The organism is Alicyclobacillus suci (genome assembly GCF_017329615.1).
GTDB classification, from domain to species: domain Bacteria; phylum Bacillota; class Bacilli; order Alicyclobacillales; family Alicyclobacillaceae; genus Alicyclobacillus; species Alicyclobacillus suci.
In genome coordinates this window covers 1-57,671 of the sequence record NZ_JAFMTW010000017.1, presented here as the reverse complement: position 1 = coordinate 57,671, position 57,671 = coordinate 1, and the positions used below count along the sequence as shown (strand labels likewise).

The 57,671-nt window shown below is 52.8% G+C and carries 58 protein-coding genes, 1 tRNA gene and 1 riboswitch (1 of these 60 running past the window's edge); of the genes, 42 read left to right on the top strand and 17 right to left on the bottom strand.

Annotated features, from left to right (window positions below; genetic code table 11):
- A protein-coding gene (locus tag J3482_RS10530) for a molybdopterin-dependent oxidoreductase (protein WP_223204140.1) crosses the window boundary here: on the bottom strand, window positions 1–612 show its 5' portion. Its footprint begins 525 nt before the window's first position; 612 of the gene's 1,137 nt are visible here — the first part of the coding sequence; it begins with the start codon at window positions 610–612; its stop codon lies beyond the left edge, outside the window.
- Window positions 613–732: 120 nt separating this feature from the next.
- On the opposite strand from J3482_RS10530, the gene J3482_RS10525 reads away from it, so the two are divergent.
- The 4 genes from J3482_RS10525 to tlp all read left to right on the top strand — a co-directional run bounded on the left by J3482_RS10525 (window position 733) and on the right by tlp (window position 3,309).
- Complete coding sequence (locus tag J3482_RS10525; RefSeq protein ID WP_206922389.1) at window positions 733–1,473, top strand: response regulator transcription factor; 741 nt, start codon at window positions 733–735, stop codon at window positions 1,471–1,473.
- A complete protein-coding gene (locus J3482_RS10520) occupies window positions 1,407–2,573 on the top strand; it encodes a sensor histidine kinase (RefSeq protein ID WP_206922388.1) in 1,167 nt (388 codons plus the stop codon). Before J3482_RS10525 ends, J3482_RS10520 begins: the two co-directional genes overlap by 67 nt.
- A gap of 145 nt (window positions 2,574–2,718) precedes the next feature.
- The gene (locus J3482_RS10515) at window positions 2,719–2,928 is read left to right on the top strand and encodes a hypothetical protein (RefSeq protein ID WP_146823011.1); all 210 of its coding nucleotides are present in this window, start codon (window positions 2,719–2,721) and stop codon (window positions 2,926–2,928) included.
- Window positions 2,929–3,081: 153 nt separating this feature from the next.
- Entirely contained in the window at window positions 3,082–3,309 is a 228-nt protein-coding gene (gene tlp, locus J3482_RS10510) for a small acid-soluble spore protein Tlp (protein WP_146823013.1), read from the top strand.
- An 86-nt stretch (window positions 3,310–3,395) separates the two neighbouring features.
- Here the strand turns inward: tlp and proS are convergent, their stop codons facing one another.
- Complete coding sequence (gene proS, locus J3482_RS10505) at window positions 3,396–4,847, bottom strand: proline--tRNA ligase (RefSeq protein ID WP_206922387.1); 1,452 nt, start codon at window positions 4,845–4,847, stop codon at window positions 3,396–3,398.
- A gap of 108 nt (window positions 4,848–4,955) precedes the next feature.
- Here proS and J3482_RS10500 point away from each other — a divergent pair, with 108 nt between their 5' ends.
- Window positions 4,956–6,032 (top strand): metal-dependent hydrolase, encoded by a 1,077-nt coding sequence (locus J3482_RS10500; RefSeq protein WP_206922386.1) that lies wholly within the window; start codon window positions 4,956–4,958, stop codon window positions 6,030–6,032.
- Window positions 6,033–6,076: 44 nt separating this feature from the next.
- Here J3482_RS10500 and J3482_RS10495 read toward each other — a convergent pair whose 3' ends face one another.
- Both J3482_RS10495 and J3482_RS10490 read right to left on the bottom strand, forming a co-directional pair.
- On the bottom strand, window positions 6,077–6,451 hold the full coding sequence (locus J3482_RS10495) for a helix-turn-helix domain-containing protein (RefSeq protein WP_188332246.1): 375 nt from the start codon (window positions 6,449–6,451) through the stop codon (window positions 6,077–6,079).
- 89 nt (window positions 6,452–6,540) lie between these two features.
- Window positions 6,541–7,095, bottom strand: a complete 555-nt coding sequence (locus J3482_RS10490) for a GNAT family N-acetyltransferase (protein WP_206922385.1) — start codon at window positions 7,093–7,095, stop codon at window positions 6,541–6,543.
- A 94-nt stretch (window positions 7,096–7,189) separates the two neighbouring features.
- Between J3482_RS10490 and J3482_RS10485 the strand changes: the two genes are divergently transcribed.
- The 5 genes from J3482_RS10485 (at window position 7,190) to codY (ending at window position 9,767) form a co-directional block, all read left to right on the top strand.
- A complete protein-coding gene (locus J3482_RS10485; RefSeq protein ID WP_021296260.1) occupies window positions 7,190–7,402 on the top strand; it encodes a helix-turn-helix domain-containing protein in 213 nt (70 codons plus the stop codon).
- Window positions 7,395–7,976: a helix-turn-helix domain-containing protein gene (locus tag J3482_RS10480; protein WP_146823023.1), complete on the top strand. Its 582-nt coding sequence runs from the start codon at window positions 7,395–7,397 to the stop codon at window positions 7,974–7,976. Before J3482_RS10485 ends, J3482_RS10480 begins: the two co-directional genes overlap by 8 nt.
- Before the next feature lie 78 nt (window positions 7,977–8,054).
- Complete coding sequence (locus J3482_RS10475; protein WP_146823025.1) at window positions 8,055–8,243, top strand: hypothetical protein; 189 nt, start codon at window positions 8,055–8,057, stop codon at window positions 8,241–8,243.
- A 65-nt stretch (window positions 8,244–8,308) separates the two neighbouring features.
- Window positions 8,309–8,611, top strand: a complete 303-nt coding sequence (locus tag J3482_RS10470) for a YerC/YecD family TrpR-related protein (RefSeq protein ID WP_021296257.1) — start codon at window positions 8,309–8,311, stop codon at window positions 8,609–8,611.
- 367 nt (window positions 8,612–8,978) lie between these two features.
- A complete protein-coding gene (codY, locus tag J3482_RS10465; RefSeq protein WP_146823027.1) occupies window positions 8,979–9,767 on the top strand; it encodes a GTP-sensing pleiotropic transcriptional regulator CodY in 789 nt (262 codons plus the stop codon).
- Between the two features lie 125 nt (window positions 9,768–9,892).
- Here the strand turns inward: codY and J3482_RS10460 are convergent, their stop codons facing one another.
- On the bottom strand, window positions 9,893–11,269 hold the full coding sequence (locus J3482_RS10460; protein WP_146823029.1) for a dipeptidase: 1,377 nt from the start codon (window positions 11,267–11,269) through the stop codon (window positions 9,893–9,895).
- A gap of 263 nt (window positions 11,270–11,532) precedes the next feature.
- Between J3482_RS10460 and J3482_RS10455 the strand changes: the two genes are divergently transcribed.
- The 9 genes from J3482_RS10455 (at window position 11,533) to J3482_RS10415 (ending at window position 19,158) form a co-directional block, all read left to right on the top strand.
- Window positions 11,533–12,393 carry a serine O-acetyltransferase gene (locus J3482_RS10455; RefSeq protein ID WP_146823031.1) on the top strand — a complete coding sequence of 287 codons (861 nt, stop codon included), beginning with the start codon at window positions 11,533–11,535 and terminating at the stop codon, window positions 12,391–12,393.
- A gap of 190 nt (window positions 12,394–12,583) precedes the next feature.
- Window positions 12,584–12,761, top strand: a riboswitch (FMN riboswitch).
- 155 nt (window positions 12,762–12,916) lie between these two features.
- Entirely contained in the window at window positions 12,917–14,041 is a 1,125-nt protein-coding gene (ribD, locus tag J3482_RS10450; RefSeq protein ID WP_146823033.1) for a bifunctional diaminohydroxyphosphoribosylaminopyrimidine deaminase/5-amino-6-(5-phosphoribosylamino)uracil reductase RibD, read from the top strand.
- Between the two features lie 23 nt (window positions 14,042–14,064).
- Entirely contained in the window at window positions 14,065–14,727 is a 663-nt protein-coding gene (locus tag J3482_RS10445; RefSeq protein WP_206922384.1) for a riboflavin synthase, read from the top strand.
- A gap of 27 nt (window positions 14,728–14,754) precedes the next feature.
- Window positions 14,755–15,948: a bifunctional 3,4-dihydroxy-2-butanone-4-phosphate synthase/GTP cyclohydrolase II gene (locus J3482_RS10440; RefSeq protein ID WP_146823037.1), complete on the top strand. Its 1,194-nt coding sequence runs from the start codon at window positions 14,755–14,757 to the stop codon at window positions 15,946–15,948.
- A gap of 21 nt (window positions 15,949–15,969) precedes the next feature.
- The gene (gene ribH / locus J3482_RS10435; protein WP_206922383.1) at window positions 15,970–16,437 is read left to right on the top strand and encodes a 6,7-dimethyl-8-ribityllumazine synthase; all 468 of its coding nucleotides are present in this window, start codon (window positions 15,970–15,972) and stop codon (window positions 16,435–16,437) included.
- Between the two features lie 26 nt (window positions 16,438–16,463).
- Window positions 16,464–17,267, top strand: coding sequence for an alpha/beta fold hydrolase (locus tag J3482_RS10430; RefSeq protein WP_206922382.1), 804 nt, complete (start codon window positions 16,464–16,466; stop codon window positions 17,265–17,267).
- A gap of 104 nt (window positions 17,268–17,371) precedes the next feature.
- Window positions 17,372–17,659 (top strand): GIY-YIG nuclease family protein, encoded by a 288-nt coding sequence (locus tag J3482_RS10425; RefSeq protein WP_236018121.1) that lies wholly within the window; start codon window positions 17,372–17,374, stop codon window positions 17,657–17,659.
- A 96-nt stretch (window positions 17,660–17,755) separates the two neighbouring features.
- Window positions 17,756–18,241 (top strand): NfeD family protein, encoded by a 486-nt coding sequence (locus J3482_RS10420; RefSeq protein WP_146823043.1) that lies wholly within the window; start codon window positions 17,756–17,758, stop codon window positions 18,239–18,241.
- Window positions 18,238–19,158: an SPFH domain-containing protein gene (locus J3482_RS10415; RefSeq protein ID WP_021296246.1), complete on the top strand. Its 921-nt coding sequence runs from the start codon at window positions 18,238–18,240 to the stop codon at window positions 19,156–19,158. The genes J3482_RS10420 and J3482_RS10415 overlap by 4 nt, the downstream gene beginning before the upstream one ends.
- 79 nt (window positions 19,159–19,237) lie before the next feature.
- On the opposite strand, the gene ileS is transcribed toward J3482_RS10415, so the two are convergent.
- Entirely contained in the window at window positions 19,238–22,363 is a 3,126-nt protein-coding gene (gene ileS, locus J3482_RS10410; protein ID WP_438938613.1) for an isoleucine--tRNA ligase, read from the bottom strand.
- Window positions 22,364–22,868: 505 nt separating this feature from the next.
- Window positions 22,869–25,121: a YcdB/YcdC domain-containing protein gene (locus tag J3482_RS21540; protein ID WP_206922379.1), complete on the bottom strand. Its 2,253-nt coding sequence runs from the start codon at window positions 25,119–25,121 to the stop codon at window positions 22,869–22,871.
- 172 nt (window positions 25,122–25,293) lie between these two features.
- Here J3482_RS21540 and queC point away from each other — a divergent pair, with 172 nt between their 5' ends.
- Window positions 25,294–25,980 (top strand): 7-cyano-7-deazaguanine synthase QueC, encoded by a 687-nt coding sequence (queC, locus tag J3482_RS10400; RefSeq protein ID WP_206922378.1) that lies wholly within the window; start codon window positions 25,294–25,296, stop codon window positions 25,978–25,980.
- Between the two features lie 90 nt (window positions 25,981–26,070).
- Here queC and J3482_RS10395 read toward each other — a convergent pair whose 3' ends face one another.
- Together J3482_RS10395 and J3482_RS10390 are read right to left on the bottom strand one after the other, a co-directional pair.
- Complete coding sequence (locus J3482_RS10395) at window positions 26,071–26,559, bottom strand: helix-turn-helix domain-containing protein (RefSeq protein WP_206922377.1); 489 nt, start codon at window positions 26,557–26,559, stop codon at window positions 26,071–26,073.
- A gap of 26 nt (window positions 26,560–26,585) precedes the next feature.
- Complete coding sequence (locus tag J3482_RS10390; protein WP_206922376.1) at window positions 26,586–26,981, bottom strand: globin domain-containing protein; 396 nt, start codon at window positions 26,979–26,981, stop codon at window positions 26,586–26,588.
- A gap of 117 nt (window positions 26,982–27,098) precedes the next feature.
- On the opposite strand from J3482_RS10390, the gene J3482_RS10385 reads away from it, so the two are divergent.
- Together J3482_RS10385 and J3482_RS10380 are read left to right on the top strand one after the other, a co-directional pair.
- Window positions 27,099–27,473 carry a YlbF/YmcA family competence regulator gene (locus J3482_RS10385; RefSeq protein ID WP_206922375.1) on the top strand — a complete coding sequence of 125 codons (375 nt, stop codon included), beginning with the start codon at window positions 27,099–27,101 and terminating at the stop codon, window positions 27,471–27,473.
- The gene (locus tag J3482_RS10380; protein ID WP_146824501.1) at window positions 27,473–28,159 is read left to right on the top strand and encodes a metal-dependent hydrolase; all 687 of its coding nucleotides are present in this window, start codon (window positions 27,473–27,475) and stop codon (window positions 28,157–28,159) included. Before J3482_RS10385 ends, J3482_RS10380 begins: the two co-directional genes overlap by 1 nt.
- A gap of 81 nt (window positions 28,160–28,240) precedes the next feature.
- On the opposite strand, the gene J3482_RS10375 is transcribed toward J3482_RS10380, so the two are convergent.
- Window positions 28,241–28,492: a DUF3243 domain-containing protein gene (locus J3482_RS10375; protein WP_146824500.1), complete on the bottom strand. Its 252-nt coding sequence runs from the start codon at window positions 28,490–28,492 to the stop codon at window positions 28,241–28,243.
- 207 nt (window positions 28,493–28,699) lie between these two features.
- Here J3482_RS10375 and J3482_RS10370 point away from each other — a divergent pair, with 207 nt between their 5' ends.
- A complete protein-coding gene (locus tag J3482_RS10370; RefSeq protein ID WP_146824499.1) occupies window positions 28,700–28,987 on the top strand; it encodes a hypothetical protein in 288 nt (95 codons plus the stop codon).
- A 121-nt stretch (window positions 28,988–29,108) separates the two neighbouring features.
- Here the strand turns inward: J3482_RS10370 and J3482_RS10365 are convergent, their stop codons facing one another.
- Window positions 29,109–30,398 carry a DNA polymerase IV gene (locus tag J3482_RS10365; RefSeq protein WP_206922374.1) on the bottom strand — a complete coding sequence of 430 codons (1,290 nt, stop codon included), beginning with the start codon at window positions 30,396–30,398 and terminating at the stop codon, window positions 29,109–29,111.
- A gap of 104 nt (window positions 30,399–30,502) precedes the next feature.
- Between J3482_RS10365 and argR the strand changes: the two genes are divergently transcribed.
- Entirely contained in the window at window positions 30,503–30,967 is a 465-nt protein-coding gene (gene argR, locus J3482_RS10360) for an arginine repressor (RefSeq protein WP_146824497.1), read from the top strand.
- Window positions 30,968–31,029: 62 nt separating this feature from the next.
- Window positions 31,030–31,953, top strand: a complete 924-nt coding sequence (gene cysK / locus J3482_RS10355) for a cysteine synthase A (protein ID WP_146824496.1) — start codon at window positions 31,030–31,032, stop codon at window positions 31,951–31,953.
- A gap of 194 nt (window positions 31,954–32,147) precedes the next feature.
- On the opposite strand, the gene J3482_RS10350 is transcribed toward cysK, so the two are convergent.
- The 4 genes from J3482_RS10350 to J3482_RS10335 all read right to left on the bottom strand — a co-directional run bounded on the left by J3482_RS10350 (window position 32,148) and on the right by J3482_RS10335 (window position 34,784).
- Window positions 32,148–33,104 (bottom strand): hypothetical protein, encoded by a 957-nt coding sequence (locus tag J3482_RS10350; RefSeq protein ID WP_206922373.1) that lies wholly within the window; start codon window positions 33,102–33,104, stop codon window positions 32,148–32,150.
- A gap of 189 nt (window positions 33,105–33,293) precedes the next feature.
- Window positions 33,294–33,515: a hypothetical protein gene (locus J3482_RS10345; RefSeq protein WP_206922372.1), complete on the bottom strand. Its 222-nt coding sequence runs from the start codon at window positions 33,513–33,515 to the stop codon at window positions 33,294–33,296.
- Window positions 33,512–33,742: a hypothetical protein gene (locus tag J3482_RS10340; RefSeq protein WP_206922371.1), complete on the bottom strand. Its 231-nt coding sequence runs from the start codon at window positions 33,740–33,742 to the stop codon at window positions 33,512–33,514. The genes J3482_RS10345 and J3482_RS10340 overlap by 4 nt, the downstream gene beginning before the upstream one ends.
- A gap of 151 nt (window positions 33,743–33,893) precedes the next feature.
- Complete coding sequence (locus tag J3482_RS10335; RefSeq protein ID WP_146824492.1) at window positions 33,894–34,784, bottom strand: YitT family protein; 891 nt, start codon at window positions 34,782–34,784, stop codon at window positions 33,894–33,896.
- Between the two features lie 223 nt (window positions 34,785–35,007).
- Between J3482_RS10335 and J3482_RS10330 the strand changes: the two genes are divergently transcribed.
- From J3482_RS10330 to J3482_RS10250, 17 genes are all read left to right on the top strand, one after another.
- Window positions 35,008–36,315 (top strand): DRTGG domain-containing protein, encoded by a 1,308-nt coding sequence (locus J3482_RS10330; protein ID WP_206922370.1) that lies wholly within the window; start codon window positions 35,008–35,010, stop codon window positions 36,313–36,315.
- Window positions 36,316–36,319: 4 nt separating this feature from the next.
- Window positions 36,320–39,337, top strand: a complete 3,018-nt coding sequence (gene dnaE, locus J3482_RS10325; RefSeq protein WP_328702685.1) for a DNA polymerase III subunit alpha — start codon at window positions 36,320–36,322, stop codon at window positions 39,335–39,337.
- Window positions 39,338–39,445: 108 nt separating this feature from the next.
- Window positions 39,446–39,931: a phosphatidylglycerophosphatase A family protein gene (locus tag J3482_RS10320; protein WP_146824489.1), complete on the top strand. Its 486-nt coding sequence runs from the start codon at window positions 39,446–39,448 to the stop codon at window positions 39,929–39,931.
- 122 nt (window positions 39,932–40,053) lie between these two features.
- Entirely contained in the window at window positions 40,054–40,248 is a 195-nt protein-coding gene (locus tag J3482_RS10315; protein WP_021296226.1) for a hypothetical protein, read from the top strand.
- A 74-nt stretch (window positions 40,249–40,322) separates the two neighbouring features.
- Window positions 40,323–41,219 carry an acetyl-CoA carboxylase, carboxyltransferase subunit beta gene (accD, locus tag J3482_RS10310; RefSeq protein ID WP_146824488.1) on the top strand — a complete coding sequence of 299 codons (897 nt, stop codon included), beginning with the start codon at window positions 40,323–40,325 and terminating at the stop codon, window positions 41,217–41,219.
- Window positions 41,209–42,165: an acetyl-CoA carboxylase carboxyltransferase subunit alpha gene (locus J3482_RS10305; protein ID WP_146824487.1), complete on the top strand. Its 957-nt coding sequence runs from the start codon at window positions 41,209–41,211 to the stop codon at window positions 42,163–42,165. Before accD ends, J3482_RS10305 begins: the two co-directional genes overlap by 11 nt.
- A 101-nt stretch (window positions 42,166–42,266) precedes the next feature.
- Window positions 42,267–44,024, top strand: a complete 1,758-nt coding sequence (gene pyk, locus J3482_RS10300) for a pyruvate kinase (RefSeq protein ID WP_146824486.1) — start codon at window positions 42,267–42,269, stop codon at window positions 44,022–44,024.
- Between the two features lie 428 nt (window positions 44,025–44,452).
- Window positions 44,453–45,436: a tryptophan--tRNA ligase gene (gene trpS / locus J3482_RS10295; RefSeq protein ID WP_146824485.1), complete on the top strand. Its 984-nt coding sequence runs from the start codon at window positions 44,453–44,455 to the stop codon at window positions 45,434–45,436.
- A 110-nt stretch (window positions 45,437–45,546) separates the two neighbouring features.
- On the top strand, window positions 45,547–46,227 hold the full coding sequence (locus tag J3482_RS10290) for a response regulator transcription factor (RefSeq protein WP_146824484.1): 681 nt from the start codon (window positions 45,547–45,549) through the stop codon (window positions 46,225–46,227).
- A 6-nt stretch (window positions 46,228–46,233) separates the two neighbouring features.
- Window positions 46,234–47,400: a sensor histidine kinase gene (locus J3482_RS10285; RefSeq protein WP_146824483.1), complete on the top strand. Its 1,167-nt coding sequence runs from the start codon at window positions 46,234–46,236 to the stop codon at window positions 47,398–47,400.
- A gap of 134 nt (window positions 47,401–47,534) precedes the next feature.
- A complete protein-coding gene (gene icd, locus J3482_RS10280; protein WP_206922369.1) occupies window positions 47,535–48,830 on the top strand; it encodes an NADP-dependent isocitrate dehydrogenase in 1,296 nt (431 codons plus the stop codon).
- A gap of 132 nt (window positions 48,831–48,962) precedes the next feature.
- A complete protein-coding gene (gene mdh / locus J3482_RS10275; protein WP_146824481.1) occupies window positions 48,963–49,901 on the top strand; it encodes a malate dehydrogenase in 939 nt (312 codons plus the stop codon).
- A 192-nt stretch (window positions 49,902–50,093) separates the two neighbouring features.
- Window positions 50,094–52,745 (top strand): DNA polymerase I, encoded by a 2,652-nt coding sequence (polA, locus tag J3482_RS10270; RefSeq protein ID WP_206922368.1) that lies wholly within the window; start codon window positions 50,094–50,096, stop codon window positions 52,743–52,745.
- Window positions 52,746–52,786: 41 nt separating this feature from the next.
- A complete protein-coding gene (gene mutM, locus J3482_RS10265; RefSeq protein ID WP_206922367.1) occupies window positions 52,787–53,656 on the top strand; it encodes a DNA-formamidopyrimidine glycosylase in 870 nt (289 codons plus the stop codon).
- Between the two features lie 53 nt (window positions 53,657–53,709).
- The gene (gene coaE, locus J3482_RS10260) at window positions 53,710–54,339 is read left to right on the top strand and encodes a dephospho-CoA kinase (protein WP_206916151.1); all 630 of its coding nucleotides are present in this window, start codon (window positions 53,710–53,712) and stop codon (window positions 54,337–54,339) included.
- Window positions 54,288–54,941 (top strand): lytic transglycosylase domain-containing protein, encoded by a 654-nt coding sequence (locus tag J3482_RS10255; protein WP_146824477.1) that lies wholly within the window; start codon window positions 54,288–54,290, stop codon window positions 54,939–54,941. The genes coaE and J3482_RS10255 overlap by 52 nt, the downstream gene beginning before the upstream one ends.
- A 111-nt stretch (window positions 54,942–55,052) precedes the next feature.
- Window positions 55,053–55,137, top strand: a tRNA-Leu gene (locus J3482_RS10250).
- A gap of 372 nt (window positions 55,138–55,509) precedes the next feature.
- Here the strand turns inward: J3482_RS10250 and J3482_RS10245 are convergent.
- On the bottom strand, window positions 55,510–56,976 hold the full coding sequence (locus J3482_RS10245) for a DUF4179 domain-containing protein (RefSeq protein ID WP_206922366.1): 1,467 nt from the start codon (window positions 56,974–56,976) through the stop codon (window positions 55,510–55,512).
- Window positions 56,915–57,469, bottom strand: a complete 555-nt coding sequence (locus J3482_RS21820) for an RNA polymerase sigma factor (RefSeq protein WP_206916149.1) — start codon at window positions 57,467–57,469, stop codon at window positions 56,915–56,917. Before J3482_RS21820 ends, J3482_RS10245 begins: the two co-directional genes overlap by 62 nt.
- Window positions 57,470–57,671 lie beyond the last annotated feature (202 nt).

Sequence of the window (57,671 nt, the reverse complement as noted above, 5' to 3'; positions counted from 1 at the left end):
TCCCTTTGAGGCGAGCGTTTGCCGGCCAACGCCGCCGGACGGTTGTGGTAGCAAGCGGCTCAGGAGGGAGCCCGGGTCAATGAATGTGACCGCCACTGCGCCAAGGACGCCTGCGCCAGTCCAGCGGAGAAACATTCTGCGGTCGGGATCGATCCGGCCAGCCACGCCGTTCGCTTTCGGCCGGATTCCCAGGGCCTTGTAGAACGCGTGTACGAGAATCCAGGCGCCGAGCAGGATGGTCAACCAACCATGCCAGGTAAATGCGCGGCTGCGGGCGGTTGTCGGGAACAGGGTGACCCCCCAGAGCATGATGCCCGTGATGACAATTGGGGCGCCGACGAGCAGCGGCATCACCCAATCAAACCGCCAAATCCGCCGCCCTGCAGGCAGGATGCGCAGGAATGGTACGATGAGCGTGATGGCGAAAATCAATCCCAGTAGAATATGGACATCGTAAATGATGGGCAAATAGCGGATAAGCGCAGTGTGTACAATCGGCAAGTACAGCGCGACACCGGTGAGGACCAGGAGAATGAATGACCCGATTGTATAATGGTGCAATCCGACCAGCCAACGTGGCCATTTGCCGTGTTTAAACCACTTGATAGTCACGGAACTCACCTCGCTAGATTGTGGTAATTCGAACATAGCACAGCATTGTAAGGTTTCTGTAAGGAAGCCAGGTGCTGAGTATCTGTGATACCATCTCGATAACGACGTGAGCGTGGGTAGGTGAACAGGTTGAGGGAGATTGGTGAACGCAGTTCCCCTATTCTCATTATTGAAGACGATGAGGCGATTGCGGACTTGATTGCGGCATACCTCCATCAAAGCGGGTATACCACACAAATCGCGCACGATGGCGACAAGGGGCTCGCCTTGTTTCGGGCGTCCGAACCGTTGTGCGTCATACTCGACCGGATGTTGCCGGGGGTCGATGGCCTGACACTGTGTAAAACGATTCGTTCGATGTCCGATGTCCCGGTGCTCTTTGTCACGGCCAGACTACTGGAACAGGAACGGATTGAGGGACTTCGCAGCGGCGCTGACGACTACATTGTCAAACCGTTTAGTTTTGGCGAGTTGGTCGCACGCGTGGAAGCGGTGTTGCGGCGCAGCAGAGGGGCGGTGAAGGGCGCAGTGTCCGCTTTGCAGATTCGGAGTCCCTTTACAGTGGATGAGGCGCAATGTCTTATTACTTGGCGCGGAGAAGCACTTTCCCTGACGCAATCGGAATACAAGTTACTCGCCAAGTTTATTGCATTTCCTGAGCGCGTGTTTTCTCGCGAAGATCTGTTAGCTGAGTTGTATCCGTACGCCGACATGGACGTCATTGACCGAGTGATTGATGTGCATATCGGCAACATTCGCAAAAAACTTCGCACATTTGGAGAAGAGGCAGGAGAATGTATTCAAACCGTACGCGGCTTTGGTTACCGGCTTACATACGAAGGCGAATCCTCGTTAAATTGATACTTGGCAATATGATTACCGTGTTGATTGTGTTGTGCGTGGGATTTTTTTCTGTACAGCGGGGAACGGCGCGATTGCTGCATTCCTTGATGCTTCGCTACCACATTCAGCCGGTCATACCCACGCAGATGTTTATTCAAAGTTCGATTCAAAGCTTGCTCATTGGGGGCAGTATTGCACTGTTGACAGGCATTGTCATCAATTTCATGCTCAATCGCGTGTGGTTGCGCGAACTGCGGCAAATTCAGCAAGCGGCCAAGGCGATTGCCACTGGAGATTTTACACAGGTACCCGCGCGCACGGAGGACGAGATAGGCCAATTGGCGGAAGCTATCAACCAAATGAGTCACAGTCTCATGCAGCTAGAAGAGCAAAGGCGTGCGTTTTTAATTGACGTCGCGCACGAATTGCGTACCCCGTTGACGAGTATGAGAGGGTATTTGTCGGGTATTCAAGATGGGGTGTTCGCGCCAACGGGTACGACGTTGCGATTGTTTAGCAACGAAGTGCAGCGCCTGCAGAAATTGGTGGAATCCATTCACCAGTTGAATGTGTTGGAGTATGGGCAGCCGGATATTACACTCAAACCGCTTGATTTACAAGAGCTCGTAGATGAAATGTGGATGCTATTTCAACATCGGTTCGAGGAGAAAGGCATTCATCTGCGGTATGACGTGCAGCGGGACGGGGAATGTGCTGAAAGCCCGCGGACGGGTGATATGACGGGGGATATTGAATCGTCCTTGGTCGTGCAAGGGCATCGCGATTTGCTCGCACAAGCCCTGTATAACTTGTTTGAAAACGCGTGGCGGTACACGTCGACAGGCGGATCCGTCGACCTGTTGCTCGCTCGGCGCACAGGGGGCACAGACCCTGTGGTTGTGCTGGAGATGACGAATCGGAGTCCAGATCTTGCAAAAATAGATACGTCCCGTATGTTTGATAGATTTTACCGCGGTGAGCGCAGCCGCTCCCGCTCCACCGGCGGTCTCGGCATTGGCCTCGCCATAGTGAAGCAGATTATTCTCGCGCACAAGGGGCAAGTGTCTGCGGCGTCAGAGCCAGGGACCTTTCAGTTGACCGTGACTTTGCCAGGGTAAACACGCTCCATATTGAATTGTTTTGTGCTTCGGTCTGTATATGGGGGACATAACAGGCGCAGGAGAAAGGAATAACTCAGCGAACCACGATTTGTTTTCCTGTTGTCCGCAATGATGTACACTATCCCTGTAGGGGGATGAATGGATGAAACGAGGTCCGAATCCTGAGGGTGCTCGCAAATGGTTGTTTGCGCTTGGTGGACTTGGGGTAATCGTCGTGATTTTTAGCGTGGCCGTTTTTCACATTGACTCAGGTGTCTCGGTCATCGGTTACGTCATCGGCTTTATCTGTATGCTATTGGCAGCGATGGGCGTCTTCACAAAGCGGGACAGAAATGATTCCGAGAAGTCGTGATGTGCCACGAGGGGATAGAGATATGTCGTAGGGCGTCGTTGCAACGGCGCCTTTTTTGCATGTCCCCGGCATTTGGAAAGCGTATTGATTCATAATTTTCGCGCGCTGACACACGCTTTGAGGTGCAACTATTCTATGCGGAGGTGCTGCTTCGTGGCGAAACCGGACAATCGAGGCGACAACGTGGTTCATCTGCAAAAGGCAATTGACCATACGATGGAAAATATGCGGGAAGCAGAAGACTTTGTAAAGGCGCACGCCGGTGAGATGAATCCGGAAGATGTTGCTGACATCAAGGCAAAAAACGAACGACGTGAACAGGCGATTGAAGGGTTTCGTGAAGAAATTCGAGACGAGGCAAAGTACCAGGCCCGTAAGTAATCCGCAAGGTTGCGAATGAAATCCACCCGTTCGTCGGACTGCGGCGAACGGGTGGATTCTCTTTGTGGGCGCGGGATTAAAGTTTATCAGTATGACTTTGCGAACCAAACCGCATGTTTTGCGGGTTGTTGACAGCTGACACAATGTGCCGGCTCTGCGGGTGTTTCGAATGGAATGTTTCGGCTCGTCGCGCTGCATGCGTCTTTGACCGCTTTTTCGCATTCGGCGGAGCCACACCAACCAGCTAAGACAAAACCGCGTTGGTCGTTGATATAGCCAACGAGTTCGTCGAGTGTATTCGCGACATACGAATGTTCTTCGCGGAATTTTTTCGCGGTTTCGAACATGTTGACTTGAATGTTGTCGAGCAATTTAGGGAGTGCTGTGTTTAATTCGTCGAGTGGTACAAACGTCTTTTCACCGGTATCGCGGCGAACGAGCACAACTTGTCGATTTTCAAGGTCGCGCGGACCGATTTCTAGGCGTACAGGGATTCCACGCATCTCGTACTCGTTGAATTTCCAACCAGGACTGACGTCGTCCCGTGCGTCCATCCGCACGCGAATCCCTGCGTCCCGTAGTTGCGTGAACAGGCTATCCGCAGCTTCCACGACGGCTGCGCGGGCCTTCTGTGGTCCAATCGGAATAATGACGACTTGTGTTGGGGCGACCTTTGGCGGTAACACAAGACCTCTATCGTCGCCGTGGACCATAATCAACGCACCGAGTAAGCGCGTGGAAATTCCCCACGATGTGGTGTAGACGTATTTCAGTTGATTGTCTTTATCGAGATATTGAATGTCAAAGCCTTTGGCGAAGTTTTGTCCCAAAAAGTGTGACGTTCCGGCTTGCAAAGCCTTTCCGTCTTTCATCATCGCCTCAATCGAGTAGGTATCGACGGCCCCAGCGAATTTTTCGCTTGGCGTCTTCTGCCCGCGGATGACCGGAATAGCCAGGAACTCCTCGACGAACTTGGTGTAGATGTCGAGCATCTGCATGGTTTCTTGGCGAGCTTCTTCCTCGGAAGCATGAGCGGTGTGGCCTTCTTGCCAGAGGAACTCGCTCGTGCGCAGAAATGGCAGTGTTCGTTTTTCCCAGCGAACGACGTTGGCCCACTGATTCAAGAGTAACGGCAAATCCCGGTAGGATTGAATCCATTGCGCGTACATGTGGCCAATCATCGTCTCCGACGTCGGGCGAATGGCTAAACGCTCTTCGAGCTTGTCCCCGCCAGCCTCCGTCACCCATGGGAGCTCTGGGTTAAATCCCTCGACGTGCTCTTTTTCCTTCTGAAAGAAGCTCTCCGGGATAAACAGTGGGAAATATGCATTGCGATGCCCCGTGCGCTTAAATTCCTTATCGAGTTCGCGTTGGCACGCCTCCCACATTTCGTACGCATCTGGTTTAAACACGATGCAACCGCGGACTGGGGAATAGTCCATGAGATCCGCTTTTTGGATCACGTCCAGATACCAACGCGAAAAGTCTTCGCTCTGGGGCGTGATTTCTTTGACAAATGTTTTATTTTCTTTCGCCATGATGTTCCTCCTAGGGCGTGGTTGTCCTTCTTGCCATCTTACGGAATGCAACAATCCCCGTCAATTACGGCATACTAGGGACGTGTCCCAATCGCGGAGGTGAAGTTTATGGACAACATCACACATGCTGCATTTGGGGTTGGTGTATTTGCGACGTACACAGCGATTGCTGGTGCACCGGAACCCGCGGCAGTCACTACAGCTGCCTGCGTCGCCGCTGTCGTCGGGGCGGAGTGGCCGGATTTCGACATCCTGTTTCAAATCTTTTCTGGCCCTGTCCGATATTTGTATCAGCACCGACAAATTTCACATAGTATCCCGCTATGGTTTGTTTGTTCCCTTATCGTGGCCGCAATCATCAATTCCGTCGTCCCAGGCCACTTTTGGCTCTACGCATGGCTTTCTTTTCTCGGCACGCTCACGCATGTAGGGCTCGACGTGTTGACGGCGTACGGCACAAAGGCGTTATGGCCTATTTCAAAGCGTCGATTTCGCGGTGATATCCTGTTTGTCGTGGAGCCGGTTTACCTCCTGTTGTTTATCGTTGGCTTTGTTTTAATTCAACTTGGGGCGCCGTACGACGCGACCGTATGTGCCATAGATGGTTTGGCACTGTTTTTCACGCTCTGGCGCGTGGTATTGCGTATATGGCTCACACGCCGGTTTACGCGTTGGCTCTCGCAGCAGGCGTTTGCTAGCACGACATCACTCGTTTGGCGCGTATTACCCACCATCTTTGCGCTGCCTCATGGCTATCAATACGTTGTACAAGAGGGACAGCGGTTTTGGTTCGGGTCCTTTAGCTGGAAGGGAGACATCCTTCCAGAGGCGCACGTCGAATCAGCGAATGGGAACGCGGTACAACACGTCCTTCAGCATAGTCGCGTAGGTCGCGCGATGAACTGGTTTGCCCCGATGCTGTTTGTGCAAGTCGAAGACGAGGGGCAATGGACGGTCGTTCGCCTGAGCGATGCATCTGTCCGCTATGTGGACGCGCTGCCGTTCAGTGCCACGGTCGATCTCGCCCGTACCGCCGAAGGCAATTATGTTGTCGTGCACGAAGGGATTCGAGCACAGCCGATTTACTTCACCAAACTGTGGCAGGATGCGTTTCGTGCGTTGGGGAAGCGCCGTTCCTTGCACATTCCAAAACCACGAGGATATCGCTCCAAACCACGCGTTTAATCGGGCTTCATTGCACGCTGGCCGGTTCCTCGTTTGTCCCGGCGTTATTTTCCATATTTTGTGGTGCGGTCGCGTAGATACTGCGCCAGCAGTTCCAGTAATTTTGACGGGTCGTCGAGTGCGTGTTCCTCCGCGAGTCGTTGGGCGATTTCGCGATAGGCGGCGGGTGTCTCCGCTACACCAGCTTCATTTGAAGTGTTTTCGGAGGGTTCTTCCACAGGATCAAGAAAATAATTTAGTGGCACGCCATACGCCTGTGCAAGTTTCGCCACTAGAAAAAAGGAGGGATTTGGACGATTTCCCTTTTCAATCGCACTGAGATGACTTATGGAGACACCTGTATGCTCTGAGGCCTCAGCTAAAGTCCACCCTTTTTGTTCCCGCAAATGTCGCAACTTTTGGCCCAGGTCCAATTGCACTGCCTCCCTCCCAAGAGATTCCGCCCCACTGTTCTGTCTACAAATGTAGAATCACCGGGAGAGTAGGTCAATGCTCAAATGAAAAATCGCTATAACTCCTGGATAAACAGGATGCTATCTCGCCGCTCTTCGAAGACCCTGCGCCGCAAGTAGCGGTACCACGGATGGTGGGTGTCGGTCACTTCAACCTTGGTCACTGGATAGGGGAGTTTTTGGAGCGCCTGTTGTGCCCGTTTGTTTTTTATATCCACCAGATACGCGATGTGACTGGCCGCAAATACGGTACTTGCCTGGTTTCGCAAATATTGTTTGACTTGCGCATTGACACCGGTTCCACGAACCTGCGGCACCAAAAATGTACCTGCTTCCACTGCGTTTACACCGTCGGGTACAAAATTTTCGTTCGCTTTGGAAAGCGTCGTGAAACCGATGACCAGACGTTCGTTTGCGCGTCGAATCGCGGAACACTCCCCTGTGCCAAAGAAACTGCGAATGGACCAATCGGCCGCGAACTGCTCACAGAGCGGTACTGTAGAGAGCGTTTGCGGCCAGCCTGAGGTATTCCAATACGCGTGATACATCTGGAGCAAATCCGCTAGGGTCATCGGTTCAAATGTCAGTCTATTATGGATTCGATCAGCCATCATCAAATTCCTCGATTGTGAAATTAGCCTACCGATTCCCGGGTATTTCTGGTACTATTTACGCAATCGTAGAAATTATTTGGGGTGGTTCGCGTTGGGGGAACTGGCTCGGCGACTAAAATACTACCGAAAGGCGCGCAATTTGTCAGTTCGCGAATTGGCGAGTCTCGCCAATGTCAGTGTGAGTTACGTCTACGCGATTGAATCGGGAGCGAGGGGGAGTAACGCGACGAAGCTTGGTCAAATCGCAGAGGCGCTTGGTGTACGGCTTAGCGATTTGTGGGGGGATACCGAACATCATGAGTGAACCATGGCAGGCATTACAAGAGGCACGGTGCGCGCGGGGATGGACACAAGCGATGGCGGCGCGCGGCATTGTTTCACAGTCACACTACTCGCTGATTGAGCAGGGTGTTCTCGTTCCGAATCCCAAGGTGATAGAGGAACTGGCGGCGCGCTTTGAATTGAATGCGACCAAGTGGGGAAATATGTGGTCGCAATATCGCAGACAGTTTCGCGCGCGTCAGCGCTGTTGGCGGGCTTTTGTGCACGATGGACAAGTGAGGCGGGCGGATGTAAGCGCGCTTCAACGCGCCTCACTGTCGCTTGATTATGAGTGTTATCAACAATTCTTGGATATTCCTTTTTCTGAGCCGGCAGGGATGTATCGACGCCTAGTAAACGCGCGCAATCAACTACCGAACGTGCAGGCACCGCACGTGCCTGCACGCATGCGTCCGTTTGGCGACATTCGCTTGCGCATCGTCTTGGCGATAGTGGAGTCGCACGTCTTGGCTCAACTGAAACGGTTTCAGGCGGCTGCGGTATGGAGACAAAAGGCGCAGCAGATGATGACGGAAGTTCCCGTCTTTTGGCGCTAGGTTCGTCGTGTATCCTGTCGGCGTATCTCTTTTGTGCCGTTAGAATTTGTGTACAATGGTGTGGAAGGAGATGATGACGTGGATACCTCCGAACGCGTGGCGTATCGCGATGCAATCCGACAAGTTTATCGGGCGTTAGAACATCGGTCGCATCATTTGCACGAGGCGTTGCAGAAGGCGGCGACGGAACAGGAGGCTTCCGAAATCAGGACGCGAATCGACGAAGTCCGGCACGTCCTGGAAATCGTCCACTCACTTCACCGCTAGGATTCAGCCGTATAAACTGTTACAATAGTGTTTAGTACGCTGATACTGTAAAGGGTGAAAGCTACGTGACACTCGAAAAATTGCGCACCAAGGACGTTCAGCGCTTATTTCAGGCGATTTTAGCGCTTCGCACGGAGGAAGAATGCTTTCGATTTTTCGACGACATTTGTACAATCGGTGAAATTCAGTCGCTCGCACAGCGACTTGAAGTTGCCCAAATGCTTCGAGACGGAGCGACATATCACGCGATTGAAGACAAAACTGGCGCTAGCACGGCGACGATTAGCCGTGTAAAACGTTGTTTGCATTATGGTTCAGATGGCTATCGATTGATTCTCGACCGACTCAATGCGGTGGACGAACAGTAGATGCTCGATGTTGTTTTAGGGCGAAGAGAATCTGGGATAGCACGATGACCCGCAGGGACGGAGCGGGTTTTTTTTGTTGATTTTTTCATTACTTGTTTCATCGTAACATGACATTCGAATGACCATTTGACATTTCTCGCGCTTATTTGTAGTCTTCATATGGCACTTTTGTGCGTATGAATTGTATGCGGACGGCAAATAATTTACAGAAGAGATACAATTCGTTCATTTCATAATAGAGGCACAACGGTGTCGAATGTGGTAGAGTGAACATGGTGCTTACCTGTTTTTCAATGGACGCGACCGGCTGTGTCCGAACAGACAGGTGCATCGGACAACCTCTCAAACAAGTTAGGGGAAGAGAAACGTGGATTTGTTGAATAAAGTCCGGGAACTTGGGCAATTGTTGCACAGTTCCAATGATCAAGTGGAATTTGATGATGTAGCTGAATTTCTTAGTAAAGTGCTCAGCAGTAATGTGTACATCGTAGGGCGCAAGGGAAAGATTCTCGGATACGGCGTAGCTGAACACGCACTGACTGAAGAATGGTTAGACATCATGACGAAAGACCAACGGTTTCCCGGAGACTTTAATAAACATCTGTTGAGAATCGAGCAAACCGTGGTCAATCTTGACGAGGCACAAAAACAACCGTTTTATGTGTTCTCGCCAGAAGAAAATGAATCGTTCCGCAGCAAGTACGTGAGTGTTGCACCAGTAATCGGCGCGCGTGAGCGACAGGGGACACTGTTGTTTGCTCGTTCTGAACGGCCGTTCGAGGAAGACGACCTCATTTTGGCTGAGTATAGTGCCACCATCGTCGCTTTGGAAATCGTTCACGCCCGTCAACAGCAAAAAGAGGAAGAGTCTCGTCAACGCGCTTTGGCTCACCTCGCAGTTGAGTCGCTAAGCTTCTCTGAGTTGCAAGCGGCGAAATACTTGCTGGATGCCGTTCGCGAATCTTCCGACGGCATTGTCGTCAGCAGTCAAATTGCCGATGAGCACGGTGTGACCCGGTCGGTGATTGTCAACAGCATTCGCAAGCTCGAGAGTGCAGGTACGATTGAGAGTCGTTCGCTTGGGATGAAGGGAACGCACTTGCGCGTGTTGAACGCTTTTGTCGAAGATGAAATTGCTCGTCAGTTTGAACGCTAAGGTTTCATCACTGGGAACGGGGACGCCTTGTTACATGGGTGGTTCCCGTTTTATTTTGTTGATGTGGCGAGGTGGGTATCCACCTCGCCACTTGTTTGTTAGATGCAACTGTTCCCATGAACGATTCAGGCGTTTAATGCCGTCGGTAAGTTGAGGTAGTAATAGCACAGCGTTCGTAGGCCCTTATCAAAGTTGGTTAGGGAGAAGTGCTCGTTTGGCGCATGGAAATTTTCATCGCCAAGGCTGAATCCCATCAGCACAACGGGCTTGTGGAACAGCTGCGAAAATGTCTCGACCACCGGGATAGATCCACCCATCCGTGTGAACACAGCCTTCACGCCATAGGCATGGGTGTACGCGTCTGCGGCCAATTGAATGGCTGGATGGTCGTACGGTGCAAGGTATGGATGACCGCCGTCTTGACGGATAAATGTCACTGTCGCGCCTACGGGTGTGTGTTTTTGGATATGGGCTTCGATGAGATCGAGAATTTTGTTCGGATCTTGGCCCGGCACGAGTCGGCAGGTCACTTTGGCGTGTGCTTCGTTGGGGATGACGGTTTTCGTGCCTTCACCTTGGAACCCGCCGTAAATGCCGTTGAGTTCGAGTGTGGGGCGCGCCCACAGCCGTTCCAACGTCGTGTATCCTGGTTCGCCGTGGAGTGCGGAGAGCCCGAGTGACTTGCGGTAGCTTTCGTCGTCGTGCGGTAATTTTGCGTACTCCGCGCGCTCTTCAGGACTTAACTCAATTACGTCGTCGTAGAATCCTTCAACCGTGACGGTGCCATCGGGGGCATGGAGTGTGTCGAGCAATTCGACGAGTGCGTGTACCGCGTTCGGGACGGCGCCACCATAAAGGCCCGAGTGTAGATCAGAGTTGGCGGTTTTCAGGTCGATTTGGCACGCAGCGAGCCCGCGCAGCCCATAGCAAATGGAAGGCTGATCCGGCGCCAACATCGTGGTGTCGGAAATCAGGACGAGATCAGCTTGGAATTGGGCTTGGTGTTCGTTGAGAAACGCCTCTAAATGGGCTGACCCGACTTCTTCCTCGCCTTCGATGCAGAATTTCACGTTGACTGGCAATTCCCCATGCTCCTGCAGAATTGCCTCTAAGGCCTTGATGTGTAAGAAGGTCGGCCCCTTGTCGTCGCTGGCACCGCGCGCGTAAATCTGGTTGTCCCGAATGTCCGGTTCAAACGGCGGCGTTTGCCATAAGTGCAATGGATCAACCGGTTGTACGTCGTAGTGACCGTACACGAGGACGGTTGGCTTGCCAGGCTTGCCTAACCATTCACCGTAGACGACTGGGTGACCTGCGGTCTCCATCAATTGCGCATTCTGAAATCCGGCGTCTGTGAGTGCCTCTTTCAGGAACTGTGCGGCGCGCCGGATGTCTTGTTTGTGCTCTGACAATGCGCTGATGCTTTGTATCGACAACAGCGATTTGAGTTGTGCTAAGTGTTCTTCCCGCTTATCTCTGAGGTGGCGTTCAATAGCATCCATATGTACTGGAACTCCTTCCGGGTGACGAGTGGGCACCCATGCTTGGTTGCCTGGATCATACCGCAAAAATGGATGCGGATAAATGGGCCATCAAACGCGCTATCATCCTGCTAATTCCAAGTTTGCAACTGTGTTTGCATGAGTTTTTTCGGACGCAACAACCATGTATACTTACTTTTAATCACGTTGTTATGACATCTCATGCGATGGGAAACCTTCGAAACAGATATTGCACAAACAAACAGGAGCGGGGAGAGAACGAGTTGGACAGTCAACAAATTGCGGCGCATTTAATGCAAAATAGTTGTCGTATGTTTAAAGGGCGCACTTGCCACCCCGAGCCGGAGGCGATACGCAAGATTGTCCTGCTCGAGAGATCTGCCTTGTTGCCGAATTATTTTGCGGCGCAGGCGGAAGGGACACATGCAGAGGCGATAGACCATCTGCATCAAGTGCTCTCGGAACAAATTCACAGAGCAACTTATCAGACGTGCTTGAAAACCGGCACTGACGAAAGTCGTGGTGTAGCGAGAGAAAAAGCGACGGCGTTTGTCGAACGGCTACCTCTTTTGCAGGATATGTTATACGAGGACGTCATGGAGACGTTGCAGGGCGACCCAGCTGCGACGGGTCCGGATGAAGTCATTCTGACCTATCCGGGTATTTTTGCGCTTGGCGTCTATCGCGCGGCGCATGTCCTTGTGGAATTGGATGTACCGCTGTTGCCCCGTATGATGACAGAGTACGCTCATCGGTTGACGGGCGTGGATTTGCATCCAGGGGCGACAATTGGTCGTAGCATCATGATAGATCACGGTACGGGCATTGTCGTCGGCGAAACGGCCGTCGTGGGTAACCACGTAAAGATTTACCAGGGCGTCACACTGGGGGCCCTTTATTTCCCAAAAGACGAGCAAGGGATGATGCTTCGTGAGGTCAAGCGCCATCCAACCGTCGAAGATTACGTGATTTTGTATTCGAATTCCACGGTGCTTGGCGGTGAGACCTTGATTGGTCATCATAGTGTCATCGGTAGCAATACCTGGGTGACGCGAAGCGTACCGCCATACTCCAAGGTGACATATGAGACCGAAAGTGTCGTTCGAACGAAGGAAGCGCACTGAGGATAGATGAAAATTCGGAAAATGTAGCGAAATGAATGGAAAAAGATTTTGGTCTATGTTACTTTTTTAGTAACCCTTTACCCCTGATATGGCCCACCGAAATGGTGTGGCTATTTTTTTGGTGGCTGTGCGGTACCGAATGCGTTTGATTTGTAAGAACCGTTTGGTTACACTGTACTGGAAAACTGAATCGTTCCTTCGGGGCAGGGTGAGGCGTCAGCCAATTCCCGATCGGTGGTGACATGGTCAAATCCATGGAGTCCACGAGCCGACCAGTCTGCGGTAGTCATTCGGCTGCGCAGTCTACAATGGCATGAACTGGTGAGATTCCAGTACCGACGGTATAGTCCGGATGAAAGAAGGAGAACGTGAGCACATGCGAAGTGTAGGTGTATACCTACGCCTGTATCGCCGCACTTAGAAAGGTGTGGTCGCTATTTCGCTTTGTATTTGTGTTCGTTGATTATGTGTTTGAATGCCCCCGTGAAGATTCGGGGGCGTTTTTTATTGGAGGTGTACGGGGTTGACACCCGATGAAGGGTTTATGCGCATGGCCATCGATGTGGCGAAGATTGGGCAGGCTCAGACGTCGCCGAATCCGTTGGTCGGGGCACTGGTCGTCCGCGGTGGTGTCGTGGTTGGTCAGGGCGCACATCTTCGGGCCGGCGGTCCTCATGCGGAAGTGCATGCGTTGCGAATGGCTGGTGATTTAGCAGAGGGCGCGACGATGTACGTGACGCTCGAACCTTGTAATCACTATGGGAGAACGCCACCGTGTACGGAGGCGATTCTGCAGGCGGGGGTCAGCCGGGTGGTCATTGCCTGTGTCGATCACGACCCGCGCACGAAAAACCTCGGCATCTCCCGGCTGAAAGACGCAGGTGTCGAGGTGCAAGTTGGTGTACTGCAAGATGAGGCACAAGCGCTTAACAAGGCATTTTTTCACCGGGTGGATACAGGTCGACCGTACGTTGTGTACAAGGCGGCGATGACGCTCAGTGGGCACGTCGCAGCCGATACGGGTCACAGCCAGTATGTCACAGGGCCAGCCGCGCGTGCGCAGGTTCAGCAACTGCGAAGGACCCATTCTGCCATTGCGGTCGGTATTGAGACCGTACTTGCGGACGACCCGCGACTCACCGTACGCGATGAAACAGGATTGGCAATGGGTATCCTGCAGCCGACTCGCGTTATTTTTGACTCCCACCTGCGTATTCCAGTGTCCGCCAAGCTCGTTGATGAACCGGGGAGAACGCTTGTGATTACGACCGAACAGGCAGCTTGTGACCAGTCTGACAAGCTTTCGCAACTCACAGCGATGGGTGACGTCGATGTGATTCCGGTCGCGCAGTCAGCGGGTCACTTGGATTTGGCCGAAGGGTTGGCGGTCGTGGCGGATTGTGGTTGCAATTCATTGCTGCTGGAGGGTGGACCTCGGTTGGCGGCTGCGTTTTTTGAGCGACAGTTGGTGGATGAAGTGGTGATATATATCGCGCCGAAGTTGTTGATAAGTGGCAAGTCGGCTTTGGCAGGTTCGCCGAGCACGCAGATGGGAGAGGCGATTTCACTGCGCGACATCCAAGTTGAAACGGTGAACGGCGATTGGAAGTTCACAGCAGCGGTGGATTACGATGCCGCAAGACGCTAGAGATGAGACGAGGTGAGCGGCAGATGTTTACGGGGCTCGTGGAGGAACTCGCACAGGTGCGCCACATACACGTAAGCGCGCAAGGCGCAAAGATTGAGTTGTCTGCACGGACTATCCTCGAAGACATGCAACTGGGGGATAGTATCGCGGTCAACGGCATCTGTCTGACAGTCGTGCGCATGGGCGACGGGGCGTTTGTGGTTGAAGCTGTGCCAGAGACGATGCGACGCACGAATCTACATACATTGCGCGCGGGGGATACCGTTCATGTCGAGCGCGCGATGGCGGCGAATGGACGTTTTGGCGGACATATCGTGTCTGGGCACATTGACGGTACAGGCAGAATCTCGGAGATTCACCCCGAAGGGATGGCCAAGGTGCTGACGATTGCCTGCGATAAAGAGATTCTTCGCTACGTCGTGGAGAAGGGCTCGATTTGCGTTGACGGCGTGAGTCTCACCGTCATGGGTGTCACATCGACTGCGTTTGAGGTGTCCATCATTCCCCACACACGAGGTGTTACGCGCCTTGGCCACGCCAAAGTGGGCGATGAGGTCAATCTCGAGTGTGACATCCTCGCCAAGTACGTCGAACGGTTGCTTAATCTGCCTGCGGGTTCGTCGGAGAATGGGGCACGCAAGTCAACCGTGACATTTGATTTGTTGCAGCAACACGGTTTTGCATAAGCACAACAAAGGTGAGGAGGGAATGGCATGACCCACGCAATTGAAGAGGCCTTGGCAGACTTGGCCGCAGGGAAAGTAGTCATTGTCGTCGACGATGAAGACAGAGAGAACGAGGGCGACTTTGTGGCGTTGGGATCAAAAGCGAGCGTGGACGTCGTCAACTTCATGATTACGCACGGACGGGGCCTTCTATGTGTGCCCATCACACCAGAACGCGCCGAGCGCCTGCAATTCGAGGCAATGATTTCCACGAACACGGACGCGTATGGCACAGCGTTTACCGTTTCTGTCGACGGGGCGGCCACACACACGGGCATCTCGGCGGGCGAGCGGGCGCAAACCATCGCTGCGATTGTGCGCGACGACACGGGACCACAGGATTTTCGCCGGCCCGGTCACATCTTCCCGCTGATTGCGAAACCAGGTGGTGTTCTGCGACGGGCAGGCCATACGGAAGCGGCGGTCGATCTCGCCCGGCTCGCGGACGGCTCCGACGTCGGTGTTATCTGCGAGATTCTGAATCCCGATGGGACGATGGCCCGACTGCCGCAGCTAGAGGACATTGCCGCTCGTCACGCGTTGAAAATCATCACGATTGCGGACCTGATTGCCTACCGCAAGCGCGAGGAGAAACTGGTCTCGCGCGAAGCGGAAGCCAAGCTGCCGACGCGCTTTGGCGATTTTCGTGCGGTTGTCTATACCAACAAGGTGGACGACAAGGAGCATATCGCGTTGGTGATGGGCGAGATTCAACCGGAAAGCCCGACGCTCGTGCGGGTTCATTCGGAGTGTCTGACGGGTGACGCCTTCGCATCGCTGCGCTGTGATTGTGGGTCACAATTGCATGCGGCGTTACGCCAAATTGCAGAGGAAGGTCAAGGTGTCTTGTTATACCTGCGCCAGGAGGGACGCGGGATTGGCCTGTTGAACAAAATTCGGGCATATGCACTGCAGGATGAAGGTGCAGACACGGTGGAGGCCAACCATCGGTTGGGCTTCAAGGACGATTTGCGCGATTATGGAGTCGGTGCGCAGATTCTGTCTGATCTGGGCGTCCGCAAAATGCGTCTGCTCACGAACAATCCGCGCAAATTGGCTGGCGTCCTCGGCCATGGGTTGGAGGTGGTCGAACGCGTGCCCATTGAGGTGGACAGAAATCCGCACAATGAAGGGTATTTGAAGACCAAGCGCGATAAATTAGGGCACTTGTTAAACCTATGAATGGAGAGGGAGTTATTATCTATGCGTACGTATGAAGCGCAATTGGTTGCACACAACCTGCATATTGGTATTGTCGTTTCCCGCTTTAACGAGTTTATCACCGGCAAATTGTTGTCCGGGGCGATTGACGCGTTAGAGCGCCACGGCGTCAAATCGGACGACATCGAGGTGGCCTTTGTACCGGGCGCATTTGAGATTCCATATGCCGCGAAATGGATGGCGCAGAGCGGGAAATTTGACGCGGTGATTACGTTAGGGGCGGTTATCCGCGGTTCGACACCGCACTTTGATTTTGTCGCTGCAGAGGTGTCTAAAGGTGTGTCCCAATTGTCACTCAACACCGACACGCCGGTTATTTTCGGCGTCCTGACGACTGATACGATTGAGCAGGCGATTGAACGCGCTGGTACAAAGGCTGGCAACAAGGGCTTTGATGCGGCGGTTGGCGCCATTGAGATGGCTAACCTCAGAAAATTGATTCGCGGGTAACTGCGGCGCACGGAGGAGGGATAGTCATGCCTGTTGCATCCGTCAATGGTGTAGACATCTACTATGAAATCCTTGGCGAGGGTCGCCCGCTGGTGCTTGTGATGGGCCTTGGTGGCAATCTCGACTGGTGGGGAACCGGCTTTCGCAAGCGCCTTGCTAGAACGCGCCAGGTCATCGCATTTGACAACCGCGGAGCTGGCCGTACCAAAGCACCCGCAGGCCCCATTCAGATTGAGCAGATGGCGGACGACCTGGCTTCTTTGCTGGACGCGCTATCGATTGAGCAGGCCGACGTGTTTGGCGTGTCGATGGGTGGGATGATTAGTCAAGCACTCGCTTTGCGCCATCCGCATCGGTTACATAAACTGATTCTCGGGTGCACCAGTTGCGGTGGGGCGCAGCAGGTGCCACCGACACCGCAAGCGCGGGAATTGCTGATGGCATTCTCGCACGCGCAGTCGGAAGCGGACGCGATGGTATATCATACAAAATTGTTATTTCCAGAGGCATTTATTGAACAGCATCGGGATTTGTTGCAGGCTGCACACAAGATGATGTTCCGGATTCCTATGACGCCGGACAATTTTGAGCGGCAGTTGCACGCGATAGAAGCGTGGTCGGGCACCTATGACCGCCTTCCGTCTATCACGCACCTGACGCTTTTGTTGCACGGGACTGCTGACATTCTGTTGCCGGCACAAAATAGTGAGTTAATGGCGCAGCGTCTACCATCCGCTCGCTATATCGCGTATGAGGGATGTGGTCATGGCTTCATAGTACAGGCGGCGCAACAGGTCATTTCGGACGTCGATACATTTTTAGCAGAATAGCGTTTAGCCCACTTTGGGTGCTGGCGGCCACGTGAGGCCGCCATTTGTATTTTTCATCAATTATTGGCACGATGGAGGCAGTAACTGCTTCTGAAAGGAAATAGATGATGTTTTATGTGTACATTCTCGAGTGCAGCGATAAGACGCTGTATACGGGGTATACCAACGACGTTCACCGCCGCGTCGAGGTGCATAATGCGGGGCGTGGGGCCAAGTATACGCGCACGCGCATCCCTGTCCGCCTCGTCTATCAGGAGGCGTTGCCGGATAAGTCAGCTGCGCTGCGGCGTGAATGGGAGATTAAGCATCTACGACGCAAGGCGAAATTGGCCCTGATTGCACAATCTCAAGAAAGTGCCTCGGTCGCTTTAACGAATCGGAACTTTACCTAGACGGCAAGCGACCAATGGAATATTCTTAGTAAAACGCCATTTTTCGATAATCGTCGTCGCGTTTCGTGTCGTGCCGATTGGTTGGCGGGTGCGGAGGTGTGGAGGATCGACTGGATTCAGTGGATGTGGCTGATTCTCACGTTTGTCTGTATTGTTTTGGAACTGCTCACGACAGGGATTTTTTTCATTCTATTCGCGTTGGGCACCTTGTTTGCGTTTATCGCGTCGTTCTTCTCCGTCAGCGTCACGAACCAAGTGGTCGTGTTTGCGGCCGTCACGCTGTTGTGCTTGTTGTTTCTGCGACCGTTTGTCCGGCGGTGGCTGCATTTGGATGGCTCTGGCGGTGCGGGTTCGGTGCCGGACTATATCGAGCAAAACATCGGCCTGGAGGCGCCTGTCACAGAGGAGATTGTGGCGGGAGGCAAGGGGCAGATTCGCATCGGTACCGAGATATGGACCGCACGGGCGGTTGACAATCGCGGGATTGCACGCGGGCGGACAGTTCGCGTTGTTCGAATCGAAGGTGTGACCGCAGTGGTCGAACCCGTGGGGCCGCAGAAGACTGAGGAGGCGTTCCAGTGATAGCGCTGTATATCGTACTGGCGATTGTCGTGATTTTAGTTATCGTCGTCGTCGTTTCAAGTATCAAAATTGTCAATCAGAACGAAGTATTTATGATTGAGCGGCTCGGCAAGTTCTACAAAAAGGCTCAGTCTGGCCTTAACCTCATTGTTCCGTTCATCGACAGGGTGGTCAACCGCGTCGACTTGCGCACGCAGGTGATTGACTCTCCGCCGCAATCCGTGATTACGCGGGACAATGTCAGTATATCCATCGATGCTATCGTCTACTTCCGCGTCACTGACCCATATAATGCCACTTATCAAATCGACGATGTGTTTCTGGCCCTTGAATATTTAACCGCGACGAACCTGCGGGATGTCATCGGCAGTTTAGACCTCGACGAAACACTCTCTTCCCGCGAACAGATTAACACTCGCTTGCGCGTGTCGCTCGACGAAGCGACGGACCCGTGGGGGGTTAAGGTGGAGCGTGTCGAAGTGAAAAATATCAATCCTCCGTCAGATATTCGCGAAGCGATGGAAAAGCAGATGCGCGCCGAACGGGAGAAGCGGGCGGCGATTCTTACCGCAGAAGGGGAGAAACAGGCGGCGATTACACAGGCGGAGGGTCGTAAACAAGCTGTTATCCTCGAGGCGGAAGCCGTGAAAGAATCAAATATCCGGCGGGCTGAAGGCGAAGCCATGGCCATTCGCCAAATTGCCGAAGCAGAGGCCAATAAGATTCAAATGATTTATGATGCGCTGCGCAATGCCAATGTAGATGAGCGAATGCTCGCAATTAAGGGCATTGAAGCGTTTGAACACCTAGCCGAAAGTGACAACAAAGTCTTTGTACCGTACGAATCAACGGCAGTTATGGGTGCGTTCGGTGCGGTACAGTCGTTGCTTGGCGGGGATAAAAAAGCGCAGGATTGATGGTTTTCGGGAAAAAACAAAGACAAACGGTGTGCAAATACGCACGCCGTTTGTCTTTGTTAGATTGTCTTTGAGGGAATCACTTACCTACGGATAGTGTCAGCTGTTTGCCGTTGACGTTCCATTCACGCGTGAGGTCCGCGTCCTCGAATGGCGTTTCGGTGAGCTCACGAATCAGTACCGTTCTGGCAATGCGCGCCGCATTGCGCCGCAGGACGTCAAGAACCTCTTTGTCCCCTTTTGCGTAGAAGCGCACTTTGTGCGTCACACCGTAATCTACTGTTTTGCGCATCATCTGCATTTTCGAGATGATTTCGCGGACAAATCCTTCTTCAATCAACTCCGGCGTGAGTTCAGTGTTGAGTCCGACGAAGCCGCGCGCGTCGACGGTGATTCGTCCTTCGAAATTCGGTTGATAGCGAATTTCACCGTGTTCCGTCGTCAACGTTTCGCCTTCGAGCGTGACTGAACCGTCTTTCCGGAACGCCTCAATTGTCTGTGCATCCGCAGCCTTCGCGGCCTGGTTGAGCGCTGGCAGTTTCTTGCCGAAGTCTTTGCCCACAGCTGCCAGATTCAGATACAGTTCCGGTTTGGCAATCTCGTCGAGTTCGGCGAAGACGACGTCTTTGACGTTTAATTCGTCCTTGAGAATCTCGACGAATCTGCCGAGTGTCGGTTCGTCGGCCACAGGGACGTACAATTTTGCTAGCGGCTGACGAGTTTTGATTTTGCTTTCGTTGCGAAGATGTCTGCCTGCTTCGACAACGCGCAAGACCACCGCCATCTGGCGAATTAACTCCTCGTCGATGAGGCTTTCATCTGCCATCGGAAAATCGCAGAGGTGTACACTCAGCGGATGGCCAGCGGATGGTTCGTTTTGCAAAACTACGTTTTGGTAAAGTTCCTCTGCGATAAACGGCGTCAACGGCGCAGCGAGCTTGGCGATGGTCGAAAGCGCTTCGTACAGCGTGAGATACGCTGCCACCTTGTCGTCTTCCATGCCCGATGCCCAGAAACGCTCGCGGTTGCGGCGCACATACCACGTCGACAACTCGTCGACAAACGCCTGTAAAGCGCGGGCAGCCGTGGTCGCGTCATATTTCTCCAAATGCGTGTCGACCGTTTGAATCGTCTGCTGGAGGCGAGCCGACAACCACCTATCCATCAGCGGCCGCTCTGCGACAGGGATGAATTTCGTCGCGGGCTGAAATCCATCAATGCCTGCGTACAGCGCATAGAAGGAGTGGATATGCTGCAGCAGGTCGATAAACTTGCCTTTACTCTCTTCGACCGCTTTGTGATAGAACAGCTGCGAGTTCCACGGCTGCGTGTTCGACACGAAGTAGAAGCGCAGTGCATCCGCGCCGTGCATGTCGAAGGCCTCGAACGGATCGATCACGTTACCCTTGGACTTAGACATTTTTTTGCCCTTTTCGTCGAGCACGTGCCCGAGCACCAGCACGTTCTTGTACGGCGCCTTGCCGGTGACCAAGGTCGAGATGGCGAGCAGGCTGTAGAACCAGCCGCGCGTCTGGTCGATGGCCTCACAGATGAAGTCGGCCGGGTATAGGCGCGAAAAGGCCTCTTGGTTTTCAAATGGGTAGTGCAACTGCGCGAATGGCATGCTGCCTGAGTCAAACCAGACGTCGATGACCTCCGGTACGCGCTCCATCGTGCCGCCACACGCACAGGCGAAGGTCAATTCGTCGATGTACGGTTTGTGCAATTCCTGCGGCAGGCGTCCCGCTTTTGCTTCCAGTTCCGCTTTCGAACCGATGCATTCCGCATGCCCACACTTCGCACAGCGCCAGATTGGAAGCGGCGTGCCCCAGTAGCGGCTGCGGGAGAGGTTCCAGTCGATGACGTTCTCCAGGAAGTTCCCCATCCGGCCCTCGCGCACGTGTTCTGGTATCCAGTTCACCGATTTCGAGTTGGCAATTAACTGCTCTTTCACTTCTGTGGTGCGGATAAACCAACTGTCAATCGCGTAGTAGATGAGTGGTGTATCGCAGCGCCAGCAGTGTGGATACGAGTGCTCATGTTTGTGTTTGTCGTACACTAGGCCGCGGCGGGAGAGATCTTTGACGAGATCGACATTGAGCTCCTCGTCTTTGACGAACCGTCCCTCGTACTCTGCGACATCGGCAGTGTAACACCCCGTGTAGTCGACAAAGTTGACAAACACGATGCCGTTTGCGCGGCACGCGCGGTAGTCGTCTTCACCGTGGGCTGGCGCCATATGAACAATTCCTGTGCCTGACTCGTCCGTGACGTGGCTAGATGCAATGACGATATGCTTCTTGCCCTCGACCGTGACATATGGGAAGACGGGCTCGTATGCCGTACCGACGAGTTCGCGACCGGATTGTTGTGCGATGACAGCGTCATCTCCACCGAGAAAACGGTCTTTGAGGCCGCTTGCGACCCAGACGTTTTGGTTCACTTCCTGTTGGTGAATGAGCACGTATTGGAGATCTTCGTGCACCGCCAGGGCCACATTGCTCGGCAGCGTCCACGGTGTCGTCGTCCAGGCCAACAGGTAAGTCGGTCGGCCGTCTACGTCGCCATCTTTCACGCGGAATTTGGCCGTCACGGAGAGGTCTTTGACGTCCGTATAACCCTGGGCGACTTCGTGACTCGACAAGGTCGTCTCACAGTGCGGGCAATATGGACTGACGCGATGCCCCTGCTCCAAGAGTCCCTTGTCGTAGATGATTTTCAGCAGGTTCCAGACGGATTCGATGTAGTCGTCGTTAAGCGTCATGTACGGGTGGTCGAGGTCCGTCCAATAGCCGAGGCGTTCCGTCAGTTCGCGCCACGTCTCTTCATACTGAAAGACGCTAGAGCGGCAGGCTTGAATGAATTTCTCGACGCCAAATTCTTGAATCTGCTTCTTGCCGCTGATGCCGTATTTTTTTTCAATCTCGATTTCCACCGGCAGTCCGTGTGTATCCCAGCCCGCCTTGCGCGTGACGTGGTAGCCCTTCATCGTCCGATAGCGGGGATACAAATCCTTAAACACGCGGGTCAGTACGTGGCCCGGGTGCGGGCGACCGTTGGCCGTCGGCGGTCCTTCGTAAAATACCCACTCGGGGCGGCCTGCGCGAATTTCCTCACTGGTGTGGAAAACGTCGTGTTCTTTCCAAAACTGAAGTACGCGTTCCTCGCGTAGTTTTGCAGGTTCCTTTGCATCGACTTTTCGCAAAGCCAACGTCGTCACTCCTCTTGTTTAACCCTGTTCCTGGCTGTTGTGACAAACGGGTAGACCAGGTAAGCAAAGAAAAAAGCACCCGCCCGCGAAGGGACGAGTGCTGTGCTCGCTGTACCACCCAACTTAATGGCGGAGCCAGAGGACCGCGCCATTCCATCAGTCGAATGCCGCACGGTAACGCAGCATAATCAGCGCGTCGACGGAATCGGTCATTCGCCTCTCTGTAACGGGAGAACCCGATGCTGCTTACTGGGCGCACCAAATTGCGCAGCGTTCAGCAGATTCCTCAGGGGAGATGTTCACCGACCGCTCTGTGCGTGGGCTTCCACCAATCCCCACTCTCTAGTGCACCAGCTTGTGGCTACTCGGCCCCGTCAATGGACTCACATGTCGAAATGATAGTACATATTAGCATGTTTCTACAAACTTGTGCAAATCATCGGCCGAGTATCTCCGGCACGATGCTGACTTCATCGTGTACACATCATTTGTCACGTGTTCACCCTTGTTGTCCAGCGAGGAATGTGTTGATGGCGTTCACTAAGGCGATTGCCGCGTCACCCTGCGTCATCGTCTGATTCGGGTTGAATTTCCCATCCACCAAGGGGATGATACCTGCGCCGCTAATCATCGCCACGGCTCCCTCATCAGCTTTGGGGACTGCAGAGACGTCCTTGTAGTTGAGCTTAAAGAGTGACGGATGTGCAGCTGGCCCTTGCCAACCTAACCAGTCGACAAGCCAATTGGCAGCAGCTAGTCGCGTCAACGCGGAAGCGGGCGACAGGTCTCCATTTCCCGGTAGCCACCCTTGCATCAGTGCCTCGGAGATGTTTGTAGCGTACGGATTGTCTGCGGAAACGTCCGGAAATTGCGGTGCTGGTGACCCGGAGATGTCGTACTGGTAGGCATTTGACAGCCAAGCGATAAATTCTGCGCGGCTGATGGTGGCCTTCGGGTCGATGGTGCCACTTGGCAGGAAACCATTAGCTTGTAGTTTTGTAATGGCCACCTGGGCTGGGGTCGCGTTTTTCGGCAAGTTCACGGGTGTTGATAACAAGCCGTTGTTGGCCGGAATCAATTTTCCTGTCAATGCGTCTAATATTCCTGTTTCGTCTGGCAGTGGTGCTGGCGCGTAAACCAATTTTGCCTGGTCTGCGTACTGGAGGGGGTACTGTTGGTCGCCTGACGCATTTTTTACAATCGGAAGAAAGTACTGCAGTTCGACAGGGTCTTGTTTCAGAAAGTCCGCCTTCGCGTCTGATACCGAGATGGCGTTTGCTGGGGAAGGGAAGGATGCGCTTGGGTCAACGGATAAATTTGCATTTTCCAGTTCCCCAGTAAACGCATTCAAGACGACGTTCAGTGCTGGAATTTGGATTCCGTTGATGAAGAGGTCGTAAGTAAACATCACTTGCCCGTTCATCACGTTGGCTTGACTCGTCGGCTCGATGGCGAAGGCGCCTGTGAGGGTCGGATAGAGCTTTTCAACCGCCGCGTTCGCGTTTGCTTGTAAGGCTTGAAGGGACAGTTGCGGCGCGGATGTGGCGGTGGGTTGTACCACCCCCCCGCTGTCGTAGTCTGTGATGATGCCATCTGTTGCATCGACGCTGACAGAGAGGGTCTTCCCAGTATTGGAATTGACATAGTTGAAGTCGACAATTGGGTGCTGGGCAAACTCTCCAGATGACGAGAGGCTTTGCCCCGTCCCACTGCTGATGTTCCAGTCCGGTGCCGCGAGCCCCAATTGTTGCGCGATTTGCGTTTGTAATTGGGCGGTTGTGTATGGCTTTGCCGAAGCCTTTGGCAGAGCGTGCGGACCGTCTGCGACAAGGGGTGCTTCCGGGGTTATCCCTGTGCTGTTGCCTGATGATGCGGGGATTGGCGTACCGGTTGCGTCCAGTGGAAGTCCTGTTACGGCGTCCAGCGCAGGAAGCGGGTTGAGGGGATTCAACGCCGACGTAGTTGGCGCATATACGAGTTGCTGAGGTCCTGCCCCATTGCGTGTGAACTGCGGTTGGTATTGTAATGATAAAATCAAATTATTCTGATATCGAGTCGCAGCATCCGCTGGTGTGAGAAGGGTGGACGGTACGCTCGGCAATTGGACATCTTGCCAAGACAGATTGTACTCGATTAGGTTGCCGAGGTTGTCTAGGTGAATGACGGCCTGGTTAAACGGGGCAATGATGCCGTTTACTTTGCGGACGAAGAGAAAGACAAACCCGCCGTTTTCGGCGCCAGACCCGGGCTGAATGGATAAGTCCTGATAATGGGTTGGCGTGAGTTTCGCCAACCAGTTTTCAGCTTTTTGCTGGGCTGCACTGCCCGAAATCGTCTTCGTCGGATCCGTCCACGCACTACCATCTTGATTAAACTGAATGACGTCTCCTGTATTCGCATCGATTGCGATATTTGCATAAGCGTTGGTCAAGCGCGGGCCGGGTTGGTTGTTCATCGCCACGGGCGACCAGTTCAACTGATAATCCAATTGACCTTTGACGGTCGGATTGGGACCTAAGCTGACGGTTGGGTTCTGATTGTTTGCGAACAGTTCTGGGACGAGTTTTTTTGCGATGTTGATGGCGTCGTCACTAGAATATTTAGGCGAGGTACTGCCCGATGTCGTAGCCGCAGGCGAATTATCGCTTGCGCTCCCGTCGTTATCCGCGGCAAGTGCGGTCGATAGGCCTGTGCTAAGAACGACGATACTACTCAAGAGGACCACATGAAATCGCTTATGAACATATTGCACTAGATCACCCCAAGTATATGATTGGAAACACTTTGGGTATATTCTACCAATTATTTTATTTTTACGCTATAGATTTCCTAGATAGGTGAATGGCCAGTTTGGTTATAATAGAGTAGATGTTGGGCTGGTTCAGCATTGGCAAAAGTGAATTCCAGACTGGAGTGGACAGATGATGGCCAAAGCCGTCGTGATTTTAAGTGGCGGATTAGATAGCACTACGTGTATGGGCCTGGCCAAAGCGGCAGGCTACGATTTGTACCCGCTTACGTTCGATTATGGACAACGGCACAATCGTGAACTGGTTTGCGCCGTCGAGGTTGCAAAGCATTATCAGGCGTCTGACCATCGGATTGTGAAACTCGATTTTCTTCGCCAGATTGGAGGAAGTGCTCTGACGGACGACGAAATCGAAGTGCCGCAAGATGGTGTTTCGGAAGATATTCCAGTCACCTATGTGCCGGGGCGTAACCTGCTGTTTTTGTCGATGGCGGCATCTTATGCAGAGGTCATTGGGGCAGAGGCGATTTATATCGGCGTCAACGCGTTAGATTACAGCGGCTATCCAGACTGCCGACCAGCGTTTATTGAGGCAGTACAGACGACGATTGCCAGCGGTACGAAGGCAGGCGTGGAGGGGCGACCCATCCGAATCGAAACGCCACTGCTTCATTGGACCAAGGCGGAAATTATTCGCAGGGGCATGGAACTGAACGTTCCGTATCAATTGACGACTAGCTGTTACGTCGGTGAGGAAGTTGCATGTGGTGAGTGCGACAGTTGCCGTTTGCGGCTCAAAGGCTTTGCCGAAGCGGGTTATCAAGACCCGGTCGCGTATCGCAACGACGTCAACCGACGATAACGGTGGAACACATACGAGCGCTGCGTCGGGAGCGCTTGAGCTTGTGTCTATGTATGAGCTATGCGCATTCTTGCGCAATCCTCGTGAAAATTAGGTCTGGAACGCCTGAATGAGGCGCCAGGCCTTTTCAATTTGTTTGCGTTTTTCCGTATCGGCAGTCATGTATTCTTGAATAAATGGCAGTGCGTCCGGATGCATGCGCATAAATAAAATAAATCGCGCTTCCTCTCGAGACAGCGCTAAGTTCGTCCACCCAGATTCGACCGCTCCAGCTTTTTTACTCGCTCCAGATGTTTCGTTTGAGTTTTCCTTCGTCGCGCCTGCGGGCGATGCCGAATGCTTCGGTGTCAGCTTGGCGTTGGCGTCGGCATTGTCAGCTTCTGCTGAACCGATAAGGTCACGCACGTCTGTTCCGAGAGCCGCCGCGAGCGAGCGGATGGTGGCTTCGTCAGGTTGTCGCCGGTTTGTTTCATACATGGCGACGGCACTTGTTGAAATCCCGGCTTGTTTAGCTAGCTTGGCCTGGGTCAAGCCGAGCGCTTTGCGCAGAGATGCAATATTTTCTCCAGTGGTAGTCAATGCCGATTCACCTCGTCAAATCCGTTCTACTCCGTTATGGGTTCATCTGTGTTGACCATATGATAGGCGGTCATGGTCAATCGATGCATCATCGCTTCTCTGGCGGGCTCGGGGATTTCTGCTTCTATCATGGCGCCCTCCATGCAGACTAGCCACGCCTTGGCATGCCGGTTTGTAATGGGGAATGGTAGATGCCGCGCGCGCAACATAGGGTTGCCCCGATTTGCCTCGTACAGTCTTTCGCCACCGAATAATTGGGTGAGAAACCAATATTGGCGTTGTTTTACATCGTCAAATGAAGATGGAAACAGAGGCCGGAGCAGCTTGTCTTGCTCGACCCGATTATAAAATGCGTCGACGAGTTTTTCCATTGTTGCGGCGCCACCGATAGCCTCGTAGATTGTCGTTGGATGTTCGTTCATGGGCGTTCCTCCTGCGTACTTGATTCTACTATAACGAATTTTCTCGTGGCGGTCGTCCTTGTACCACAAAAATCCGTCGACTTATAATAAAGTGAACGAAGGGGAGGAGGCGATAGGTTGAATCCACATGACAAGGCGCACGAACTGATTCGGGCCATTCGCGAGTCGGATGCATTCTTACGAGCGAAAAAAGCAAAACAGTCGATTGAACAGGATGAATCGATCAAACGAATGGTTCAGGATTTTAAGCGTCGGCAGTTTCAGTTACAAGCGAAACAGATGATGGGCCAGTCTGTAAGCGACGAAGAGATGTCGCAGATGCAAAAACTCAGCGACGTCATCGGACTCAATATGGACGCTAGAACCTATCTGCAGGCAGATATGGAACTGCAGGTGCTAGTCATGGATGTGCAAAAACTCCTGTCTGACTTGCTGAACGAGGTCAGTCTACTCTCCCTGGAGGAAATCTACAAGGAAATGGGGCAATCCTAATGAAGGTTACATACCACGGTCAATCCTGCTTCATCCTTGAACACGACGGACATCGCATTATCATTGACCCATTTTTGAGCGGAAACGACAAAGCGGTCATTCAACCGGAGGACGTAGAGGTGTCCTACGTATTGCTCACACATGGTCACGCTGATCACGTGCTCGACGCTGAACCGATTGCCCGCAAGAACAATGCGACGATTATCGCGCCGAATGAACTGGCGACCTACTATGGCACGAAGGGGTTAAATGTACACCCGCTGCACATTGGTGGGAAGCATGATTTTCCATTTGGACGGGTGAAGTTGACGCTCGCATTCCACGGCTCTGGCATCGAGGAAGGGAATGCGTTTCGCTACGTAGGTCCGCCGGTTGGCTTTCTCATCACGATGGGTGGTAAGACTGTGTACCACGCTGGCGACACGGGGCTGTTTGGCGACATGAAGACGGTCATTGGCGCATTGAACGACATCGATGTCGCGTTGTTGCCGATAGGTGACAACTTCACTATGGGACCTGAGGATGCGCTGATTGCTGCAGAGTGGGTTGGCGCGAAACATGTCATTCCGATGCACTATAATACGTTCCCGCTGATTAACCAAGATGCTGACCAGTTCGTGCGCGACTTGGACGCCAAGGGCATAAAAGGAATTCGGTTGAATATCGGGGACAGTGCAGAATTTTGATGCGTTGGTGCTCTATGATGAAATAACTGTGATGAAGCGTTGCCTATAAAAAAGATGGGGGAGTTGCCTCCCCCATCTTTTTCAGTGAGCTTTGTCGGACATTTTGACCATCAAGCCTGCGAGGGTGTGGCGCTCCTGCTCGTCGCCTGCATCCCACATTTCCTTCAACAGGCGTTGTTCCGGATTTTTCGGGTCAACCCGATCCGCCAGGAATTCGCCCATTTTCGAAGCTACGTTGGTAATCTGATCGTCGCTAAACCCCATTTTTTGCGCCTTATCTACGTGTTCCCCCAAGAACTCGCGCCAATTGTCAAAGCTGTCGAGTACGCTCATCCAATCATCCTCCTAGATAACTGATGTCCCCTTCAATTTGCGTCAACACGCCATGGTCTATGCGTGAAACAGCGAATCGGTTGCGTCTTTTGGTGGGAAAGCCCCGTTATCGTGGTACCGGATTGGCAAATGTCCGGAAGACATAACTTGGACAGCCTGGGCATAACGTGGACAAGAGAAGTAACACACGGTGAAAGGGGCATAAAGATGCGCAGAAAAGTGGCAAACGTGGCAAATAGCCGCCAAAAATCACTGATTTATACATGTGCACTGATTGGATTAACGGTATATGGGGTTCCGAAGCTACCGAGATTGGCCCACGGAATGGCTGGGACGTTTACTGTGGTTTGGTTGTTGTTTGTCGCTCTTTGTGTCGGCGCCAACTTGTATTTTTTGTTTGGCGCGGACAAGGAGCGCAAACGCCTGCTCGAGCAACAAGAAATTGAAGTCAAGTCGCAAGGGCTGCGCCCGGAGGTTCGGCGTTTGCGCGGATGACCATGCCGCCAAACGTTATTTGGCGTTGCGCGTCACCCAAATCACGGCGCCAATTGCACAAAGCACACATAAAATGATGGTACCAATCGGGTCAAACGTACCGTTCATAAATTCCACGGTTTCATGGCTCCTCTTCAAACAACCGGTCCTTTTGCAGTGATGTGCCGCGCGAGCGATGATCGCGCAGCACATTACTGTTATCCGGTTGTAACATTCGTCCTTTGACGAGAATATTCTCTCCGAAGCGATTCCGCAAGGCGTCTGTGACGCGCGTCAGTTTTTCCAATTTCGTATCGTGTTCAAATTCTGCCTGTTGTTTGGTCAATTGGAACAAATCTGTCTGCAAAGCCACTTCTGACGAGTTGTCTTTTTCGCTAAAGTCACTCATAGAGATGCCGATGAGGCGAATGGGTCTCTTCACCTGCCAGTTGGATTGTAACAGCGTTTGGGCATGCTGATAAATATGTTCGGTCAAGTCTGTCCGGTAATCGAGCAGTTTGCGCCGTGTCACCGTCTCGCGATTTTCATATCGAATGGTGAGCGTCAAGACGCGGCCAATGACCTGATGTTTGCGCATGCGCCGACCGATTTGGTCGGACAAGTTTAGTAAGACGCGCCGCAGGGTTTCCATGTCGGTGACGTCGTTTGGCAACGTGATGGAATGGCCAATGCTTTTGGCGGGAGCGGGATTGGGAGAGACTGGCCGGTCGTCTTCGCCATTCACGAATCGTTTGAGTTCGAGTCCGCGAACGCCTAGGAGATGCATAATCAAGCTGTCACTGGCCAGCGCGAATTGCCCGATGGTGCGAATGCCGATACTTTGTAGTTTGGCCGCGGTTTTGTCACCTACACCGTGGATTTCCTCGACAGACATCGGCCAAAGAATCGTTTGGAAATTAGATGAACTGATGTGGGAGATGCCCATCGGTTTTTTTAAATTGCTGCCCATTTTCGCAAAAAACTTGCTGTTGGCGACGCCAATCGAGCAGGGGAGTTGCAATTCATCTCGAATCGTGTCTTGAATGGTCTTTGCAATCGTCAGTCCGTCGCCAAATTGACGACTGCCTGTTACATCCGCATAGCATTCGTCGATGCTGACGATTTCTACCAGCGGGGTGAACCGTCTGACGATATCGAAAACGCGCCGTGCGTATTTGCGATATAGTGCGAAATCGGGTGGAATGAATATGAGATCGTTGCATACGCGCAACGCTTCTTGCACGGTCATCGTCGTCTTCACGCCGCGGCGTCGCGCTTCGTAACTCGCGGTGACGACAATTCCATGTCGAGTTTCCGGACTGCCGGCGACAGCAACTGGGCGATTTGCATATTTGTTCGGCTCTTCCGCCGCGTGACACGACGCGTAGAACGCATTCATATCGACGTGGAGAATTTGTCGAGTAGATAACATGTCACGTGGCCTCCTTTCGATGATCTCAGTGTAATCGAACTGGTGTTTCCATGCCATTGCGCGTTTTTGTAAATTGCTGTGGATAGGCTTAGGGAGGCGAAAATGTGAAGGAACAGCGATTGCTGCGCATTCGCGAGTTGGTGAGCCAACAGGAAATTGAAACACAGGAAGAATTGGTACGGGCGCTTGAGGAGTCTGGATTTGCCGTTACGCAGGCTACGATATCGCGCGACATCAAGGAATTGCAATTAATCAAAGTAGTGGGGACAAATGGCCGGTATAAGTATGCCATTCCCGTCATGGCTTCGAGTGTTACCTTGGATGCGTTGCGACGTAGGTTGGCGGATGTTTTTATTTCGCAGGCGCGCGCACAGAATCTCGTGGTTATCAAGGTTTTGCCTGGCAATGCAAATGCAATTGGGTCCATGATTGACACCATGAATCACAGTGGGCTGTTGGGGACGATAGCAGGAGACGATACCATCTTGCTCGTCTGCCAAGACGAGGACGCGGCTATCCGATTGCTAGACACCTTAATTCCACAGGCGGACAGGCGGCCGACAGAGTAACACTATCTCGATTGGCGGTGCGATGGACCGCCATAGATTTTTTAGAGAGGGGCAATTTGGACATGCCACTTTACGCATCGATACTTGATCTCATCGGGAATACGCCGACGGTTCGCCTCAATCGCGTGCCCGATGCAAACGGCGCCGAGGTCTACTTGAAACTCGAGGGTAAAAACCCAGCGGGGAGTGTTAAGGACCGCCCAGCTTATCACATGATTGTGGAAGCTGAAAAGGAAGGTAAACTCATACCAGGGGTGAGCACGGTCATTGAGCCGACCTCCGGGAATACGGGAATTGGCCTTGCGATGGTCTGTGCAGCGCGCGGTTACCGCTGTATTATCACGATGCCGGACAACGCGACAGAAGAACGTGTGAAGCTGTTAAAAGCTTACGGCGCCGAGGTACACTTGACGCCTGCAGCGTTGCGTATGCAAGGGGCGATTGACGAGGCTCGGGAACTGGCTGCTAAAACGCCGAACAGCTATATCCCGATGCAGTTTGAAAATCCGGCCAATCCAGATGCCCATCGTCACACGACTGCGTTGGAAATTTACCAGGACTTCGAAGGAAAGCTTGACGCGATGGTATTGACCGCAGGGACGGGCGGGACGGTTACGGGTACAGGGGAAGAATTAAAACGCCGGATTCCAGACCTCAAGATCTACGTCGTGGAGCCGAAAGGTTCACCAGTCATCTCTGGTGGTAAGCCGGGGCCTCACAAAATTCCTGGGACTGGCCCAGGATTCGTCCCGAAGAATTTGAATCGGGACGTGTTTGACGAAGTGCTTTTGATAAGTGATACAGATGCACAATCCATGGCTCGCCGGCTCGCCGCTGAGGAAGGGATCCTGGTTGGCGCTTCGGGTGCCGCATCTGCCCATTTTGCCATTGAGATTGCAAAACGCTTGCCGTCAAGTGCACGCGTGTTGGCCATTGCTCCGGACACTGGAGAACGTTATCTATCTTCTGATCTTTTTCAGAGCTGAGATAGTTTGGTAAACGATTTAACAAATTCGACGAAAAGATGGGTCCAAAGACTCATGAAGATGAAAACATATACACGATATACTTATCTCGTAGTGTAGAACTCTCTACACTGTACCTACGAAACCCCGATTCTAGTGCGCAAATGCGCAAAAGCCTGCCAAGTATGTTGGCAGGCTCTTTTTTGGTGCGCGTATCACATCAAGTCAGAGGCAGCGTGACTGAGCATGGTGGCGGCCCGCGCTAGGTCTTCAGCCTTTTGGGTTTCGTTTTCCGTCATTTCCGTCAAAATCGTAAGCATGGCGGCTTTGTCTTTTTGTCTGGCCTTTGTTTGCAGCGTCGTCTGTGCGGTGCCAATGTCACTCTGCAGATGAAGGGCCGATTGCAGCAGTGCTAAAGCGTTTGCGACGGATGTTTCAGCTGTCGTCAGTTTAGGTGTTGGGCGTTTCGCAAGCGCGACGCCAAGCGCCGACGTATACGTATGTAAGGATTGTTTTAAGTTGGCTTGCTGTTTCTCGTCTAAGGCTGTGGCTTTTGCATAATTGTTCAATTGTGTCGCAAGTTTATCGGCCGTATCATCTTTTGCGCTTGTCGCTGACGATTGCGACTTGCCCGCATAGATGCCAGTCCTTTTCGATAAGGTCTGCGACTGCTTCGATGTATCGCTAGACTTTGCTTGGGTCACTGCGTGCGAACGGTTCGATGGCCCCACAGCGACACTTGTATTTGTCTGGCTTTCACTACGTATTCCTGAATGATTCCCTGAAAAATTTCCTTTGTCCGGTGTGGTCGCCCCGCGCGACGAACCGAGTCGTCCAGATGCACGGGAATGTCCACTCGCCTCGGGGTTAGTGACATTTTGGTGACTATGGCTATCTTGCGCATATTGTGCAATGGCTTGCTGAAACTGTGTCACGATTTGATTGAGGTCCGTGACCGGTTTTTTTGTCGATCCGCCAGGAACTTGGTGACTTGGCCCCATACCGGTTTCGCGATGGCTATGACTTGGTTGGATATCGGCGTTTGAACGGCTGGTGTGCGTATGTTGGGGGAATCCTTGCCAGCTCGCGTCCGCCTGTACAATATGCACACTGAACACGGAGCTGACAAGGGTTGTCACCAGTCCTGCAGACAACAGAAGTGGACTCCGCAATCGACGTACCTCCCTTGGTTAGCTTACTTGGCCATCCTAGTCGTACCTTGGAAAGATGCACCTAGAGCATACTGCATTTCTGCTCTTTCGTGTACTTTTTCGTACAATGCACGTGGATGACAGGAGTTTACTGGGAGTCGTCTATTAACACGAACAAATGAAATTGACCGTGTTCGTTCAACGTGATCGTCAAGGTCGATTCGGGCGTCGCGGATATTGCCGAGTGAGCGACATTTGTCGCAGCCGTTCGACGGAAAATGTGAATACGCCAGCAGCTACGATGAGCGCGATGTGTTCGAGTGTATGCCCTAGTCTTGTATCGAGACGAAACAGATTTGGGAGAAACAACAGCATGGCCAGAATTGCCGACAAGTAAATCAACAAAACCTGTTGACGTGCACTCTGTTTCATGAAGTCACCTCGCCCTCTTCTTCTTGTTGTGCCGCCCACGTTTCAGATTCGTTCAGGTGCATCCACCACGCGGTTTGCAAACCGAACAGGCTGCCTGCTATGAGAAGCAACCCATGGACGAGTGCGTGGTGTAGGTTAGTCTCCTCTGCCCACGCGGCAACGGATGGCCAATTGGCGGTGCCGATGAGGAAAAGCGCAATCACCAGCGTCAACGGAACGCGCGTCATACTCTGTCGCCTCCTAAGTGTTATTTGAAATCGGTTTATATGTCTATTTTCATAGGGTAGCCAGCTGGTGAAGGAGATAAACATAGGTGCGGCGACACGCGCGAGTTCGTGTGTCACCGCACCAGTTCAATTAGGCTTCGAGATGGCGTTCTCAGAGATGGAGTTCGCGGAAGCGTCCGACAATCTCCGTGGTATCGAGAATGGTCATAAAGGCATGTGGGTCTGTCGCGAGGACGATTTCTTTTAAATCGGCGATTTCTAGATGTGTCATGGCACATAGGAGCACGCCGCGTTCCGCGTGCGTATACGCCCCGGAGGCGCGCATGATGGTGCTGCCGCGCACAAGGCGTTCGCCAATTGCTTTGGCCACAGCGTCTGGTTGCGCCGTGACAATGAGGGCAGTTTTGCGCTGTTGAAAGTGCATTAGTGCGTTCACCACTCGGGACGAAGCAAACATGCTGATGAGTGTATACATGGCGGCCGGTACACCGAAGACGAACATGGATAGTAAAAGGACAATGACATTCATGATAAACCCGGTTGACCCGACACTGCGTCCTGTCAATCGGTGGATGACGAGACTTAAAATATCTGTTCCCCCCATGGAACCGCCGACGCGAATCACAATGGCCGATGAAATACCGCTGAGGACGCCGCCATATAGGCCCATCAATAAGGGATCAGGCGCCGTCCGAAAGTGCAGGTGGACGACATCCGTAAACAATGAAAATCCGACGATGGCAAGGCCCGTCAAAAAGATAAATCGCTTCCCCAGGAACTTGTACCCTATTAAAAACAACGGGATGTTGAAAATGAAGAACATCGTACCTAGACCGATAAAGTGCAGGTAGTGGTGAACGAGCTGGGCGACGCCAGTCACCCCACCTGCCAGAATGTGGGCGGGACCGAGGAAGTTGTTGACTGCGACAGCGCCGATAAAATCGGCCACAATGACGACGAGAATGCGCCACGTCCAGGAGAGAACAGGGTGGTTGGAATCGTTCAGATGAACCATCTGTCGTGTGGCATCCGTGACTTTCATAAAACTCTACTCCTTCGTCGGATTGTCCGAATTGATTGTCCGGAATCATGGTGACTCTCGACCAGTGTACACTTGTTTGGCAGGCGTGATTCGATAAACATGCGTTACAATAAACAAAGATTCGATAAAGATTCGATTTGCGGCCATATCACCGTCAAACCAAACTTTCGCTATCGTGTTCTATCGTATTCGAGTGTACGGATGCGCGGGAAGGGGGCTTCGCGTGACGACAAAGCATCAGCAGATTCTCAATTATATCGAGTCTTTGCGTCCGGGCGCCCAGATTTCGGTTCGCAAAATTGCGCGGGTGCTCGACGTTTCCGAAGGCACTGCCTACCGGGCCATCAAAGAAGCGGAGAACGAAGGGCTCGTTAGCACAATGGAGCGCATTGGCACTGTGCGGATTGAGCGCAAGGAAAAGCAGCAAATCGAGCGTCTGACGTTCGCTGAAGTGGTGACTATCGTCGAGGGGACGGTTCTCGGCGGGCGTGGTGGACTTCACAAGTCGCTCAATCGCTTTATCATTGGGGCGATGCAACTCGACGATATCACGCGCTATTTGAACGCAGGTAGTCTGATGATTGTCGGAAATCGCGAGCAGGTGCAGCGCTTGTCGCTGAAGAGCGGCGTGGCCGTCCTCATTACGGGCGGATTCACGGCCTCTGCGACAGTGGAACGTCTGGCCAACGAGTACGATTTGCCGCTGATTTCCTGCAGTTACGATACGTATGCGACAGCGGAACTTATTAACCGTGCATTATACGACCGGCTGATTAAAAAAGATATCCTTTACGTCGAGGACGTCATTCAGAACCAAACACCTTGCACCTTGCGCGAGGATGAGACGGTGCGCGATTACTATCGCATCGTCGAGCGAACGGGGCATGCCCGGATTCCCATTGTCGACGCCGACGGCAAACTGGTTGGCATTGTCACACCACGGGATGTGGGCGATGCCCATGGCGACGAGCGCCTAGCTTTGCGAATGACGCGCCAACCGAGTACCGTCACGCCGAAGACGACGATTGCTTCGGCGTCACACCGGATGGTGTGGGAGGGCATCGAACTGATGCCCGTTGTCCACAATCGGGAGCTCGTTGGCGTGCTCAGCCGACAGGACGTCATCCGCGCGTTGCAGACGATGAGTAATCAGCCACAGGTCGGTGAGACCATCGAAGATATGATTTTACGTAACTTTGAAGAGATGGCGCACGGGGACGGGACGTCATCGATTCGCGGCGAGGTCACGCCTTTGATGACGGCCAGCGGTGGAACCTTGGCGACAGGCGCGTTGACGACGCTGATTCAAGAGGCCGCGCGCGTGTGTTTGCGAAGGATGCGGTCGGTTGACGTCGTGATCGAAAATATGACCATGTATTCGCTGAAGCCGGCGGCTGTGGACAGTCGCATCGAGGCGACGGCGCAGGTGCTTGATTTTGGTCGGCGTTATGCGAAGGTGGAAGTCGTGGTGCGGGGCAAGGGGGACGTTTTCGCCAAGGCACTGCTCACCGCACAGTGGATTGAGAGGTGATTCTGTGTCGCAGTTTGTCCATTTACACGTACACAGCGCGTATTCGCTGCGGGAAAGTACGCTTCGCTTAGACCATCTCGTGGAGGATGCGGCGGCGTATGGAATGCCTGCTGTGGCATTAACAGATACGAGTGCCCTGTACGGGGTCGTACCATTCTACCAAAAGGCTCAAAAACTCGGCGTGCAACCGATTCTCGGCGCGCAACTCGATGTCTGTTTCGCGGAGCCCACTGCGTTGCCGCAAACGCGAGAGGCTTTGCGCAAAGCACTGGAGCGCAGTGTGTTGCTCGCGCGAAATTTCGATGGGTACCGCGCGCTCACGCGTCTCGTGACGATAGCCCGAGGGCGAGGTCACGTCCCTTACGTGACCTTGGCCGAATTGGCGGCGCTCTCCACAGATCTCATCTGCCTGGTCGGTGGCGGAGAGTCCACGCTGCTGCGCATGTTTGCGGCGGGGGAAAGTGAGGCTGCCGCAGCGCGCCTTGCCCAATTTGCGGGCGCATGCGTGGCGGGGCAGGTGTTCGTCGATGTCCAAAACCATCGCTTGCCGCATCAAGAAAACGGTTTGACGTCTTTGTTGCGCGCGGCTGAGGCACATGCGGTTCCACTTGTGGCGACGAATGACGTGCACTATCGAAAACCGGAGGATGCGCCACTACATCGGGCGTACACAGGACTCGAATTCGACGATGCGGTCGAACGGTTTGCAAGTGACCTCATGTATCTCGCATCGCAAGATGACATGGTTCTCCGTTTTGCTGATTATCCAGAGGCAGTAGAAAATACACTGCTGATTGCGCAAATGTGCCAGACGACGTTGCCATTGCATCAAGTGCGCATGCCAGTGTATCCGACCAAGGACGGGCGCGACCCGAGCGAGGTGTTGCGCGAGGCGTCGACGGCTGGTGCCATCAAGCGTTACGGGCCGTTGTCGAAGGCGCTTCAGGACAGGCTCGATTATGAACTTCAGGTCATCTGCGACATGGGGTACGCCGATTACTTTCTCGTTGTCGCCGATTTTATTCGCTATGCGCATCAACAAGGCATTTCGACCGGACCTGGGCGCGGGTCGGCCGCGGGGAGCCTCGTGGCCTATGCGCTGCGGATTACCGATGTTGATCCGGTGGCGAACCAGCTACTCTTTGAGCGCTTTCTCAACCCCGCGCGCGTCTCTCTGCCGGATATTGATACGGATTTTGAATTCGAGCGCCGAGGTGAAGTCATTCGGTATGTCGTCGAGAAGTACGGGCGGGACAGAGTCGCTCAGATTGGTACGTTTGGCACGTTGGCTGCGCGTGCCGCAGTGCGCGACGCGGGGCGCATGTTGAAACTCGACAATCAACTCGTCAGTCGCGTCGCAGGTCTTATCCCCAGCTTGCCAGGAACGACGCTCGCGAAGGCTCGGGAAGAAAACCGCGCGTTGGATGACTTATTGACGGACGACAGCGATGCCAGGCGACTGTACGAGACCGCGCGTTTTCTTGAGGGGCTTCCGCACCACACGTCGGTACATGCTGCCGGGGTGGTGATTTCACCGGATCCACTGACGGATTGGCTGCCGCTTGAACCGGGCGGCGATGACATCCCAGTCACGCAGTACGCGATGGCGGAAGTCGAGGCGTTGGGGCTCGTCAAGATGGACTTTTTGGGGTTGCGAACGCTGACGTTGATGGACGATTGTGTGCGAAGTGTCAAAAGCCGCACAGGGACGACTATCGACTGGCGAAAGGTGCCACTGGATGACAAGCCGACGTACGACAATTTGACCAAGGCGGATACCAATGGCGTGTTTCAACTGGAGTCTCCAGGCATGCGCAGGGTTTTGCGCCAACTGCGCCCCACCAACTTGGATGACATTGTCGCGGTGATTTCCTTGAATCGCCCTGGCCCGATGGAAAATATTCCAGCGTTTTGCGATGCGAAACACGGACGGGCGCCGATTCGGTATCCGCACCCGGACCTTGAGCCCATTCTGAAAGACACGTATGGCGTGATTGTCTATCAGGAGCAGATTATGCAGATTGCGTCGCGGATGGCTGGATTCTCCCTGGGTGAGGCGGATTTGCTGCGACGTGCCGTGAGTAAGAAAAAGCGGGAGGCACTCGACTCGGAGCGCGTGCGGTTTGTCAATGGGTGTTTGCAAAACGGCTATGATGAGTCGACGGCGAACGAGGTCTACGACCTGATTGTGCGGTTTGCGGATTACGGGTTCAATCGCTCTCATGCCGCTGCATATGCCGTCTTGGCCTATCGGACGGCGTACTTGCGCACACATTACTTGCCAGATTTTTTGGCGGCGCTGATGACGATGGCGATGTCGTCTGCGGACAAGATTAAAACCTATACCGCCGATGCGCGCCGCCATCAAATTGCGGTGCGGTCGCCGTCTGTCAGCGCCAGTATGCGCGGGTATTCGGTCGATGCCGACGGCAGCATCCGGACGGGCTTGCTTGCGGTGAAAAACGTGGGGGAGGGCGCGGTAGACGCTATTTTGACAGCGAGGCGTGAATCGCCGTTTACATCTCTGCGCGATTTTTTGGGGCGCGTGAACCCGCGTGTGGTGAACCGCAAAGCGCTGGAAAGCCTCGTCGAGGCAGGGGCGTTTGACGAGTTTTTCCCAGGCGGCGCGACGGTTGCCGCAAAACTTCAGATGTTAGAGGAGGCGCAGCGGCAAGCGGAAGAGGACCGTCAATTTGCGGGGCTTGGGCTTGTGCTGAATGCAGTAGACAACCCGGCATCTGAGCGCGTGGCGGACGTGCAGGTGGAAGACTCCACTACAGGGAACGAGGTCTTGTACATTCGTTACAGCAGCGGCACGGAGCGGGGGAAGGCGGCGCTTACCGAAATTCAGAAAGTGCTTGCGGGCGTCCCTGGGGACGTGCCGGTGGCGCTGTACGATGTGAAGACGCGCCGCACGCGCCTACTTGCGGACAAGTGGCGCGTCGCGCTGTCGCCGGAATTGCTCACGCTGCTCGAGGATATTGTCGGTATGGGCAATGTTAAGGTGAGTTTGCGCAAGTGAGCACCGGATCTTGAATCATCAACAGTAAGACGCCTACAGTTGAATCCATGAAAAGTAGACATACCTAGCTTTTTTTCGTCGTAGGCTCAAAGGACAGGGGGGACGCATGTGTCCGTGAGTGTGATTGAACAATTAAAGGCACGAGGCGTAGAACTTGCCGCAATCGCTCAAATTGTATATGACTTGCAAAAGCCCTACCATCCGTCGTTGACGATGGAGCAATGTTTGGACAGCGTCGCGCGGGTTCTCGAGAAACGGGAGGTTCAACACGCGATATACACAGGCTTAGCGCTGGATGTGTTGGCAGAGCAAAAGGCGCTGCCGGAGCCTTTGCAAAGCATTATGGAGACGGATGAACCGCTGTACGGTGTCGACGAAATTCTGGCGCTCTCGATTACCAACGTATACGGTTCGATTGGATTGACGAACTTTGGCTATCTAGACAAAACCAAGGTGGGGATTGTTGGCGAACTCAATCAAGACCGCCAGCGGATTCACGTGTTTTTAGATGATCTCGTCGCCGCGGTCGCCGCCGCCGCCGCTTCTCGAATTGCGCACCAGCATCATACGTCAGCTTACGACGATACCGTCTGAGAACGCATTTGCGCAACTTGTGAGTTATGGTATCGTAGGATTGCGTACGGCTACACGTCGTTTTTGTAGAACGTGTTATAATGCCAGGAAGAATTTCGAGTCGAGTCCTAGGAGCGAAGAAGATGTGGACTGTCATCTATATTGCGCCCACCGCCAAGCAGGCGGACCACATAAAGGACAAGTTGACAGAAGAAGGGTTTCTCGTCAAGGTTAGGCAAGCTCGCGGAGCGAAGGAACAGTTCGAAATTCTCATCCCGGAGACCGAACTGGACGAGGGGCAAGAGGTTCTGAAGGACATCTTGCATTCCTCCTTCTGAGGTGTGTTTGACATGCGTGAAGCGCAGGGGCGTGCGCACGTTCGGACAACCTCTTTGAATGATGAGGTGGAAGAGTGCTAAGAGATTTGTTTAACAAGCGCAGACACTATGCCACGCTTGGGAAGACGGTGGAACGGGAGAAGGTGCCGACGCCAGATCCGGTTGAAAAGGACATTCCCAAGGGCTTGGTTGAAAAGTGTGACGCATGTGGCAATCTGATTATGGGCAAGGAACTGCAAAAGCACGCATATACGTGCCCGGAATGTAATTTCCACTTTCGGGTGGATGCCTATACGCGCATTGCGCTGACTTTGGACGAGGGTTCGTTTGTGGAGTTAAATGGCGATGTCACGTCGACAAACCCACTCGGTTTCCCGGATTACGAATCAAAGTTGGAAAAGGCGCAAAAATCGACCGGACTGACAGAAGGCGCTGTGACGGGCGAGGGTACGATTGATGGCGTGCCAGTGGCCATCGCCGTGATGGATCCTAGGTTTATTATGGGGTCAATGGGGTCAGCGGTTGGCGAAAAACTGACGCGCATCATGGAACGTGCTACAGAAGTGCGCGAGCCGCTGATTTTATTCACAGCCTCGGGTGGCGCGCGCATGCAGGAAGGCATTTTGTCGTTGATGCAGATGGCCAAAACGAGTGTTGCGCTGCGTCGCATGCACGACGAGCAAGTCCTTTTTGTCACCGTGATTACGCATCCGACGACGGGTGGCGTGAGCGCGAGCTTTGCAAGTCTCGGCGATATTATCTTCGCTGAACCTGGCGCCATGTTTGGATTTGCAGGTAAACGCGTCATTGAGCAGACGATTCGTCAAAAACTGCCGGACGACTTTCAGACGGCCGAGTTTAACTTAAAACATGGGATGGTAGACAAAGTGGTTCATCGCAAACAGCTGCGGGATGCACTGGGTGTGCTGGTGAGGATTCACAGTGCGCGGGGGTGGGCAGATGCCGAGTGAGCTCGAGTTTGAAAAGCCACTCTCCGAACTGAAGAACAAAATCCAGGAACTCAAGGGCTTCATGGAGAAGAACGGTTTAGATCTCTCCGGTGAGGTGCGTAGGCTTGAAGAACATCTGGATGAGCTGACGGAAGAGACCTACAATCATCTCTCAGCGTGGCAGCGGGTTCAGATTGCGCGGCAGCCTGGACGACCGACGACCCTCGATTACATTAAGGGCGTCTGCACAGAATTTATTGAACTGCACGGAGATAGAAACTTTCGCGATGACCCATCGATTGTGGGTGGCGTGGGACTTATCGACGGCAAGCCGGTGACCATTATTGGTCATCAAAAAGGGCGCGATACCAAGGAGAATATTCACCGCAACTTCGGTATGGCCCATCCAGAGGGTTACCGCAAAGCACTGCGATTAATGAAACAGGCTGAAAAGTTTGGCCGGCCGGTCGTCATGTTTATCGATACAGCTGGCGCATATCCCGGAATGTCCGCGGAAGAGCGCGGTCAGAGCGAGGCGATTGCGCGAAATCTGCTCGAGATGGCAGGACTTCGCGTGCCGACTATCAGCTTTGTCACAGGTGAAGGCGGTAGTGGTGGCGCGTTGGGGCTGGGTATCACCGACAGAGTCTACGTGTTGCAGTACGCCTGGTATTCTGTTATCGCACCCGAATCAGCGGCGGCGATTTTGTGGAAAGATAGTACGCAGGCGAGCCGAGCTGCTGAGGTCATGCGAATTACCGGGCCTGATTTAGTGGAATTGGGTATTGCAGACGAGTTAATTCCTGAGCCAAAGGGTGGCGCGCAAAAAGACCCAGCGGCGATGGTTGCGACTGTGCGCGAGAAAATCATCGAAAGTTTGCGCGAGCTCGCAAAAAAGCCTATTGATGAACTCCTGACCGAGCGATACGATAAATATCGGGATATGGGAGAATACGTTGAACGGTAGCAAAGCGGTGTCCACCTGCTAGGTGGGCATTCCGCTTTTTGCTTTGTCCGTGACAACTGTTCACGCGCTATATCACACCTGAACAAGAGAGAGGTTTTAGGATGAGAAAGACGAAGATTGTCGCTACCATCGGACCTGCTAGTGAGTCCCTAGAGACATTGACTCGGCTTATCGAAGAGGGTCTCGATGTCGCTCGATTAAACTTTTCTCACGGTACATACGAGGAACATGCTGAACGCATCCGCCGTATTCGCGAAGCGTCGCGGAAGGTTGGTAAGTATGTGGGCATCATGTTGGACATCAAGGGTCCAAAAATCCGCACAGGTAAAATTCAAAATGGCGCTGTCGAACTCGCTGATAACGATGAAATCACATTGACGATTGACCCAGTTGAAGTCGGAACGAAAGAACGCGTATGGATTTCCTACGAGGGACTCGTCGAGGACGTTTATCCAGGGGCACCTATCCGCATTGACGACGGTTTGATTGGACTCGAAGTCATAGAGGTCTCGGGCCACGATATTCGCTGCCGCGTGACGAACGGCGGTACGCTGAAGGACAACAAGGGGATTAACGTTCCAGGGGTGACCTTGCGAATTCCGGGTGTCACGGAAAAGGACAAAAAAGACATCGTGTTCGGCATTGAGCAGGGTGTGGACTTAATCGCCGCATCGTTTGTTCGCAAGGCTGGCGACGTGCTCGAAGTTCGACGTATCCTCGAAGAGCACAACTACCACGCGGATATCATCTCGAAAATTGAAACACAAGAGGGTATGGATAGGCTCGAGGAAATCATCGAAGTGACCGATGGCATGATGGTTGCGCGCGGAGATCTCGGCGTTGAAATTCCCACCGAAGAAGTACCTCTCGCGCAAAAGCGCATCATCTCCCTGTGTAACAAATACGGAAAACCAGTCATCACGGCTACACAAATGCTCGATTCGATGCAGCGCAATCCGCGTCCGACGCGCGCTGAAGCCAGTGACGTCGCCAACGCTATTTTTGATGGCACTGATGCCGTGATGCTCAGTGGCGAAACGGCGGCAGGCCGTTACCCAATCGAGTCGGTACGCACCATGGCGCAAATTGCGGTGCGTGCAGAGACAGCACTGATTCAGCGCGAAGTTGTCTGGCGCCATCAAACAGAATGCACAAAACTGGTCAGCGACGCACTGGGACATGCAGTGAAAACCTTGGCTTCAGATCTCGATGCCAAAGCCGTTATCACTGTGACGACCTCTGGGCACACGGCTAGGTCTATCTCGAAGTATCGGCCGCTGACGAATGTGGTTGCGGTGACACCAAACGAGGCCATCGCACGGCGTTTGACAGTATCCTGGGGGATTCACCCGGTTGTCGTTTCGCAACCTTGCACGACCACGGATGATATTTTGTCCGCCGCTGTTGAAGGTGCATTGTCCACTGGTCACGTGCAGAACGGGGATTTGGTGCTTATCATCGGCGGAATTCCGGCAGGTCAGCCAGGGACAACCAACTTCCTCAAGGTTCACACCATTGCTGACTCGGTCGTCAAAGGCACTGGCGTCGGTAAGACGTCTGTCACGGGTCGCGCTGTCGTCGTCAAGGATGCATCTGACTTAAACGACAAAGTGGGCGAGGGAGATATTATTGTGACGACCTCGACGGATAAGGATGTCATGCAGGCTATTGAAAAGGCGGCAGGCATCGTGACCACAGAAGGGGGCTTGACTTCTCACGCTGCGGTGGTTGGCGTGTCCTTGGGTAAGCCTGTAATTGTCGGTGTTGCAGAGGCATTGGACGTATTACAAGATGGCGAGACGATTACGCTTGATCCACATCGCGGACTAGTTTATCGCGGTCGCGTGCAAGTCTTGTAATTCGGCCAACCCATGGGTGCCAGCGTGAAGTTGCATCGCCGTTTGTAGGGGCATATAATCTGGATAGTTGAATTGCATAGATGGCGTTGAAGAGGAATAGTACGCAGTGATTACCGACATTGCGGTGTGTCGTTCAAAACATGGATGAGCATCGGCTGAGCGAGCCAGGGGTGGTGGAAGCCTGGTGTGCGGTGTGCTGCTGAATGGGCCTTAGAGCCAGTCGACTGAAGTCCAGTTTGGACGAGTAGGTCGGCTCGTCTGACCAGCGATATTTGGTCGGCCAGTGATGGCTGGTCGAGCGCAGCGACGTTTTAAAAGTCGCTGAACATGGGTGGTACCGCGGAGTTTTTCGTCCCAATATGTATGGACGATTTGCTCCGCGTTTTATTTTGGTTGCAATCTCAGTGGTGCAAGAGGGGGAAGTACTTGTGAAACGTGTGTTTTCTGGCATTCAACCGTCAGGCAATCTGACGATTGGCAACTATCTTGGGGCGATGAAGAATTTCGTTCGTCTTCAACACGAGGCACAGTGTTTGTTTTGTGTGGTAGATCTTCATGCCATCACGGTGCCGCAAGATCCGGCAGCGCTGCGTCAAAATTCGAGAAATCTCGCTGCACTGTATTTGGCGGCAGGGATAGACCCTGAAAAGTCTATTGTCTTCATTCAATCGCACGTACCCGCGCATGCAGAACTTGGATGGCTGTTACAGTGTATCGCGTATTACGGCGAATTGGGGCGGATGACCCAGTTTAAGGACAAGGCTGCGACGAAGGATGTCGTGACAGCTGGATTGTTTACGTATCCTGCACTGATGGCTGCCGATATCTTGCTGTATCAGACGGACCTTGTGCCAGTCGGTGAAGATCAAAAGCAACATTTGGAGCTCACGCGCGATATCGCAGAACGTTTTAACCACCGTTTCGGTGATACGTTTGTCGTACCCGAACCATACATTCCGAAGGTTGGCGGGCGCATTATGAGCCTTGAGAATCCTGAGAAAAAGATGAGTAAGAGCGATGAAAGCCAAGGGGCGTATATTGCAATTCTCGATCCGCCGGATGTCATCCGCAAGAAAATTAGCCGTGCCGTAACGGATTCGGACAAGGAAGTGCGTTACGATATCGAACAAAAGCCGGCGGTCAGTAACCTCATGACGATATTTGGGCTGTTTACGGATATGACGATGGAGCAGGTGGCGGAGCACTTCGCAGGTAAAGGTTATGGTCAGTTCAAGAAAGAGTTGGCGGAGGTAGTCGTCGATGGATTGGCGCCGGTGCAAGCGCGTTACCAAGAGTTGATTGCGACAGATGAGGTCGACCGGGTCCTGCGCACTGGTGCAGAGCGGGCGCGTGATTTGTCGCGGCAAACATTAGCCACAGTCAAGGAGCGATTGGGGTTTCTCGTACAGTGATTGAGGCGTGAAAAGAGCGAGCGCGCGCCCTCGCCCTTTCGTTCCACGGGCGTCTGTGATTGCGCTGTTCATGCACGGCATTATTTCATGGTGTAAGGAAGGGACGTCGCATGCGACTATTGGTCGTGGAGGACGAACTTGAGCTGCAACGGGAGCTCGTCACGATGTTTGCAAAGACCGGATATCAGGTGGATGCCGTGGCGACGGCGTATGACGCCCTCGACCGTGGACTGACACTCGCTTATGATTGCCTCATTCTTGACTACATGTTGCCAGATGGGAGCGGAATTGACGTTGTGACGGACCTGCGTGAGCAAGGGTGTAAAACGCCGATTTTAATGCTGACGGTCAAAAATGAGACGAAAGATAAGGTGCAAGGTTTAAACGCTGGTGCGGATGATTACTTAGGCAAGCCGTTTGCACCCGAAGAACTGTTGGCGAGGGTGAGTGCATTGGTCCGGCGCGCCCCTGAACTCTCGGACAATGAAACGATTACCTGTGGCGTGGCTAAACTGCGGACCCGTACGCGTAGCTTAGAGTTTCGCGGCAAGGTGTTAGAACTCACGAGCAAGGAGTTTGCACTCATGGAATGTCTGTTTCGCCACCGCGGGCAAGTGTTGACGCGTGATCAACTGATTGCGCGCGTCTGGGGGCCAGATGCGGAGGTTGCTGATAGCGCACTGGACACTTATGTCTATTTTCTTCGCCGCAAATGCGCCAACATCGGTTGGAAGCGGGCCATCCAAACCATACGCGGGCGCGGCTACACGCTTTTGGCGGTAGAGGAGTAATATGCGATGTTTCGGCGCATGTATGTGACGATTGCTGCACTGCTGATCTTTAGTACAGGTGTGTTGTTGGCCGTGCTCGGAGGGGCGGTTTACCGAGAATTGTCCACGGAATTATCGAAGGACGGTGAAAATGACCTGCAGGCGCAGACGGCGTCGGTTCAAGACGCAGTGTCAAGTTTGCTGCACGGTCAACATTTTGATCCACGCGATGTCCGTGACGCCCGCGGGCAGAACGTGTATTTTTACGCGCTGGACCAAGGGCAGGTGATTGCTCTGAAACGGACGCCTGTTCCGTTTGATATCATTCGCAAGCTCGACTATCAAAATCACTTTGCCACGCTTGAGTATCAAGAGCGGCCGTATCGCGTTTATGATACGACGATTCTAGTTGGGAAACAGCGCGTTCACACGTATTTATTCTCACTGATTGCGCAGGAGAAGTCCATGTTGTGGCACGCGCGTCACCTGATGTGGACTGTGGGTGGCGTGGGTTTCGTCGTGGCGCTCGTTGGCAATTTGTTTCTCGCAAGGCGCTTGATGCGACCAACCGTGCAGGCATGGTCAGCTTACCAGGAGACCGTGCTCGAGTTGTCGCACGAGTTACAAACGCCGCTGGCCACTGTCGGGGCCATGTTGACGAATCGGGGGGTCGATTCGCAAACGGCAGCTGACATCCGCCGTGAGTTGGACCGGGCATCGACCATGGTTTCCGACATGCTGTTTTTGTCTCGCTTGCGCTCCGGCGTGTTTTTACAGCCGACGGAGCCCGTAGCGGTTTCCGATATCACCGAGGAAGTCGCCCATCGTTATCGCGCGCTTTTGCAACTGGACGGACGCGATTTGGACGGCCATGCTGAGCCAGGATTGTTTGTGGAGACGACGCCGCCCGGATGGGAGCGGTTGGTGAGTACGGTGTTTAAAAATGTGATTGATCACGCCGCGCCTCACACGACGTCAACATGGCAACTGACGGGCGATGGACGCCGAGTCTCTTTTGTGGTGGAGAATGTCCGCTCGGGTCACGGCGGCGAACGCCGTACAGCCGAACGAGGTGTGGGTCTGCAAATTGTCGCTCGCCTCGCTGAAAGAATGCGTGGCACGATGGAAATCGAGGAATCGCAAGCGAAATTCCGCATCTGTGTGAACGTTCCGAGCCTCAGGCCGCTTTGGTGACATTGGCTGAAATAACCGATTGTGTTATCATAAATATTGAATTATCGGATAGCAGAAGAGGAGTCTTACACAGCCTTTTGTCATCCTAGTACACCCCTTTTCGCGTCCATATCTTACATACGGGAGGGCCTGTCATGCCTCAGTTCACTCATTACGCTCCTCCTGCAACGGGCGAGCCTATCACGTTGCAGAATGGCAAGTTGAATGTACCCCTTCACCCGATTATTCCGTTTATCGAAGGCGATGGCACGGGGCCGGACATTTGGCGCGCGTCCAGCCGAGTGTTTGATGCAGCAGTTGAAAAGTCCTATGGCGGCGAGCGAAAAATTGCATGGTATGAAGTGTACGCTGGTGAAAAGGCTTTTAATAAGTTTAACGAGTGGCTTCCTGAAGACACGTTGAAAGCGCTGACTGAGTACATCGTGAGCATCAAGGGTCCTCTGACAACCCCAGTGGGTGGCGGCATTCGGTCTTTGAACGTGGCGCTTCGGCAAGAGCTCGACCTTTATGTATGTCAGCGCCCAGTCCGTTATTTTACCGGCGTTCCATCGCCTGTGAAGCAGCCGGAGCTTGTAGATATGGTCATTTTCCGGGAAAATTCGGAAGATATCTATGCGGGCGTCGAATGGCAAGAGGGGACGCCAGAAGTACAGAAGGTCATCGACTTTTTGCGGAATGAAATGGGCGTCAAGAAAATTCGATTCCCGGAGACCTCGGGCATCGGCATTAAGCCGGTTTCGCGCGAAGGAACCGAACGACTGGTGCGTGCGGCGATTGATTACGCATTGCAACATGGTCGCAAGAGCGTGACATTGGTTCATAAAGGAAACATCATGAAGTTCACCGAAGGTGCATTCAAAAACTGGGGCTATGAGGTCGCAGAGCGCGAATACGCCGACAAGGTGTTTACGTGGGCACAGTATGACCGTATTAAGGATGAACAAGGCAGCGACGCCGCAAATCGTGCCCAGGCCGAAGCTGAAGCGGCAGGCAAGTTGATTGTTAAAGACGTCATTGCTGATGCTTTCTTGCAGCAAATTCTAACACGCCCTGCAGAGTACGACGTCATCGCGACGTTGAACTTGAATGGCGACTACATTTCTGACGCCCTGGCTGCACAGGTTGGTGGCATCGGGATTGCGCCTGGGGCAAATATTAACTATGTGACTGGTCACGCTGTATTCGAAGCGACGCACGGAACCGCGCCGAAGTATGCGGATTTAGACAAGGTGAATCCGGGTTCTGTGATTCTCTCGGGTGTCATGATGTTCGAATTCATGGGGTGGCAGGAAGCTGCGGACATGATTACGCGTGCGCTCGAAAAGACGATTGAACAGAAGGTCGTGACGTATGACTTCGCACGTCTGATGGAAGGCGCAACCGAAGTGAAAACGTCCGAGTTTGCGGACAAGATCATCGAGAATATGTAATTGTCTTAGCGTTCATGTGAATCAACCGTGTCGGTGGGGCCAAACCAGAGTTCCCTGAGACATCATGTGAAGTGGCCCGTGCGCGCGAGTTTGCGGCGCGGGTGCTTCTATGTCTGAAAGGAAGCGACAACTATGTTGAAAAGAAAGAAAATCTCCGTGATTGGCGCAGGATTTACCGGGGCGACAACCGCATTTATGCTTGCCTTGAAGGAATTGGGTGATGTCGTATTGCTCGACATTCCCCAAATGGAAAATCCAACTAAAGGTAAGGCCCTGGACATGCTCGAAGCGATGCCAGTTATCGGGGTTGACGTGCGAATGGTTGGTACGTCCAACTATGAGGACACAGCGGATTCAGACCTCGTCATTATCACGGCGGGAATCGCTCGCAAGCCGGGGATGAGCCGCGATGATTTGGTTAATACCAACGCCGGTATTGTTAAATCGGTCACCGAGCAGGTGGTCAAATACTCGCCGAACACCATTCTCATCGTTCTGAGCAATCCGGTGGACGCGATGACCTACGTGGCGCACAAGGCCAGCGGATTTCCGAAGAACCGCGTGATTGGCCAAGCTGGCGTTCTCGATACAGCGCGGTTCAACACCTTTGTCGCTGAAGAGCTCGGTGTGTCGGTTGAAGATGTACATGGTTTTGTCCTAGGCGTTCATGGTGACGATATGGTACCGCTCGTTCGTTACTCGAATGTCGCGGGCGTGCCCCTCGAAAAGTTCCTCTCGAAGGAACGCATTGAGGAAATCGTTCAGCGCACCCGCACCGGTGGCGGTGAGATTGTCTCACTACTTGGCAACGGAAGTGCGTACTACGCGCCAGCTGCCTCGCTGGCTCAGATGGCGGAATCCATCCTCAAGGACAAGCGGCGCCTTCTGCCTGCCATTGCGCTGCTTGAAGGGGAGTTTGGATATGACAATCTGTTCCTCGGTGTGCCGACGATTCTGGGTGCAAATGGTATTGAAAAGATTGTCGAACTGGAACTGCTTCCAGAGGAGAAAGCCGCGCTCGACAAGTCCGCAGAGTCCGTTCGCAAAGTCATCCAAGTCGTTCAATCGTAACTTTAGCTTTACCTCGTGACTTGCGCATCGCGTGGTCGCATCTCGGTGAAGAATCACTCAGGCCGTCGACGGTAGAATGTATCTACCGCCTGACGGCCTTTGTCGTTTAATTCATCGGACCTTCGGACCTTTGCTGAGGATGTGTTAAAATGAAGGTACGTGCGTTGAACGGACTCTCAAACGAGGTGGCATATGTCTACACAACCCCAAAAACTTCTGTTAATCGACGGGAATAGCATCCTGTATCGCGCGTTTTTTGCGCTGCCGCCACTGTCTAATAAGAGCGGGCAGCAAACCAATGCGGTGTATGGTTTTACCTTAATGCTTTTGAAGCTCCTGGAGGAGGAAAAGCCGACGCATCTGGCAGTGGCATTTGATAAATCGGCGAAGACGTTCCGCCATGGCTTATACGCGGGCTACAAGGGGACCCGGCAGAAAACCCCCGACGAGTTAATTGAACAATTTCCGATGGTTCGCGAATTGCTTTCCGCTTTTTCGATTCCTGTCGTCGAAATAGATGGGTACGAGGCAGATGACATTATCGGCACGTTGTCGCTTCAAGCGGACAACCAAGAAATGGATACCAAAATTGTATCTGGAGACAAAGATTTACTGCAGCTCGTGTCTGAGCGTGTACATGCCATTCTCACGCGCAGAGGGATTACGGACGTTGATTACTATGACGTTCAGGCCGTGGCAGACCGATACCATCTCAAACCGACGCAAATTGTCGATTTGAAAGGTTTGATGGGGGATTCGTCCGATAATATTCCAGGTGTTCCTGGCATCGGAGAGAAGACGGCTATTAAATTGTTGACTGCGTACCCAACAGTGGAGCAAGTGTTAGACCATATAGATGACGTAAGCGGTGCGAAGTTAAAGCAAAAATTAGTGGAGCATCGGGAAACAGCCTTGTTGTCGAAACAACTGGCTACCATTCATCGGGATATTCCAGTGGATGTCACGGTGGATGACCTCGCGTATCATGGGTACGATGCTGCTGCTGTTCGAGAAGTCTTCCGAGCGTTGGAGTTCAATTCCCTTATCGACAAAATTTCCGAGGAAATGAGTGCTTCGACATCGGCTGACAGCGCCGCTGTCGAAGCGGATGATTGGCGTCGAACACCATATCAATTGATTCGTACAGAGCAACAATTGGAAACGATTTGGGGCGAGCTGGAAGATGTCACGGGATGCGTGTTTGACCTGAGTTCAGGCGACTATCACACCGCCGATGTGAACGGCATTGCGCTGGCAACTCGCCGTGCAGCATTCTATATCTCTTTGGATGGAGAATTGGAACTCTCTCATATGCGAACCTGGCTGAAGTCCGCTCATGACAAAGTCGTGTTCGATATTAAATCTCTGGCGTTTTTGTTGGATGCACGGGGAATTAATATCCATCCCAGCGGCTGTTGGAATGACGTGAAACTGGAAGCGTACCTCCTTAATCCGACGGATGGCGAGGTCGGATTAGAGGATATTTTGGCGCGTGAGCTGCAAATGGAAGTACCTTTGCTGAGCAAGGTAAAAGAAGATAGGGCGCCGCTGTTGTGTCGGATTGCGCAGTGCTTACCCGACCTCCATCACCGCTTGCAAACGGCCCTTGCAGAACAGGCGCTGGATGATCTTTACCGGAAGATTGAGATGCCACTTTCATTTGTTCTTGCTAAAATGGAGATTACAGGTTTTCATGTAGATGCGGAGAAACTTCGCGCGTTTGGCGATGATTTGAATGAACGAATTGGTCATTTGACTAGTGAAATCTATGATTTGGCAGGCCTTGAATTCAATTTGAACTCGCCCAAGCAGTTGGGCGAGGTGCTGTTTGAGAAATTGGGGTTGCCTGCGGTCAAAAAGACCAAGACGGGCTACTCCACTAGTGCCGACGTGCTCGAAAAATTGGCGCCGTATCACGACGTCGTCCAAAAGATCCTCGATTACCGCCAACTGGCTAAACTGCAATCGACGTACGTGGACGGATTGCTCAAGGTCATTCGTAAGGAGACAGGACGGATTCATACGCGGTTCCACCAAGCGTTGACTGCAACCGGGAGATTGTCGAGTAGCGAACCGAATCTGCAGAATATCCCCATTCGTCTCGAAGAGGGCCGCAGGCTTCGGCAGGTGTTTGATGCGACGTATCCGGATTGGGTTATTGTGTCTGCTGACTACTCTCAAGTGGAGTTGCGCATCCTAGCGCACTTGTCTGGCGATGAAGCGTTAATTGACGCGTTTCGCAACGACATGGATATTCACACGCGCACAGCCAGCGATGTGTTTGAAGTGCCGATGGAAGAGGTCACTTCGCTGATGCGCAGGCAAGCGAAGGCAGTCAACTTCGGCATCGTCTATGGTATCAGTGACTTCGGTTTGGCTAACAACTTGAATATCCCGCAAAAAGAGGCGAAGACGTTTATTGAGAACTACTTTGCGAAGTTCCCGGGTGTTCACGGCTATATGGAGGATATTGTGAATCAGGCGAAAAAACAGGGGTATGTGTCGACCTTGATGAACCGCCGTCGCTATCTTCCGGACATTCGCGCCCGTAACTTTCACCTGCGCAGTTTCGCGGAGCGAACGGCAATGAATACGCCCATTCAAGGAACAGCGGCAGACATTATCAAGTTGGCGATGGTGCAGATTGATGAGGCGCTGTCGGAGGCAGATTTAGATGCGAGGATGTTGCTACAAGTACACGACGAATTGATTTTTGAGTGTCCAAAGGATGAATTGGAAGAACTCACACAGTTGGTTCGCGACAAAATGGAGAATGCGATTACGCTCAATGTGCCACTGAAAGTGGATATTGCGCATGGTCGGACGTGGTATGAAGCTAAGTGACGTGAAGCGATGGTGGACGCGCGTTCGGGAGGAGGAGCGGGATGCCGGAATTGCCGGAGGTTGAAACAGTGCGAAGAGGACTCACGTCACTTGTCGTGGGCAAGGTCGTCACATCTGTGCAGGTACATCTTCCACGGATTATTCGTCATCCGTCTGTGGCCGAATTTCAGCAGCGGTTAGTGGGTCGAACGTTTGCAGGCGTTCACCGCCGCGGGAAGTATCTCTTGTTCGACGTGCCCCCCTATGAGCTGATTTCCCATCTGAGAATGGAAGGGCAGTACCGCGTGGTGCCAAAAGAGGAAGCGGTGGCGCCGCACACGCACGTCGTCTTTGGGTTGTCCGATGGGACAGAGCTACGATATCGCGACGTGCGGCAATTTGGCACGATGGATTTACTTGCGGAGAATGAACCTCGACCAACGGGCTTGGTGACATTGGGACCGGAACCGTTCGATGCCGCCCTCACCCCGCATATCCTCTATCTGCGTTTACACAAGCGCGTAGCACCCATCAAGTCGGTCTTATTAGATCAGTCGGTGTTGGCGGGCCTCGGAAACATTTACGTCGACGAAGCGCTGTTTTTGTCCGGAATTCATCCCCTCACCAAAGCCAATCGAGTCGGTGAGGGCCGCTGCGAACGGCTACTTGCTGCAATTCGAGAAGTGCTCACCAAGGCGATTGAAGCAGGTGGGTCTTCTATTCGCTCGTATGTGGACGGCTATGGGCGCCATGGTGGGTTTCAGATGCAGTTACACGTGTATGCCCGCGAGGGAGAATCATGCTTCGTTTGCGGACAACCTATTGAGAAAATTCGCTTGGGGGGCAGAGGAACGCATTATTGTCCAAACTGTCAGCCGCGAAGCGGGCGCCGCAAAAGCATGCGGATTGTGCACGAAGATACGCACGTATAGGCGGTTTGACTGCGCTTGCGAGAATTGCGTGGGGAACATGTTCGGGGGGTTAGATGAGTGTGATTGTCGGGTTGACAGGCGGTATCGCCACGGGAAAAAGTACAGTTTCGGACATGTTACGGGCGCTCGGTGCGTATGTTGTAGATGCAGATGTATGGGCCAGGCGCGTGGTTGAAGCGGGGTCGGACGGATTACAAGAGATTCGGCGCGTGTTTGGTGACGCCGTTCTCGCACCAGACGGTACGCTGGATAGGAAGGCGCTTGGGCGCATTGTATTTACAGACGCTCATATGCGGGAACAACTCAATCTCATCACGCATCCACGCATTCGGCAAGGGATGAAACAAGAGACGGCCGATTATCTCGCAAAGCACCCTGGGGAGCCTGTCGTATGGGACGTCCCTTTGTTGTTCGAGGGGGAGACGCGACACTTGGTGGATTGTACCGTGGTCGTTTATATACCACCGGACGTGCAACTCGCCAGGCTGATGGCGCGAGATGGGCTGGATGAATCGGAAGCTAGAGCACGAATTTCGGCACAAATGCCCATTGAGCAAAAGCGCGCACTCGCGGATTTCGTGATTGTGAATGACAGTACGCTGGAGAATACACGGGAGCAGGTGCAAGCAGTATGGACAACCATTCGCAGCCAGGCAAACGGCGCCCCAAGTTCGTTATCCTGAACCGCCGATCACTGGTCGCGGCGATACTACTCATCGCTGTACTCATCATCATCTCGACAAACTCGTTTTGGCGTATGATGTACCCCATTCATTATCAAAAGAACATTCAAAGCGCTGCAGCGTTTGCCAAGGTCGATCCCCTGCTCATCGCGAGTGTCATCCGCGTCGAAAGTAAGTTTCAAACAGAGGACGTCTCGCACGCCGGTGCAGTAGGGCTCATGCAACTGATGCCGGACACAGCACAGTGGATAGCGGATACCATCCGACAGCAGACTACCGGATCAGGCGGCGCAGTCAACCGGCTACCGAAAGACGACAAGCAGTTAGCTAGTCCACAATACAATATTTTGATTGGCAGTTGGTACGTGCAAAACCTCATTCAGCAGTTTCACGGCAACGTGACTGCAGCAGTTGCGGCGTACAACGCAGGTCCGAAGCGCGTGCAAGACTGGCTTCGTTCTGGGACGTGGGATGGCAAACTGCAAGACATCGACCAAATTCCAGTTGGCGAAACCCGTCACTTTGTCGACAGAGTGTTTTACAATTATAGCCTGTACAAGAAAATCTACGGTCATGATCCCGCCTGGAACACGCAAACGTAACGCGACAGCCCAAAGCAGGCAGCGATTCAAGGTTTATAGCGCTTGATTGACACGGCGGGATGAGGCAGTATATAATCTCTTGCGTTGACGTTGAACGTCGTACGCATCCATGTCGGGGTGGCGGAATTGGCAGACGCGCACGTTTGAGGGGCGTGTGAGGCAACTCGTACGGGTTCAAGTCCCGTCCTCGACACCAATCGCAAACCTTAACGGTCACTTTAACGTTGATGCAGTTGTGGTCAATGTAGAAGTGACCGTTTTCGTTTAATAAAATTCCGCTCCCGTAACACTATCGAGCGAGCATTCTCACTTCTATAGGATGGTAAGATAACTACTTCTTGCGCGTAAGGGCGGGTACGTAATAATCCCCTGGTCTTTTCGCGCGGATAAACATACACAATGCGGAAACAGGAGTGCAATAAAACCAGCCAACGCGGGTAACGGTTAATGTTGTGCGCTGGCTGCTGAATTCACAATAAATCCTCGGTGCCTCAGCGGACATTGTGTAAGTTGGAGACACTCCCCAGGAATCATCGGAATCGAATTGCTGGATCACATTGTGGTCAGTTTACTTTTTGGCTTGTACCAGAGGTACGTTGAGATTCAGTTTGTTCAACAGGATACTCTTGAAAATTGCCTTGTCTGGGCTTTGAGATGATTCCTGTGCCGTTAACCATGCGTTATTGATGTCCGGCAGTTCAGGGAAGATAACTTCAGACTCGTGCTTGGTGGGATTCACCACCCGGAACCCAATTGAGTGAACGTACTTAGCATACGACAAACCAGGAATAGTCTTTGATTTCACTGGCGTGTCAATGGCTAATGAATATTCATTAGGTACTCTATATTGATCACCAACGGTTGTATATACAACATCGATCTCCTTGCCCGTTCTTGCAATCCTTGTGATGGTCATCTGCTCATTACTGCCCGGCAGATATGTGAACTTTCCATTCTCATACTGCCTGGACTGCTCAGGAATTGGAATGTATAGGGTGCTTGCAGCCATATTGACCATTGGAGCAACCGCAATCATTGACGGTAATTTCGCTGGCCTGTCAAATTGGGCATAGTAGTCGTAGGTTGAGGTGGAAACAGTCTTTTTTACGAGATGTTCGTTTATAACGCCTCCGCCAAGATGCTGTAACGTATTCCCCTTTAATATACCTAGCTGGATGTTTGGATTGACTGTACCAGGTACTGTAATGTCTCCCCATATCAGAATAGATGCGGGTGTCGTCTCCACTTTACGTATCGTCCAATTGACTCCATTTACAGACTTTGAGCTGTGTGGGGTGATTACCTGTGTTGCTGCTGTGGCTGGCTTACGTGATAATGGGAATGTAAAATTCCAATCTCCTTTGATACCACCGATTTCTTTAATATTTACAGATGCGGTGACCGATGTCGGTAAATCTGCGGGCAGTGACTCTGCGTCAATTGTTCCGGCATAACTGCCATCTGCCATCGGTTTGAAACCGACCCCATAGGAGCCAGGCGATTGTCCATTCAGGAGAAATTGCACGTTTTGTCCAGGCGTGGCGTGTGTCTTGGCATCCTTAGAAAAGGATTCGGTGAGCCCGATCCAGGATGCATCCGGGCCGTAATAAGCATTCGTGATCGTAATAGTAACACCGTCGTGTGTGACAGACTTGTTAATAGGGATATTAAAACCGTGTTCCACTGCTTGTTGAACGGAAGTGTTTGCTCCGCTGGAATATATGGCATCCGCGATGCCATTGATAAGTGGAAGGCACTGTAATTCTTGTGCCACCGTTGGAGATGCAAAACCAGACAGAAGTGTACCTCCCATCAACAGAATTAAACCTCCTCCAAGGCCGAAGGTAGCCCTACGTATTTTCAATTTTGAACACAGGCCCACATTTGAGGAACTCAATTGATGGACATTCTTGTGTTTCAAATCTTCCGGGTCATAGGCTAATTTGTTAAACAAATTCCTCTTGAAAGTTTCCTTATCCACGGTATGTGTTTTGAACTTTGCTGCCTCTTGCCGGATGGAGTCGTCCATCTTCATTTTCGTCACCTCGCTTGAGTTGCTTGAGTAGTTGCTCCCGTCCTCTGTTGAGTCTGACTCGTACCGCTCCGGGACTAATATCCAGTACACTCGCAATTTCTTGCGTAGACAACCCCTCCACGTAGAACAGATATATGGGGTTTCGATAGGATTCCCGGAGAGACAGAATCGCTGAGTGAATATCTTTGTTCTTATGGATCTGAAGGTACGTCTCTTCTGCACTACGGCTAATTCCATGAGGAATTAACGAAGTAACCAGTTCTCTCTTAGTCTTCCGGTAGGATGTACGGCATTCGTTGATAACAATTCGAATTAACCAGGGTAGCGGGTTTTCCGGTGTGTTGAGTTGGTGTATGGAACGATATGCCTTTATAAAGGCTTCCTGCACAACATCTTCTGCTTTCCCCCAATCCTTCACGTAGGTAAACGCTAGATGCGTAAGTCGGTCAACATATTCATCAACCCATAACGAAATTTGTTCGTGTAATTCCAATCTCTCTCACCACGCTTTCAACACCAAAACGCATGTAAATCCAATTATGTTACAAGAATAAATCCTGATTTTTAGCCTCTTTAGTTCGAGTTGTCGCTTTTTTTAGCTAATTTGGTTGCATGGAGGAGCAGAACAAATCGGTGTCTCGGTGAGTATATACGCGATAGGTTCTTTACCAGGTAGCTTGTTAAACATCTGAGGC

Excerpts from the sequence above, each read along its gene's own strand:
- J3482_RS10520 (WP_206922388.1), top strand. The coding sequence starts at position 1,407 with ATGTATTCAAACCGTACGCGGCTTTGGTTACCGGCTTACATACGAAGG.
- J3482_RS10515 (WP_146823011.1), top strand. The coding sequence starts at position 2,719 with ATGAAACGAGGTCCGAATCCTGAGGGTGCTCGCAAATGGTTGTTTGCG.
- proS (WP_206922387.1), bottom strand. The coding sequence starts at position 4,847 with ATGGCGAAAGAAAATAAAACATTTGTCAAAGAAATCACGCCCCAGAGC.
- J3482_RS10500 (WP_206922386.1), top strand. The coding sequence starts at position 4,956 with ATGGACAACATCACACATGCTGCATTTGGGGTTGGTGTATTTGCGACG.
- J3482_RS10490 (WP_206922385.1), bottom strand. The coding sequence starts at position 7,095 with ATGGCTGATCGAATCCATAATAGACTGACATTTGAACCGATGACCCTA.
- J3482_RS10480 (WP_146823023.1), top strand. The coding sequence starts at position 7,395 with ATGAGTGAACCATGGCAGGCATTACAAGAGGCACGGTGCGCGCGGGGA.
- J3482_RS10460 (WP_146823029.1), bottom strand. The coding sequence starts at position 11,269 with ATGGATGCTATTGAACGCCACCTCAGAGATAAGCGGGAAGAACACTTA.
- J3482_RS10445 (WP_206922384.1), top strand. The coding sequence starts at position 14,065 with ATGTTTACGGGGCTCGTGGAGGAACTCGCACAGGTGCGCCACATACAC.
- J3482_RS10440 (WP_146823037.1), top strand. The coding sequence starts at position 14,755 with ATGACCCACGCAATTGAAGAGGCCTTGGCAGACTTGGCCGCAGGGAAA.
- ribH (WP_206922383.1), top strand. The coding sequence starts at position 15,970 with ATGCGTACGTATGAAGCGCAATTGGTTGCACACAACCTGCATATTGGT.
- J3482_RS10430 (WP_206922382.1), top strand. The coding sequence starts at position 16,464 with ATGCCTGTTGCATCCGTCAATGGTGTAGACATCTACTATGAAATCCTT.
- J3482_RS10425 (WP_236018121.1), top strand. The coding sequence starts at position 17,372 with ATGATGTTTTATGTGTACATTCTCGAGTGCAGCGATAAGACGCTGTAT.
- queC (WP_206922378.1), top strand. The coding sequence starts at position 25,294 with ATGGCCAAAGCCGTCGTGATTTTAAGTGGCGGATTAGATAGCACTACG.
- J3482_RS10390 (WP_206922376.1), bottom strand. The coding sequence starts at position 26,981 with ATGAACGAACATCCAACGACAATCTACGAGGCTATCGGTGGCGCCGCA.
- J3482_RS10380 (WP_146824501.1), top strand. The coding sequence starts at position 27,473 with ATGAAGGTTACATACCACGGTCAATCCTGCTTCATCCTTGAACACGAC.
- J3482_RS10375 (WP_146824500.1), bottom strand. The coding sequence starts at position 28,492 with ATGAGCGTACTCGACAGCTTTGACAATTGGCGCGAGTTCTTGGGGGAA.
- J3482_RS10370 (WP_146824499.1), top strand. The coding sequence starts at position 28,700 with ATGCGCAGAAAAGTGGCAAACGTGGCAAATAGCCGCCAAAAATCACTG.
- J3482_RS10365 (WP_206922374.1), bottom strand. The coding sequence starts at position 30,398 with ATGTTATCTACTCGACAAATTCTCCACGTCGATATGAATGCGTTCTAC.
- cysK (WP_146824496.1), top strand. The coding sequence starts at position 31,030 with ATGCCACTTTACGCATCGATACTTGATCTCATCGGGAATACGCCGACG.
- J3482_RS10345 (WP_206922372.1), bottom strand. The coding sequence starts at position 33,515 with ATGAAACAGAGTGCACGTCAACAGGTTTTGTTGATTTACTTGTCGGCA.
- J3482_RS10340 (WP_206922371.1), bottom strand. The coding sequence starts at position 33,742 with ATGACGCGCGTTCCGTTGACGCTGGTGATTGCGCTTTTCCTCATCGGC.
- J3482_RS10335 (WP_146824492.1), bottom strand. The coding sequence starts at position 34,784 with ATGAAAGTCACGGATGCCACACGACAGATGGTTCATCTGAACGATTCC.
- J3482_RS10315 (WP_021296226.1), top strand. The coding sequence starts at position 40,054 with ATGTGGACTGTCATCTATATTGCGCCCACCGCCAAGCAGGCGGACCAC.
- J3482_RS10305 (WP_146824487.1), top strand. The coding sequence starts at position 41,209 with ATGCCGAGTGAGCTCGAGTTTGAAAAGCCACTCTCCGAACTGAAGAAC.
- pyk (WP_146824486.1), top strand. The coding sequence starts at position 42,267 with ATGAGAAAGACGAAGATTGTCGCTACCATCGGACCTGCTAGTGAGTCC.
- J3482_RS10290 (WP_146824484.1), top strand. The coding sequence starts at position 45,547 with ATGCGACTATTGGTCGTGGAGGACGAACTTGAGCTGCAACGGGAGCTC.
- J3482_RS10285 (WP_146824483.1), top strand. The coding sequence starts at position 46,234 with ATGTTTCGGCGCATGTATGTGACGATTGCTGCACTGCTGATCTTTAGT.
- icd (WP_206922369.1), top strand. The coding sequence starts at position 47,535 with ATGCCTCAGTTCACTCATTACGCTCCTCCTGCAACGGGCGAGCCTATC.
- mdh (WP_146824481.1), top strand. The coding sequence starts at position 48,963 with ATGTTGAAAAGAAAGAAAATCTCCGTGATTGGCGCAGGATTTACCGGG.
- polA (WP_206922368.1), top strand. The coding sequence starts at position 50,094 with ATGTCTACACAACCCCAAAAACTTCTGTTAATCGACGGGAATAGCATC.
- mutM (WP_206922367.1), top strand. The coding sequence starts at position 52,787 with ATGCCGGAATTGCCGGAGGTTGAAACAGTGCGAAGAGGACTCACGTCA.
- coaE (WP_206916151.1), top strand. The coding sequence starts at position 53,710 with ATGAGTGTGATTGTCGGGTTGACAGGCGGTATCGCCACGGGAAAAAGT.
- J3482_RS10255 (WP_146824477.1), top strand. The coding sequence starts at position 54,288 with ATGGACAACCATTCGCAGCCAGGCAAACGGCGCCCCAAGTTCGTTATC.
- J3482_RS10245 (WP_206922366.1), bottom strand. The coding sequence starts at position 56,976 with ATGAAGATGGACGACTCCATCCGGCAAGAGGCAGCAAAGTTCAAAACA.